Annotated in this window: 49 protein-coding genes (1 of these 49 running past the window's edge); 33 read left to right on the top strand and 16 right to left on the bottom strand. The window is 46.2% G+C overall.

The genetic code is table 11. The annotated features are described in order from the left end of the window. A protein-coding gene (gene priA / locus AB4384_RS13575; protein ID WP_229647417.1) for a primosomal protein N' crosses the window boundary here: on the bottom strand, positions 1-1,497 show its 5' portion. The gene continues 705 nt to the left of window position 1, outside the view; only the first 1,497 of its 2,202 coding nucleotides appear in the window; the start codon lies at positions 1,495-1,497; its stop codon lies off the left edge, out of view. A gap of 333 nt (positions 1,498-1,830) precedes the next feature. Between priA and rpmE the strand changes: the two genes are divergently transcribed. Then, a complete protein-coding gene (gene rpmE / locus AB4384_RS13570) occupies positions 1,831-2,049 on the top strand; it encodes a 50S ribosomal protein L31 (protein ID WP_004737142.1) in 219 nt (72 codons plus the stop codon). Between the two features lie 334 nt (positions 2,050-2,383). After that, positions 2,384-3,673 (top strand): malic enzyme-like NAD(P)-binding protein, encoded by a 1,290-nt coding sequence (locus tag AB4384_RS13565; RefSeq protein WP_017061144.1) that lies wholly within the window; start codon positions 2,384-2,386, stop codon positions 3,671-3,673. 166 nt (positions 3,674-3,839) lie between these two features. Here AB4384_RS13565 and metJ read toward each other — a convergent pair whose 3' ends face one another. Next, positions 3,840-4,160: a met regulon transcriptional regulator MetJ gene (metJ, locus tag AB4384_RS13560; protein ID WP_004415993.1), complete on the bottom strand. Its 321-nt coding sequence runs from the start codon at positions 4,158-4,160 to the stop codon at positions 3,840-3,842. A 208-nt stretch (positions 4,161-4,368) separates the two neighbouring features. Here metJ and AB4384_RS13555 point away from each other — a divergent pair, with 208 nt between their 5' ends. The 3 genes from AB4384_RS13555 (at position 4,369) to metF (ending at position 9,140) form a co-directional block, all read left to right on the top strand. Beyond that, positions 4,369-5,550, top strand: coding sequence for an O-succinylhomoserine (thiol)-lyase (locus AB4384_RS13555; protein WP_372129672.1), 1,182 nt, complete (start codon positions 4,369-4,371; stop codon positions 5,548-5,550). A gap of 2 nt (positions 5,551-5,552) precedes the next feature. Then, a complete protein-coding gene (locus AB4384_RS13550) occupies positions 5,553-7,964 on the top strand; it encodes a bifunctional aspartate kinase/homoserine dehydrogenase II (RefSeq protein WP_017063682.1) in 2,412 nt (803 codons plus the stop codon). A gap of 276 nt (positions 7,965-8,240) precedes the next feature. After that, the gene (gene metF, locus AB4384_RS13545) at positions 8,241-9,140 is read left to right on the top strand and encodes a methylenetetrahydrofolate reductase (protein ID WP_004729683.1); all 900 of its coding nucleotides are present in this window, start codon (positions 8,241-8,243) and stop codon (positions 9,138-9,140) included. Between the two features lie 124 nt (positions 9,141-9,264). On the opposite strand, the gene AB4384_RS13540 is transcribed toward metF, so the two are convergent. The 3 genes from AB4384_RS13540 to argE all read right to left on the bottom strand — a co-directional run bounded on the left by AB4384_RS13540 (position 9,265) and on the right by argE (position 14,178). After that, a complete protein-coding gene (locus tag AB4384_RS13540) occupies positions 9,265-9,804 on the bottom strand; it encodes a PadR family transcriptional regulator (RefSeq protein ID WP_017061141.1) in 540 nt (179 codons plus the stop codon). 348 nt (positions 9,805-10,152) lie between these two features. Then, positions 10,153-12,789, bottom strand: coding sequence for a phosphoenolpyruvate carboxylase (gene ppc, locus AB4384_RS13535; protein WP_170791819.1), 2,637 nt, complete (start codon positions 12,787-12,789; stop codon positions 10,153-10,155). Positions 12,790-13,041: 252 nt separating this feature from the next. Further along, on the bottom strand, positions 13,042-14,178 hold the full coding sequence (gene argE, locus AB4384_RS13530) for an acetylornithine deacetylase (protein WP_009848891.1): 1,137 nt from the start codon (positions 14,176-14,178) through the stop codon (positions 13,042-13,044). Positions 14,179-14,331: 153 nt separating this feature from the next. Here argE and argC point away from each other — a divergent pair, with 153 nt between their 5' ends. From argC to argH, 4 genes are all read left to right on the top strand, one after another. Next, positions 14,332-15,336 carry an N-acetyl-gamma-glutamyl-phosphate reductase gene (gene argC / locus AB4384_RS13525; protein WP_017063685.1) on the top strand — a complete coding sequence of 335 codons (1,005 nt, stop codon included), beginning with the start codon at positions 14,332-14,334 and terminating at the stop codon, positions 15,334-15,336. 12 nt (positions 15,337-15,348) lie between these two features. Then, the gene (gene argB / locus AB4384_RS13520; RefSeq protein ID WP_017063686.1) at positions 15,349-16,137 is read left to right on the top strand and encodes an acetylglutamate kinase; all 789 of its coding nucleotides are present in this window, start codon (positions 15,349-15,351) and stop codon (positions 16,135-16,137) included. Positions 16,138-16,250: 113 nt separating this feature from the next. Then, the gene (locus AB4384_RS13515; RefSeq protein WP_017061137.1) at positions 16,251-17,462 is read left to right on the top strand and encodes an argininosuccinate synthase; all 1,212 of its coding nucleotides are present in this window, start codon (positions 16,251-16,253) and stop codon (positions 17,460-17,462) included. Between the two features lie 347 nt (positions 17,463-17,809). Continuing rightward, on the top strand, positions 17,810-19,684 hold the full coding sequence (gene argH, locus AB4384_RS13510) for an argininosuccinate lyase (protein WP_017061136.1): 1,875 nt from the start codon (positions 17,810-17,812) through the stop codon (positions 19,682-19,684). Positions 19,685-19,939: 255 nt separating this feature from the next. Here the strand turns inward: argH and AB4384_RS13505 are convergent, their stop codons facing one another. Next, positions 19,940-20,188: a DUF3624 domain-containing protein gene (locus tag AB4384_RS13505; protein ID WP_029235423.1), complete on the bottom strand. Its 249-nt coding sequence runs from the start codon at positions 20,186-20,188 to the stop codon at positions 19,940-19,942. A gap of 87 nt (positions 20,189-20,275) precedes the next feature. Here AB4384_RS13505 and AB4384_RS13500 point away from each other — a divergent pair, with 87 nt between their 5' ends. Further along, positions 20,276-20,623: a RidA family protein gene (locus AB4384_RS13500; RefSeq protein ID WP_004729674.1), complete on the top strand. Its 348-nt coding sequence runs from the start codon at positions 20,276-20,278 to the stop codon at positions 20,621-20,623. A 323-nt stretch (positions 20,624-20,946) separates the two neighbouring features. On the opposite strand, the gene AB4384_RS13495 is transcribed toward AB4384_RS13500, so the two are convergent. The 3 genes from AB4384_RS13495 to AB4384_RS13485 form a co-directional block, all read right to left on the bottom strand. Further along, positions 20,947-22,413, bottom strand: coding sequence for a dihydrolipoyl dehydrogenase (locus tag AB4384_RS13495; protein WP_372129671.1), 1,467 nt, complete (start codon positions 22,411-22,413; stop codon positions 20,947-20,949). Positions 22,414-22,687: 274 nt separating this feature from the next. Then, a complete protein-coding gene (locus AB4384_RS13490) occupies positions 22,688-23,416 on the bottom strand; it encodes a glutathione peroxidase (RefSeq protein WP_017061133.1) in 729 nt (242 codons plus the stop codon). 44 nt (positions 23,417-23,460) lie between these two features. Then, positions 23,461-23,640 (bottom strand): hypothetical protein, encoded by a 180-nt coding sequence (locus tag AB4384_RS13485; protein WP_017068839.1) that lies wholly within the window; start codon positions 23,638-23,640, stop codon positions 23,461-23,463. Here AB4384_RS13485 and oxyR point away from each other — a divergent pair. Beyond that, positions 23,639-24,532: a DNA-binding transcriptional regulator OxyR gene (gene oxyR / locus AB4384_RS13480; protein WP_017061132.1), complete on the top strand. Its 894-nt coding sequence runs from the start codon at positions 23,639-23,641 to the stop codon at positions 24,530-24,532. The two genes, AB4384_RS13485 and oxyR, sit on opposite strands and share 2 nt — an antisense overlap. Before the next feature lie 111 nt (positions 24,533-24,643). Here oxyR and AB4384_RS13475 read toward each other — a convergent pair whose 3' ends face one another. Further along, positions 24,644-27,205: a penicillin-binding protein 1A gene (locus AB4384_RS13475; protein WP_372103616.1), complete on the bottom strand. Its 2,562-nt coding sequence runs from the start codon at positions 27,203-27,205 to the stop codon at positions 24,644-24,646. A 151-nt stretch (positions 27,206-27,356) separates the two neighbouring features. Here AB4384_RS13475 and pilM point away from each other — a divergent pair, with 151 nt between their 5' ends. From pilM to AB4384_RS13385, 18 genes are all read left to right on the top strand, one after another. Further along, complete coding sequence (gene pilM, locus AB4384_RS13470; RefSeq protein ID WP_108118167.1) at positions 27,357-28,382, top strand: type IV pilus assembly protein PilM; 1,026 nt, start codon at positions 27,357-27,359, stop codon at positions 28,380-28,382. Next, on the top strand, positions 28,366-28,965 hold the full coding sequence (locus AB4384_RS13465; RefSeq protein WP_017061129.1) for a PilN domain-containing protein: 600 nt from the start codon (positions 28,366-28,368) through the stop codon (positions 28,963-28,965). Before pilM ends, AB4384_RS13465 begins: the two co-directional genes overlap by 17 nt. Next, positions 28,958-29,587: a type 4a pilus biogenesis protein PilO gene (locus tag AB4384_RS13460; RefSeq protein WP_017068838.1), complete on the top strand. Its 630-nt coding sequence runs from the start codon at positions 28,958-28,960 to the stop codon at positions 29,585-29,587. The genes AB4384_RS13465 and AB4384_RS13460 overlap by 8 nt, the downstream gene beginning before the upstream one ends. Beyond that, positions 29,574-30,092, top strand: a complete 519-nt coding sequence (locus AB4384_RS13455) for a pilus assembly protein PilP (RefSeq protein WP_017063694.1) — start codon at positions 29,574-29,576, stop codon at positions 30,090-30,092. The genes AB4384_RS13460 and AB4384_RS13455 overlap by 14 nt, the downstream gene beginning before the upstream one ends. Before the next feature lie 35 nt (positions 30,093-30,127). Continuing rightward, positions 30,128-31,846, top strand: a complete 1,719-nt coding sequence (locus AB4384_RS13450; protein WP_137001068.1) for a type IV pilus secretin PilQ — start codon at positions 30,128-30,130, stop codon at positions 31,844-31,846. A gap of 176 nt (positions 31,847-32,022) precedes the next feature. Further along, positions 32,023-32,541 (top strand): shikimate kinase AroK, encoded by a 519-nt coding sequence (gene aroK, locus AB4384_RS13445; RefSeq protein WP_017061125.1) that lies wholly within the window; start codon positions 32,023-32,025, stop codon positions 32,539-32,541. A gap of 25 nt (positions 32,542-32,566) precedes the next feature. Further along, positions 32,567-33,655 carry a 3-dehydroquinate synthase gene (aroB, locus tag AB4384_RS13440; protein ID WP_017061124.1) on the top strand — a complete coding sequence of 363 codons (1,089 nt, stop codon included), beginning with the start codon at positions 32,567-32,569 and terminating at the stop codon, positions 33,653-33,655. 79 nt (positions 33,656-33,734) lie between these two features. Further along, positions 33,735-35,252 (top strand): AAA family ATPase, encoded by a 1,518-nt coding sequence (locus AB4384_RS13435; protein WP_017068836.1) that lies wholly within the window; start codon positions 33,735-33,737, stop codon positions 35,250-35,252. 69 nt (positions 35,253-35,321) lie between these two features. Next, a complete protein-coding gene (locus AB4384_RS13430; protein ID WP_017061122.1) occupies positions 35,322-36,170 on the top strand; it encodes a Dam family site-specific DNA-(adenine-N6)-methyltransferase in 849 nt (282 codons plus the stop codon). A 200-nt stretch (positions 36,171-36,370) separates the two neighbouring features. Beyond that, positions 36,371-37,045, top strand: a complete 675-nt coding sequence (rpe, locus tag AB4384_RS13425) for a ribulose-phosphate 3-epimerase (RefSeq protein ID WP_010435263.1) — start codon at positions 36,371-36,373, stop codon at positions 37,043-37,045. A gap of 102 nt (positions 37,046-37,147) precedes the next feature. After that, entirely contained in the window at positions 37,148-37,834 is a 687-nt protein-coding gene (locus AB4384_RS13420; protein ID WP_017061120.1) for a phosphoglycolate phosphatase, read from the top strand. 150 nt (positions 37,835-37,984) lie between these two features. Then, positions 37,985-39,001 (top strand): tryptophan--tRNA ligase, encoded by a 1,017-nt coding sequence (gene trpS, locus AB4384_RS13415; protein WP_372129670.1) that lies wholly within the window; start codon positions 37,985-37,987, stop codon positions 38,999-39,001. A 385-nt stretch (positions 39,002-39,386) separates the two neighbouring features. Beyond that, positions 39,387-41,981: an ExeM/NucH family extracellular endonuclease gene (locus AB4384_RS13410; RefSeq protein WP_372129669.1), complete on the top strand. Its 2,595-nt coding sequence runs from the start codon at positions 39,387-39,389 to the stop codon at positions 41,979-41,981. Between the two features lie 188 nt (positions 41,982-42,169). Next, positions 42,170-42,748 (top strand): aminodeoxychorismate/anthranilate synthase component II, encoded by a 579-nt coding sequence (locus AB4384_RS13405; protein ID WP_372129668.1) that lies wholly within the window; start codon positions 42,170-42,172, stop codon positions 42,746-42,748. A gap of 464 nt (positions 42,749-43,212) precedes the next feature. Next, entirely contained in the window at positions 43,213-44,424 is a 1,212-nt protein-coding gene (locus AB4384_RS13400; protein ID WP_372129667.1) for an aspartate aminotransferase family protein, read from the top strand. A gap of 107 nt (positions 44,425-44,531) precedes the next feature. After that, complete coding sequence (gene astA / locus AB4384_RS13395; RefSeq protein ID WP_372129666.1) at positions 44,532-45,551, top strand: arginine N-succinyltransferase; 1,020 nt, start codon at positions 44,532-44,534, stop codon at positions 45,549-45,551. A gap of 39 nt (positions 45,552-45,590) precedes the next feature. Continuing rightward, positions 45,591-47,048, top strand: a complete 1,458-nt coding sequence (gene astD, locus AB4384_RS13390; RefSeq protein WP_017071310.1) for a succinylglutamate-semialdehyde dehydrogenase — start codon at positions 45,591-45,593, stop codon at positions 47,046-47,048. A gap of 213 nt (positions 47,049-47,261) precedes the next feature. After that, a complete protein-coding gene (locus AB4384_RS13385; protein WP_372129665.1) occupies positions 47,262-48,053 on the top strand; it encodes a DUF1338 domain-containing protein in 792 nt (263 codons plus the stop codon). A gap of 183 nt (positions 48,054-48,236) precedes the next feature. On the opposite strand, the gene crp is transcribed toward AB4384_RS13385, so the two are convergent. The 6 genes from crp to AB4384_RS13355 all read right to left on the bottom strand — a co-directional run bounded on the left by crp (position 48,237) and on the right by AB4384_RS13355 (position 54,021). Continuing rightward, on the bottom strand, positions 48,237-48,869 hold the full coding sequence (crp, locus tag AB4384_RS13380; protein ID WP_004729651.1) for a cAMP-activated global transcriptional regulator CRP: 633 nt from the start codon (positions 48,867-48,869) through the stop codon (positions 48,237-48,239). Between the two features lie 239 nt (positions 48,870-49,108). Continuing rightward, positions 49,109-49,978 carry a phosphoribulokinase gene (locus tag AB4384_RS13375; protein ID WP_010435210.1) on the bottom strand — a complete coding sequence of 290 codons (870 nt, stop codon included), beginning with the start codon at positions 49,976-49,978 and terminating at the stop codon, positions 49,109-49,111. A gap of 77 nt (positions 49,979-50,055) precedes the next feature. After that, positions 50,056-50,268, bottom strand: a complete 213-nt coding sequence (locus tag AB4384_RS13370; protein ID WP_055319914.1) for a YheU family protein — start codon at positions 50,266-50,268, stop codon at positions 50,056-50,058. Between the two features lie 95 nt (positions 50,269-50,363). Then, positions 50,364-51,356: a hydrolase gene (locus tag AB4384_RS13365; protein ID WP_048659215.1), complete on the bottom strand. Its 993-nt coding sequence runs from the start codon at positions 51,354-51,356 to the stop codon at positions 50,364-50,366. Positions 51,357-51,631: 275 nt separating this feature from the next. Beyond that, positions 51,632-52,102, bottom strand: coding sequence for a TIGR02444 family protein (locus AB4384_RS13360; RefSeq protein ID WP_048605369.1), 471 nt, complete (start codon positions 52,100-52,102; stop codon positions 51,632-51,634). Next, positions 52,099-54,021, bottom strand: a complete 1,923-nt coding sequence (locus tag AB4384_RS13355; RefSeq protein ID WP_372129664.1) for an ABC transporter ATP-binding protein — start codon at positions 54,019-54,021, stop codon at positions 52,099-52,101. The genes AB4384_RS13360 and AB4384_RS13355 overlap by 4 nt, the downstream gene beginning before the upstream one ends. Before the next feature lie 174 nt (positions 54,022-54,195). Here AB4384_RS13355 and kefG point away from each other — a divergent pair, with 174 nt between their 5' ends. The 4 genes from kefG (at position 54,196) to slyD (ending at position 57,605) form a co-directional block, all read left to right on the top strand. Continuing rightward, the gene (gene kefG / locus AB4384_RS13350) at positions 54,196-54,780 is read left to right on the top strand and encodes a glutathione-regulated potassium-efflux system ancillary protein KefG (RefSeq protein WP_050711690.1); all 585 of its coding nucleotides are present in this window, start codon (positions 54,196-54,198) and stop codon (positions 54,778-54,780) included. Beyond that, entirely contained in the window at positions 54,767-56,563 is a 1,797-nt protein-coding gene (gene kefB / locus AB4384_RS13345) for a glutathione-regulated potassium-efflux system protein KefB (RefSeq protein ID WP_017063703.1), read from the top strand. Before kefG ends, kefB begins: the two co-directional genes overlap by 14 nt. A gap of 156 nt (positions 56,564-56,719) precedes the next feature. Beyond that, positions 56,720-56,920, top strand: coding sequence for a YheV family putative zinc ribbon protein (locus AB4384_RS13340; RefSeq protein ID WP_029235422.1), 201 nt, complete (start codon positions 56,720-56,722; stop codon positions 56,918-56,920). Positions 56,921-57,014: 94 nt separating this feature from the next. Continuing rightward, complete coding sequence (slyD, locus tag AB4384_RS13335; RefSeq protein WP_017061108.1) at positions 57,015-57,605, top strand: peptidylprolyl isomerase; 591 nt, start codon at positions 57,015-57,017, stop codon at positions 57,603-57,605. Positions 57,606-57,671 lie beyond the last annotated feature (66 nt).

Genomic DNA, 57,671 nt, shown 5'->3' with positions numbered 1-57,671 from the left:
ACCAAGTTGAGCTTCTAACTGCTCGGTACCGACACCCACTGTCACCAAGTTCACAGACCCACAACCTTGGCAGTTGTGCACGATATGCTGCTGAGAACCACAGTGGTGGCAGCGCATCTCATTACTGTATTGGTGATAGGTGTAGTAAGCATCACAACGTTTACACTCGGCTGTCCAACCACAATCGTGACACATTAATGCCGGAGAAAACCCTCGACGATTGAGGAACAGCATCACTTGGTTGCCAGCTTTGAGGTGTCTTTGCATCTCTGCAATTAACGACGCAGACAAACCACTTTCTAGATATTCACCTTTAACATCCAACACCTTATTGGTGGTCGGCAGTGCGACACCCGCACGTGAAGTCAGGGTGAGATAACTGTATTTGCCGATCTGAGCGTTGTGCAGCGTCTCAAAGGCCGGAGTCGCCGAGCCTAACACAACTGGAATCTGCGCTTTGTGCGCACGCATGATCGCCACATCACGAGCGTGGTAGCGCAGGCTATCTTGCTGTTTATAAGACGCATCGTGTTCTTCATCGACAATGATAATACCTAGGTCAGCAAACGGCGTGAACAGAGCCGAACGGGTACCAATCACGATGCCCGCTATTTTATCGCGCGCCGATAACCAAGCATTCAGTCGCTCAGAATCGTTTAAACCTGAGTGGATAACCTCAACAGGTACATTAAAGCGTCGCTTAAAGCGGTTAATCGTTTGAGGGGTGAGGCCAATCTCGGGCACGAGCACTAACGCTTGTTTACCTTGGTCGAGAATCGGCTTAATCATATTAAGGTAAACCTCGGTCTTACCTGAGCCAGTAACGCCCTCTAACAGGAAGCAACCAAAGTCGGTTTGGCTATTTACGGTCGCAATCGCGATGGCTTGTTCGGCATTGAGCTTAGGCTTGTCTTGGTCGTTTTCAAGATCAACTGGCCACGGCTGACGCGTTGGCTTTTTCTCTACCGATTCAATCCAGCCTTTCTCTTCTAGCGTTTTGAGTACGGCGCTGCCAACTTCTTCATCAATGAACTCTTGATGAGGAACCGGGCCGTGTTCAAGCATGTGCATCACTTTGGCTTGCTTGACCGCGCGACCAAAACCTTGCATCAGTTGGTCTTTGCCTGATGGCGTTAACTGCCACTCAACCAGCGTCGCGAAGTCGGCGGCTTTGCCTTTTCTTAGAGCGCTCGGAAGGGCGTTAGCAAAGGTTTCGCCAAGAGGGTACTGATAAAACTGACTGCACCACATTAATAGTGAATAGACAGATTCCGGCCAAACAGGTTGGTTATCCAATAGCGCTTTTATTGGCTTGAGCTTATCTAGCTCGAATTCTGATTCGTTAACCAGAGCCGTGACAATCCCAGTTAAGGTTTGTCGTCCAAAAGGCACAGAGACGCGACCACCAATAATCGGGAATAGGTGGTTTGGAATCTTGTAATCGAACTGCTTGTCGAGTGGAACAGGCAGCGCCACACGGGCAATCATTGGACGCATAAAGGGACGGCTTTATCTGAATTGACGAGAGCGAACAGTCTAAAGGATAAGGCGGTTAAATTCGAGAAGCAGTTTGAATGTGATGTGGCAGAGAAGCGGGTGAGGTTGGGGCCAAGCCAAGAATCACAGCCAGCAAAGGAAATAACGCCGATATTGGCGAAAAATGTATCAAATCAGTTGATCCTGCTTTATAGATTCATTACTATACTGCGCCTTAAAGGTATGGCTTCATCACTCTTTTGTGTCGATGCGGTGTCTTTATTTCTTTTTTTAAACTACGTGTGGTGTGCGGCTTAGAATCGTATAGCGACACGGCCTACTTGAGGTTATCCCATGAAAGCTGGAATCCACCCAGAATACAAAGCAGTTACTGCAACTTGTTCTTGCGGCAACACATTTGAGTTCAACTCAACGCTAGCAAAAGAATCAATCCACCTAGACGTATGTGACAAATGTCACCCGTTCTACACTGGTAAGCAACGTATCGTAGATACTGGCGGCCGTGTTGATCGCTTCAACAAGCGTTTCGGTGCTCTTTCTAGCAAGAAGTAATTCTCGCTATTTAGACATGAAAAAGGACACTTCGGTGTCCTTTTTTGTTGCCTGTAATTTGAGAAAGCACTGACTTCTATTCAAGCATCACTCTCACCCAACGATAAGTTGCCTCTCTATTCTATTTCAGGGCAATTCCTTGCGTATCTCTCTTCACCAAAATTCAGCACGAAACTTCAACAAGCGATAGTAATTTCAACTGCTCACTGGTCTTATTAGTAGTGAAATCTCGTTTTTTAATGAGACAGAGGCTTCAACCACCTAGGAACTTTGAAGTACATCCATTAACATGAACAAGATCCCCCAAATAATAATATCCTAGGAACCTACACCTATGTCTGAAGACAGCAGCCAAGCTCAATCCTCTCAAGAATTATCACCTCAAGAACAATTCCGTCAGCAAGCTCTTGATTACCATGAGTTCCCAATTCCAGGCAAAATTGCCGTAGAACTGACGAAGCCTGCAAACTCTGCAGAAGACCTAGCACTTGCATACAGCCCAGGCGTGGCTGAGCCTGTTCGCGAGATCGCACAGAACGTTGATAACGTTTATAAGTACACAGGTAAAGGCAACATGGTTGCAGTTATCTCTAACGGTACAGCGATTCTTGGCCTAGGTAACCTTGGCCCTATTGCTTCTAAACCTGTTATGGAAGGCAAAGCGCTCCTGTTTAAGCGTTTTGCTGGTTTAGATTCTATCGATATTGAAGTAAAACACCGCACAATCGATGAGTTCGTTGATACAGTTGCGAATATCGCAGATACATTCGGCGGTATTAACCTGGAAGACATCAAAGCACCAGACTGTTTTGAGATTGAACGTCGCCTGATTGAACGTTGTGATGTTCCGGTATTCCACGATGACCAACATGGTACAGCGATTGTAACGGCAGCGGGTATGCTGAATGCGATCGAGCTTCAAGGTAAGAAACTTGAAGAGTGTAAGATCGTTTGTTTAGGTGCTGGCGCAGCGGCGGTTGCTTGTATGGAACTACTGATTAAGTGTGGCGCTCAGCGTGAAAAAATCTACATGCTTGACCGTAAAGGTGTGATCCATACTCGTCGTGATGACCTAAACGAATACAAAGAGCTGTTCGCAAATAACACTGATAAGCGTACGCTTGAAGATGTTATCGAAGGCGCTGACCTGTTTTTGGGTGTATCGGGGCCGAATCTACTGCCTGCTGAAGCACTAACGCTGATGGCTGATAAGCCTGTTGTGTTTGCATGTTCAAACCCAGATCCAGAGATCAAGCCTGAGCTTGCACACGAAGTTCGTTCTGACCTAATCATGGGTACAGGCCGCAGTGATTACCCTAACCAAGTAAACAACGTACTTTGTTTCCCATTCATTTTCCGTGGTGCACTAGACGTGCGTGCGAGCGAAATTAATGACGAAATGAAGCTAGCGGCGGTTAAAGCGATTCGTGAACTGGCGAAAGAAGAAGTTCCAGCTGAAGTACTAGCAGCTGCGGGCGAGACTGCACTGGAGTTCGGTAAGGGTTACATCATTCCTAAGCCAATGGACCCACGTCTACTTCCTCGCGTAGCACGAGCAGTTGCGGAAGCGGCTGTTGAATCTGGCGTAGCTCGTATCGAGATGCCTGCTAACTATATGGCTTAATAGCTGTTGCTCTATTGAGCCAAAAAGAATAATAAAAAACCGACTCATCTGGAGTCGGTTTTTTTATGTCTATCATTCACAGCGCAATCATAAAAAGCTATGCGCGATGTGATAAATAAGGTTCAGCTAGAGCGAATCAATAATGAAGGCAGTGACTGAGTTGTTTTTATTCTTCGTCAAACGCTTCGAACTCGATACCCATCTCTGTCATCAGCTTTTTCACTTCAGCAGGAATATCGTCTGGGCGGTCTTTACGAAGGTCTTCATCCGTTGGTAGTGGTTGGCCTGTGTACGCATGTAGAAAGGCTTCGCACAGTAGCTCACTGTTTGTTGCATGGCGTAGGTTATTAATCTGGCGGCGAGTACGCTCGTCAGTAAGAACCTTTAACACTTTTAGAGGGATAGAAACTGTAATTTTCTTTACTTGTTCGCTTTTCTTTCCATGCTCAGCATATGGGCTTATGTATTCACCATTCCAGTCGGCCATTGCGTACCTTCATCACTTTAGTTGTTAGAATAAATTAATAGTGGTGATTTTAGCGGGATTTACTGCCATAAGCAAAGACATATAGACGTCTAGAAGTGTTGACGTCTCACGTTTATGAAAGTAAAGTGAATAACATATATCTAACACAGCCGCAAAATGCCGACAAGCCGCTGTGATTCTCAGACGCAAAACTTGTAAGGAAGCACCTATGAGCAGCCGGAAGCCAGCAACAATCGCAGTACGTACTGGTATCGAGTCAGACACGCAACACCATGCCGTTGTCCCACCCATTTATCTTTCGACTAACTATGGGTTTCCCGCTTTTGGTGAAGTGCCAAAGTACGATTACACCCGTTCTGGTAACCCAAACCGCGGTTTATTAGAGACGGCACTGTTTGAGCTTGAATCAGGCAAAGGCGCGGTTGTGACTAACTGTGGTACTTCGGCGCTTAACTTATGGGTTTCGGCTTTCTTAGGCGGCGATGATCTTATTATTGCACCGCACGATTGCTACGGCGGTACTTACCGTCTGTTTAACACTCGCTCGCTAAAAGGTGACTTCAAAGTTCTGTTCGTTGATCAATCGGATCAAGCAGCGCTGGATGCGGCGCTCGCGCTTAAGCCAAAGTTGATCTTAATTGAAACCCCATCGAATCCACTGGTTCGCGTGGTTGATATTGCAGAAACTTGCCGTAAAGCGAAAGAGGTTGGTGCTCTGGTTGCTGTCGACAACACGTTTTTGACACCTGTGTTCCAAAAGCCTTTAGAGCTGGGTGCTGATTTTGTTATCCACTCAACCACTAAGTACATCAATGGACACTCAGATGTTATTGGTGGCGTTGTCGTGACGAAAACTGAAGAGCACGCTGAAGAGCTTGCATGGTGGGGCAACTGTATTGGTGCGACCGGCACACCATTTGATAGTTACATGACTCTACGTGGTATTCGTACGCTAGGTGCGCGTATGCGTGTTCACGAAGAGAGTTCACGTGAAATTCTGACGGCTCTGCAACAACAAGATCTGGTGGGCACTATTTACCACCCAAGCCTTCCTGAACACCCGGGTCACGAGATCGCGAAGAAACAACAGTTGGGCTTTGGTTCCATGTTGAGCTTTGAGTTTGCTGGCTCTTTTGAAGCACTTAAATATTTTGTAGATAAGTTAGAGCTATTTTCTTTGGCTGAATCACTGGGTGGGGTTGAAAGCCTGATTTGTCACCCTGCGTCGATGACTCACCGTGCGATGGGCGAAGAAGCATTGGCAGAAGCGGGTGTTTCTCAACAACTACTGCGCCTTTCTGTTGGCCTTGAAGATGCGGAAGACCTAATCGACGATCTCAAGCAAGCGTTTGAAAAAACACAACGCTTTATTGCTGAAGGGGAGGCTTAATAATGGCAACCTTTCGCCAGCTACATAAATTTGGTGGCAGCAGTTTAGCGAATCCTGAATGTTACCAACGCGTGGTCAACATTCTTAGAGAATACTCATCAGCATCTGATTTGGTGGTGGTATCGGCAGCAGGCAAAACAACCAACCGCTTAATTGAGTTTGTTGAAGCGCTCGACAAAGATGGTCGTATTGCCCATGAATGCCTACAAGCACTTCGTCAGTTCCAACTCGATCTGATTGAAGCACTGCTTGAGGGTGAATCAGCCGCACAACTTACTTCAACCATTCAACAAGAATTTACCGCTTTGGGTGAGCTAACGGCTCCCTTGAGCGAAGCACAAAAAGCAAAAGTGCTTGGACACGGTGAGGTTTGGTCTTCACGTCTACTCGCGGCTTTGTTGTGCCAGCATGATTTACAAGCCGTTGCTCAAGATGCGCGTGCTTTTTTACGTGCAGAAGTGGGCGCTCAGCCTGAAGTCGACCGCGCACGTTCTTACCCTCTGATCAAAGAAGCCTTGGCGCAGCATGCACATTGCCGCGTGGTGATTACGGGCTTTATGGCTCAGAACTGCGAGGGTGAAACGGTATTGCTTGGCCGTAACGGTTCGGATTACTCAGCAACCGTGATTGGTGCTTTGGCTGAAGTTGAACGCGTGACGATTTGGAGTGATGTGGCAGGCGTTTACAGCGCTGACCCTCGTCTGGTTTCAGATGCGTGTCTATTGCCTCTACTTCGCCTTGATGAAGCCAGCGAATTGGCTCGTCTTGCCGCTCCAGTGCTTCACAGCCGAACGCTACAGCCTGTGGCTCAAAGTGCTATGGATCTCAGCTTACGCTGCAGCTATCAGCCGGAGGCGGGCTCTACACAGATCGAGCGTGTACTGGCATCGGGTCGTGGCGCAAAAATCATTACCTCTTTGGATGAAGTGCTTATCGTGCAACTGACCTTTGGTCACGGCCATGATTTCGACCGTCTAGAGAGTGAAGTGCTTGAAGGGCTTAAGCGTGCTCAACTTGAGCCGCTTGCTTATGAGCTTGAACCGGATCAACACTGTTTGCGTCTTGCCTACACAGAAGAGATCGCTGGTGGTGCATTAGAATATCTCCAAGACCATGCGATTGAAGCTGAGATTAAGCTAAAAGAAGGTTTCTCTCTGATTGCTGCAGTGGGTGCGGGTGTGACTAAGAACCCTAACCATTGCTACGGTTTCTACCAGCAGCTTAAGAGCTCGCCGGTTGAGTTCATCTCAGAAGCGAACTCAGGCTTAAGCTTGGTGGCTGTGATTCGTAAGAGTGAAACATCAAGTCTAGTGAAAGGCATTCATTCTCAACTGTTCCAAGCGCAGAAGCGTGTTGCGATTGCCTTGTGTGGTAAGGGCAATATTGGTTCAAGCTGGTTAAGCCTGTTTGCTGAGCAAAAAGCGGAACTTGAAAAGCGCCGTGGAATGAACTTTGAATTGGTTGCCGTGGTTGATAGCCAAACCTATTGGTTCGACGATCAAGGCATTGATGCGACTTCGGTAGGTAAGCGCTTTGACGACGAAGCTATTGCTAACAATGGTAACGACTGGTTAGAGCGTTTGGGCTCTATTCAAGGTTATGACGAAGCAGTGGTTCTGGATGTGACTGCGAGCCCAGTGCTTGCAGCAAAGTATCTGCAAATCGCACAACAAGGTATTCACCTAATCTCGGCGAACAAGGTGGCAGGTTCTGCATCGAGCGAGTATTACCATCAAGTACAAGATGCTTTCGCTAAGATCAGCCGTCATTGGTTGTACAACGCGACAGTGGGTGCTGGATTGCCGATTAACCACACGGTACGTGACCTACGTGAAAGTGGCGATGACATCATTGCGTTGTCTGGCATTTTCTCGGGCACGTTGTCTTGGTTGTTCCAACAGTTTGATGGCACCGTGCCGTTCAGCGAGTTGGTTGACTTAGCATGGCAACAAGGCCTTACGGAACCTGACCCTCGTGCTGACCTAGATGGCTCAGACGTGATGCGTAAGCTGGTGATTCTGGCGCGTGAATCTGGTTTGGATATCGAACCTGAAAACGTAAAAGTGGAATCGCTCGTACCTGCAGAGCTGCAAGATCTATCTGTGGATGACTTCTTCGACAAAGCTTCTGTACTGAGCGAAGAGCTGGCTGAGCGTTTAGAGAAAGCGCACTCTCAACAAAAAGTTCTGCGTTACGTAGCGCGTTTGGAGAAGAACGGTAAGGCAACCGTAGGCGTTGAAGCACTGTCTAAAGAACATGCTCTGGCGAACTTGTTGCCTTGCGACAACATCTTTGCGATTGAGAGCAAATGGTACAAAGATAATCCATTGGTTATTCGTGGCCCAGGTGCCGGTCGTGAAGTAACGGCAGGTGCAATTCAATCTGATTTAAACAGAATGTCTAGCCTGTTCTGATACTCAGATCGGTTGGTTTAGTGTCTAAATGGCATACTATTCACTAAGATAAATAAGGCTGAAAGCACGATGTGTTTTTCAGCCTTTTTTCTACATTATTTCTGCTTTGCGACCCATCTAACGACTTGAGTTTTACTCACGATCTACTTGAGAAAAATTCATAATGGATCTGTTGACATTAAATCGTATTCAATACATTCTACAGACATATAGACGTCTAAACGTCGTTTAAGGATTTGAGTTTTTAGTGGTTGCTTTTGCCACAGGGAGAGTAAGATGGGATACACACACGCTAGTCATATCGACGCTTTAAATCAGAATATCGCTGAGCTTTCTGACAACATCAATGTGTCATTTGAGTTTTTTCCACCGAGCAGTGAGAAGATGGAAGAGACCCTGTGGAACTCTGTTCACCGCCTTAAAACACTTCAACCAAAATTTGTATCGGTAACTTACGGTGCAAACTCGGGTGAACGTGACCGTACCCACTCAATCATTAAAGAAATTAAAAACCAAACCGGCCTAGTGGCTGCACCGCACCTAACGTGTATTGATGCAAGCCGTGAAGAGCTGATTCAAATTGCCGACGATTACTGGGCAAATGGTATCGAGAGTATTGTTGCGCTACGTGGTGATATTCCAGCAGGCGGCGGCGCGCCAGAGATGTACGCATCTGACCTAGTCGAGCTACTTAAATCTCGCCACGATTTTGATATCTCAGTAGCGGCATTCCCTGAGGTTCACCCTGAAGCAAAAAGCGCTCAATCTGATCTTATTAACCTAAAGCGTAAAGTGGATGCGGGTGCCAACCGTGCCATCACTCAGTTCTTCTTTGATGTAGAGAGCTACCTACGCTTTCGTGACCGCTGTGTAGCGGCTGGCGTTGATGTTGAGATTGTACCGGGCATTCTGCCGGTTTCTAACTTCAAGCAAGCATCTCGCTTTGCTGCGATGAACAACGTAAAAGTACCGGGCTGGATGGCGAAGCAGTTTGAAGGTTTGGATGATGATCCAACGACTCGTCAGCTTGTTGGTGCTAGCCAAGCAATTGATATGGTTCGTACACTGAGCCGTGAAGGTGTGAAAGATTTCCACTTCTACACGCTAAACCGTGCAGAAATGACTTATGCACTTTGCCATACGCTAGGTGTTCGTCCGCAAGTCGCTGCGCTGTAAGAAAAGTCTAAGAAGTAAAGCCTAAGCACTTGTAAAAAGCCTCTGGCAGTAACATTTCAAATCCTATAGATACAAAAAAGGCTTGGACTCATAGAGTTCAAGCCTTTTGCTTTTCTAGCTTAACTTAAGCTAGAGCGCCAAGTTCAAGCAGTACTTCTTCAGCCCATACAATCCATGCTTCACGGATAAGTAGGTTACGACGAAGTGTTAGACGCTCAAGGCGTGCTTGCTTGTCTAGTGTCGATGGCGTTGCGTAGTAAGCTGCTTCGATTTCACGGTAGTGAGAAACCAGTTTGCGAGACTCTTCTACTAGCTCAGCAAGTTGTACACGGTAAGCGTCAGAAGGTTGTACAGCACAAGCCATTAGCTTAGCTGAGAACTCGTCACGAACGGTTGGGTGTGCAGTTGGTTGTTCAAACCATTCACCTAGCGCGCCACGGCCAGCATCAGTGATAGAGTAAACTTTACGATCAGGTTTGCCTTCTTGAGGCTCAAGCACGCAAGTTACCTGGTCGTTCTGAGCCATTTTATTTAGCTCGCGGTAAACTTGTTGATGGCTAGCTTTCCAGAAGTAACCAATGCTTGCGGAGAATTCTTTTGTGATATCGTAACCAGTAGCATCGCGTGTACTTAAAACGGTTAGAATTACGTGTGGTAATGACATGTCTGAAATCCAAATGGTAAACAGTAAACAAATACTTAAACAACAAGTGTGCTTCTAATGGCACGTTATATTGGTTATGTCTAAGTAGCACCAACTCATCGGTTGGTTATGTCACCTTACAAAGCCGTTTATCACCTAGGTTGACCAGTTTATTGGTCAAGATGCTGCAGATTATTTTTTGGAGTGTTTCCGCAGCGGAGCAGTAGTATATCTAAATAATAAGCATAAAGTAGAATACATGGACAAAATAACCCAAAAAACTGACAAAAAACTCAGTATTGCTTATTTTGTGAAATAAAAAGGTCGCACTAGGCGACCTTTTGTCCGTTGAATGGTAGGAATCACTAATTAACCAGTGTTTCGCATGCCTGCTGCAATGCCTGCAATCGTCACCATTAGCGCTTCTTCAAGCTCTGCTGGTGGTGTTTCACACTTACGAGTACGGTAAAGCAGTTCAGCTTGAAGCATGTTTAGTGGCTCAACGTAGATGTTACGTAGGCGGATTGACTCAAGTCCCCAAGGGTCGCTCTGCATTAGGTTCTCGTTGTTCTCAACATTTAGCACGGCTTTGATGTCTTTTTGCAGCTGTTCACGCAGTAACTCACCTAATGGTAATAGCTCTTCGTCAACAAGGCGTTGGTCGTAGTACTTAGCGATTTCCATGTTGCACTTCGAGTACACCATTTCCAACATACCGAGACGGGTAGAGAAGAACGGCCACTCGCGACACATCTCTTCGAGCAGGGCTTGATGGCCTTGATCTACAGAGTACTGAATCGCTTCACCAGCGCCTAACCATGCAGGCAGTACCAAACGGTTTTGGCTCCAAGAGAAGATCCATGGAATCGCACGTAGGCTTTCTACGCCGCCGTTCGGGTTACGTTTCGCAGGGCGAGAGCCAAGAGGCAGTTTACCTAGCTCCAGTTCAGGCGTCGCTTGACGGAAGTAAGGTACAAATTTCTCTTCGCCACGAACCACGTTACGGTAAGCCTCACAAGAGACTTGAGACAGCACTTCCATTAGGTCGCGCCACTCTTGTTTAGGCTCTGGTGGTGGCAGAAGGTTCGCTTCTAGAATCGCACTTGCGTATAGGTTAAAGCTGTTTACAGCAACATCTGGCAAGCCAAGCTTAAAGCGGATCATTTCGCCTTGCTCAGTTACACGTAAGCCGCCTTTCAAGCTCTTAGGTGGCTGAGAAAGTAGGGCTGCGTGCGCCGGAGCACCACCACGACCAACTGTACCGCCACGACCGTGGAATAGAGTCAGTTCAATGCCTTCTTCGTCGCAAACTTTAACCAGCTTGTCCATCGCATCGTATTGAGCCCAACCTGCAGACATTACGCCAGCATCTTTTGCTGAGTCAGAGTATCCAATCATCACCATTTGGTGGTTCTGGATAAAGCCACGGTACAAGTCGATGCTCATTAGCTGTTTCATTACCGCTTCTGAGTTGTTCAAGTCGTCTAGCGTTTCGAACAGTGGGCACACGTCCATGCGATACGGGCAACCACACTCTTGCAACAGCAAGTGAACAGCCAGTACATCCGATGCAGTACGAGCCATAGAAATCACGTAAGCGCCGAAGGCTTCACGAGGTTGAGCAGCAATAACCTTGCAGGTGTCTAAAACCTCTTTAACCTGTTCAGATGGCTCCCAATCGCGAGGAAGAAGCGGACGCTTAGAGCTTAATTCATTGGTTAAGAAAGCAATCTTGTCTTGCTCGTTCCATTGGTCGTAGTCGCCAATGCCTAGGTAGCGAGTCAGTTCAGACAGTACATCTGAGTGACGAGTACTTTCTTGACGAACATCGAGACGAACTAAATGCACACCGAATGCTTTTAGGCGGCGCAGAGTATCAAGCAGAGAACCGTCTGCGATTACGCCCATGCCACATTCGTGCAGCGATTGGTAACAGGCGTAAAGCGGTGTCCAAAGTTGCTCGATGTTCTGTAGTGTTTCTTTCTTCGGAACCTCTGTGTCATGCAATTTTGCATCCAGCACTTCTAGCGTGTTGTTCAGTAGAGTGCGTAGGTTCTTCAGGATTGCACGGTAAGCTTCGTGTTCATCACCTGCTAGCTCACGAACGGCATCATTACACTTAGTCATCGACAGTTCGGTAATCAGCTCGTTTACGTCGCCTAAGTAAAGGTCGGCAGCTTTCCAACGAGATAGGCGCAGAACTTCCTTAGTGATGGTGTGCGTTACGAATGGGTTGCCATCGCGGTCACCGCCCATCCAAGATGAGAAGTGCACTGGGCGTGCATCGATCGGCAGGCCTTCACCAAGATAACCTTTTAGTCGGCCATCCATTTCACGTAGGAAGTCAGGAACGGCTTCCCATAGAGAGTTTTCTACAACCGCAAAGCCCCACTTAGCTTCATCAAGTGGCGTTGGGCGTTGTTGACGAATCACATCTGAGTGCCAACCTTGAGCGATCAGTTGCTCTAGGCGGCGTTCGGTTTTCACGCGCTCTTTGTGTGATAGGTCGCTTAATTCTAATTTAGACAGACACTCGTTGATCTTAACTAGCTTGTTGATCATGGTGCGACGAGTGATTTCTGTTGGGTGTGCAGTCAGAACGAGTTCAATGTTCAGGTCGCGAACGGCTTGAGCCGCGTCTAGCTTGCTGATGTCATTCTGGTTTAATTTGGAAAATAGAGATTGCAGCACGTCTGGTTCACAAACATGCTCCTCACAGTGGCGAGAGATGGTGTGGTACTGCTCTGCCATGTTGGTGAGGTTGAGAAATTGGTTAAATGCACGAGCAACAGGAGTGAGTTGTTCGTTCGGCAGGTTTTTGATTTCTTCAACTAGGCTGTCACGGTCAGCTTTGTTGCCTGCGCGGGCGGATTTGGAAAGTTTACGGATAGTCTCCACTTTCTCTAAGATAACGTCACCATGTGCATCTTGGATTGTGTTACCTAGCAAGCGTCCCAGCATGCTTACGTTACTCTTGAGAGCGGCGTATTTCTCGTTCATTGTCATCCTGCCTCGTAAAAAAATTACATCCATTGTTCCTTGTTAAGTACACAATCTAGCGAAAAGTGCTGTATCTAGTCAAATAAAGCATTCTAAGTTTGCAATTATTAGTTTTCGAAATGCGGGAGAAGTAAATTTCCCAATAGTTCGGAATTAAAGTGAAATTTAATTACAAGATCAGGCTGTGTCTGGGATAACAGAATAAAAGCCACCTTTTCGGGTAGCTTTTATACGAAAATATTGGAAGAAAAGTAATAACTAGAAACAATATTTGCGGATCGACTTACTCAGAACATCAATCGTTGGATCGATAAAATCGAAGCTTAGGAACTCATCTGGTTGGTGAGCTTGGTCGATTGAGCCTGGACCCAGCACTAAGGTTGGGCAAAGTTCTTGAAGGAAAGGTGCTTCTGTACAGTAGTTCACGGTTTGTGATTCAGTTTCGCAAACTGATTCCATGCCACCGATAAATGGATGGTCATGTTGGCACTCGTAACCCGGGATAGGTTCGTGCAGTGGCGTAATCTCAATTCTGCCCGGCCATTTTGCTTCTACTTCTTTGAGTGCGCTGCGCAGCATGTTATCCAAACCATCTAAGCTGATACCCGGTAAAGGACGTACATCGTAGTGCAGCTCACAGCAACCACAGATACGGTTCGCGCTGTCGCCACCGTGAATATGGCCAAGGTTTAGAGTGGGGCTTGGAATTGCGAAACCCGGGTGGTGATACTCTTTGACTAGCTTGTCACGCAGTTGCATTAAAGCGAACAACACTTCATGCATGATCTCGATGGCGTTGACACCTAATGCAGGATCAGAAGAGTGACCTGATTTACCCGTTACTCGCACAGCGTTAGCAACATGGCCTTTATGGCCACGAATCGGCACAAGGCTGGTTGGCTCACCAATAATGCAGTAATCCGGTTTAAACGGTGCATTTTCAGTGAAATGACGCGCACCCAGCATGGTGGTCTCTTCGTCACAGGTTGCCAATACATATAGCGGCTTGGTCTGTTTGCTCCAATCCATCTTCTTTGCCGCTTCATAAACGAAAGCGAAAAAGCCTTTCATATCGGCTGTGCCTAATCCATAGAAGCGATTGTTGTGTTCTGTTAGTGCGTGAGGGTCGAAGTTCCAACGTCCTTCATCGAATGGCACTGTGTCGCTGTGTCCTGCGAGTAGCAAGCCACCTTCGCCCGATCCCATCTTAGCGACCATATTATGCTTGCCGGGTTCGACTTCCACGACTTCAACGCTAAAGCCTACGTCTTTAAACCATTGAGCCATTTTTTCGATCACTTTCTCGTTGCCATGATCCCAGCTTGGATCGGTCGAGCTAATAGAGTCTGTGGAAATTAGGCCTTTGTAGACCTCAAGAAAACTCGGTAATTGCATAATAACTTCACTTCTACTATTGACAGGAAAACCATAAGTCGGTAAAACACATATTAAATCATATTTAATGCATAAGAAATCAAATAAAGCTAAAAATTAAGTATGAATAGTCAAATTTGAAATGTAACTTACCTCAGAAATGGATGTGTTGAGATGTTGAAAACCACGATCATTGGCGCAAGCGGCTACACAGGAGCAGAACTGGCTCTAATGATAAACAGACACCCTGAGCTCACGCTATCAGGTTTATATGTCTCAGCCAATAGTGTAGACGCAGGTAAACCTATTGCGGCACTGCACGGTAAGTTAGCTGGCTTGATTGATATGCCAGTACAACCTTTAACAAATCCGGAAGAAGTGGCTAAACAGTCTGATGTGATTTTCTTAGCAACAGCACACGAGGTCAGTCACGACCTAGCGCCAATCTTTCTAGAGAACGATTGCCAAGTCTTCGACCTATCGGGTGCATTCAGAGTTAAAGGCGAAAACTTCTATCAAGAGTTTTACGGTTTTGAACATCAACACGAACAATGGCTAGACAAAGCGGCTTACGGTTTAGCGGAATGGAACGAACAAGAAATTAAAGAAGCTCAGCTTGTCGCTGTCGCGGGTTGTTACCCAACGGCATCACAACTGGCGATTAAACCTTTGGTTGAGGCCAAGTTACTGGATGAAAACCAATGGCCAGTGATTAACGCGACTAGCGGTGTGACTGGTGCAGGCCGCAAGGCGACGATGGTTAACAGCTTCTGCGAAGTAAGCCTGCAAGCTTATGGCGTCTTCAATCACCGTCATCAACCTGAAATGGCTGCACATTTAGGATGTGATGTGATTTTCACTCCACACCTCGGCAACTTTAAGCGCGGTATTTTAGCGACCATCACCATGAAACTGGCTGAAGGCGTGACAGAACAACAGATACAAGATGCCTTTGAACAAGCTTACCAAGGTAAACCAGCAGTGAGACTACTCGAAGAGACACTGCCAAGAATTCAAGATGTAGAACAGACACCTTTCTGCGACTTAGGTTGGAAGGTTCAAGGTCAACACATCATCGTTGTTTCAGCGATTGATAACTTATTAAAGGGTGCATCTAGCCAAGCGATGCAGTGTTTAAATTTACGTTATGGTTTTGCGCCATTAACTGCGTTAGTGTAAGGAAATCTAGATATGAGCCTTAATAATCAACCATTAATCATAAAGTTAGGTGGCGCAGCGCTATCTTGTGGTGAAACACTTAGCAAGTTATTTGGTGCTATCTCTGCTTACCAACAACAGGCACAACGACCAATCGTGATTGTTCACGGTGGCGGTTACCTTGTTGATGATTTGATGAATAAGTTGAATCTAGAAACCGTTAAGAAAGAAGGGCTACGTGTTACTCCTTATGATCAGATCCCTGTGATCGCTGGTGCACTAGCGGGCACGGCCAACAAACTACTTCAAGGTCAGGCAATTAAAGACGGTATCAATGCCGTTGGTTTAAGCCTAGCAGACGGTGGTTTATGCAAAGTGAGCGAACTGAACCCTGAACTGGGCGCGGTAGGAAAAGCGGAGCCGGGCGACTCAACCGTTCTGCAAGCGATTCTTAATGCGGGCGCACTGCCAATCATTAGCTCAATTGGTCTTACTGAGCAAGGTCAACTGATGAACGTCAATGCCGACCAAGCTGCGGTTGCCGTTGCGGGCGCACTTGATGCTGAACTGGTACTGCTTTCTGATGTAAGTGGTGTGTTGGATGGCAAAGGCCACCTCATTCCAAGTCTTAATCAACAGCAAGCCGATGACCTTATTGCCGGCAAAGTGATTACCGACGGCATGATCGTTAAGGTTCAAGCTGCACTAGAAGCCGCTAACGACCTTGGACGACCAATCGAAGTTGCCACTTGGCGATACCCAGAAAAGCTAACACAACTGTTTTCAGGTAAAAGCATAGGAACACAGTTTTTACCTCAGTAGGTCTCACAACGAGTCACTACTTAAAGAATTTAGACAAATTAAATAAACATATAATTATGAAGTCATTTCCAACGCTGACCGCCATGTGCAGTATGGAAACTAGGAGAAAGAAAATGAGCAAAGTTAACGTAAAGAAAGTTGTAGTAGCCTACTCTGGCGGTCTAGACACATCAGTAATCATTCCATGGTTGAAAGAGAACTATGACTGTGAAGTGGTTGCGTTTGTTGCGGATGTTGGTCAAGGCGACGAAGAGTTGATTGGTATCGAAGAGAAAGCAAAAGCTTCTGGTGCATCTGAGTGTTACATCGCAGACCTTAAAGAAGAGATGGTTGCTGACTACATCTACCCAACGCTGAAAACGGGCGCTTACTACGAAGGTAAATACCTACTAGGTACGTCGATGGCGCGTCCAATCATCGCGAAAGCACAGGTTGAAGTCGCACGTAAAGTAGGTGCAGACGCACTGTGTCATGGTTGTACTGGTAAGGGTAACGACCAAGTTCGTTTTGAAGGCGCATTTGCTGCACTCGCACCAGATCTACATGTAATTGCACCATGGCGTGAATGGGATCTAGTGAGTCGTGAAGAGTGCCTAGATTACCTAGCAGAGCGCAACATCCCTTGTACGGCTTCTCTTACTAAGATTTACTCGCGTGATGCAAACGCATGGCACATCTCAACAGAAGGTGGCGTTCTTGAAAACACATGGAATGCACCTAACGAAGATTGCTGGGCTTGGACTGTAGACCCTGAGCAAGCGCCAAACGAATCTGAAACAGTGACACTTAAAGTTGAAAAAGGCGAAGTGGTTGCGGTTGATGGCGAAACAATGACGCCATACAACGCACTGGTTTACCTAAACGAGAAGGGTGCTAAGCACGGTGTTGGTCGTATCGATATCGTAGAAAACCGTCTTGTTGGCATGAAGTCTCGTGGTTGTTACGAAACTCCGGGTGGCACAATCATGATGGAAGCACTGCGTGCAGTAGAGCAACTGGTTCTTGATAAAGCGGCATTCGAATTCCGTGAAGAGCTAGGTGTTAAGGCTTCTCACCTTGTATACGATGGTCGTTGGTTCACTCCACTATGTAAGTCAATCCTTGCCGCGACAGAAGAGCTAGCACAAGACGTGAATGGCGAAGTGGTTATCAAACTTTACAAAGGCCATGCAACGGTAACTCAGAAGCGTTCTGATAACAGCCTGTACTCAGAAGAGTTTGCAACCTTTGGTGAAGATGAAGTTTACGACCAAAGTCACGCTGAAGGCTTCATCCGCCTTTACTCGCTATCAAGCCGTATCCGTGCTCTGAATAGCCAAAAGTAATCCTAACAATGAGTTAGTGAGCTAGCCTTTGATGAAAGATTGAAGGTTAGTAAACAGACATTATTATGCAAAGCCCATTCACTATTGATTAGTGAGTGGGCTTTTTACTTTCTATTTGCCTAATAAATCAGCTTCGGTTTTTCCTATCGGATGGCATATAATTCGCGCTCCACGCTAAAAATAATCAATGGATTGAACTGTTGGTGAATAAATATGTGAAAATAATGAATTAATACTTTATTTTCATTTTGAATTGCCGTAAGTTTAAACCATCAGAAAAATACTGAATCTTAATCAGAATTATCATTTGCAAAAACAGTGAGCACTGTGCAATTAGGAGATACACAATGGCATTATGGGGCGGTAGATTTACCCAAGCAGCAGACACCCGGTTCAAAGATTTTAACGATTCTCTTCGTTTTGATTACCGATTGGCTGAGCAAGACATTGTGGGCTCAATTGCCTGGTCTAAAGCTCTACTGTCGGTCAACGTATTAACAGAAGAAGAGCAACAGAAGCTTGAGTTAGCGCTGAATGAGCTAAAACTTGAGGTGATGGAAGATCCTGAACAGATTCTACGTTCTGATGCAGAAGATATTCACAGCTGGGTTGAGCAGCAACTTATCGGCAAAGTCGGTGACTTGGGCAAAAAACTTCACACTGGCCGTTCTCGTAACGACCAAGTGGCGACAGACCTGAAACTATGGTGTCGTCAGCAAGGTAACCAACTGCTACTGGCATTGGATCGCCTACAAAGCCAAATGGTGAACGTTGCTTCTCAGCATCAAGAAACCGTGCTTCCTGGCTACACTCACTTACAACGTGCTCAGCCGGTAACTTTTGCTCACTGGTGCTTGGCTTACGTTGAAATGCTTGAGCGTGATTATTCACGTTTGAATGATGCGATTAAGCGTCTAGACACATGTCCGCTGGGTTCTGGTGCCCTTGCTGGAACAGCTTACCCGATGGACCGTGAAGAGTTAGCTCACAACTTAGGTTTCCGTCGTGCAACGCGCAACTCTCTAGATTCAGTTTCTGACCGCGACCATGTGATGGAGCTAATGTCGATTGCTTCTATCTCTATGCTTCACCTTTCGCGTCTTGCAGAAGATATGATTTTCTACAACTCAGGTGAATCAAACTTCATCGAGTTAGCGGATACCGTGACGTCAGGTTCATCTCTGATGCCACAAAAGAAAAACCCAGATGCGCTAGAGCTTATCCGTGGCAAAACTGGCCGTGTTTACGGTTCATTAGCGGCAATGATGATGACAGTAAAAGCTCTGCCTTTGGCGTACAACAAAGACATGCAAGAAGATAAAGAAGGTCTGTTCGACGCTTTAGATACTTGGAATGATTGTATGGAAATGGCAGCACTCTGTTTTGACGGCATTAAAGTGAACGGCGAACGTACACTTGAAGCCGCGAAACAAGGCTACGCGAACTCAACTGAATTGGCTGATTACCTAGTAGCGAAAGGGATTCCTTTCCGTGAAGCTCACCATATTGTTGGTGTGACGGTAGTGGCGGCGATTGCTAAAGGCTGTGCATTAGAAGAATTAACCATCGCAGAGATGAAAGAGTTCTCTGAGGTGATTGAGGAAGATGTGTATGACATCCTGACCATTGAATCGTGTCTTGAAAAACGTAGCGCGCTAGGCGGTGTATCTCCACAGCAAGTGGCTTACGCGGTTGACCAAGCTGAGAAACGTTTATCACAGCGTGATACGTCCATCGTCAAGGTTCGTCCTGCTCGTCTGACCGATATTGAAGCGTTGGAAGGTATGGTCGCTTACTGGGCGAACATGGGTGAAAACCTACCTCGTTCTCGTAATGAACTGGTGCGTGATATTGGCTCGTTTGCGGTCGCAGAGCATCATGGTGAGGTGACAGGTTGTGCATCACTCTATGTGTATGACTCTGGCCTAGCGGAAATCCGTTCACTGGGTGTCGAAGCTGGCTGGCAAGGTCAAGGGCAGGGTACCGCAATTGTGCAGCACTTGGTTGAGAAAGCGCGACAAATGGCCATCAAGAAGGTGTTTGTGCTGACTCGTACTCCAGAGTTCTTTATGAAGCATGATTTCTTACCAACATCGAAATCTCTGCTGCCTGAGAAGGTACTGAAAGATTGTGACCAGTGTCCTCGTCAACATGCGTGTGATGAAGTGGCATTGGAAGTGAACTTGGTAGAGCAGATAATTGCTAAGGTTAATGTTGCATAAGGCATTGATTTTATAGCTCCTAAAAAAAAGATCAAAAATCTGATCTTTTTTGGGAACAAACTAAGAAAAGCCCGGTCTATTAAAGTACCACTGCTTTTTCTTAGAATTTTCTAAGAAAGCCCTAGAATCGATTGGTTCTGGGGCTTTTTTCTATCTGCTGTTCGGGAAATGACAATAGCTCGAAAATTATGATGAATTATCGGATTGTTTAGCCCTGTCTCTAATCACTACTCTTTATCCAATAAAGACTTCCAGCTAACGTTTTTTGCCCTTTAACGGTAGCACCACAAACTTCATGACCCAATGCAACGACAGCAAGCCACTGAACGCGAAAGCGGCCATCATCAACGCGATGGCATTGATGGTTTTTGGGTCTTCTCTGAAAAACAGCCACCATACTCCCCAACTCAAAATCGACAACACCATCAGCTGATTCATGCAACGCTGGCAGCGACCGAGTTTGTTACGGATTTTTTCACTTTTATTGCAATGAATGCATGTCATCTTGGGTTTGATTCGCGTTATGCTTGTTGCCCTGATAATAACACGTCACAAGATATTGGATCACGGTGACACAGAGAGAGAAAGTCGATGATTGAGCGCCAAGAAACCAAGCAACGTATGAGCCGTATTGTTAAACACAACGGTACTATCTACCTATGTGGCCAAGTTTGTGCTGATGCAACTAAAGACATCACTGAACAAACTCAAACCATGTTAGATAAAGTAGAAGCGCTACTTGAGCAAGCAGGCAGCGACAAAGAGCACATGCTGTCAGCAACGATTTACTTGAAAGACATGAAAGACTTCCAAGAAATGAATGCAGTGTGGGATGCATGGGTACCAGAAGGTCACGCTCCAGCTCGCGCATGTGTGACTGGCGACATGGCTCGCGAAGCGCTATTGGTTGAGATCTCTGTGATTGCTGCTGAGAAGTAATTGCTTAAAGCTTTTAGTGACGCAATGGCTTCAAGAGATTCCAGATACCTCGTCCCTCGGTTCTGGAATGACGAGTTTAGTTTTGGTTTAGCTGATGCGTCACTTTGATTTTCTTCAGTTTAGACGCGTTTTGAAAAGCACCGTTATTCTGGTTAGCTTCGCCTAGACGTGTATGAAAATTGCTGTCATTCCCGAGAGCGACGAAGGAGCGTAATCGGGAATCTATAGTTTACTCGTTGCCAAAAACAAAAAGGAAAGCCAATGGCTTTCCTTTTTAGTATCTAACGTTTGTTAACTGCTAATTGACTGGCGCTAGTCTGAGATTAACAGCCCGGGCCACAATCCAGACAGTGTTTCACCATCTCTGGACCTAGGTGCAGTTTCGCATTCAGGTCACGTAGCGCTGTTCGTACACCTTCTTCGATTACTGGGTGGTAGAACGGCATGTCTAGCATTTCAGAAACCGTCATCTTGTTCTGGTGTGCCCAAGCTAACAAGTGAGCCAAGTGTTCAGCGTTTGGTCCCATCATCTCAGCACCAAGGAAGCGGCCTGTACCTTGCTCGCCGTAAACGTGCAGAATACCTTTGTTGCGTAGCATCACTCGTGAACGACCTTGGTTCTCGAAAGACACTTCACCCGTTGCGAAACAGCCACATGTGCCTAAGCGGGTAGTGATCTCTTTGTACGTTTCACCAACCATCGCGATTTGTGGGTCAGAGAATACCGCTGAGATTTTAGAGCGGCGTAGGCCTGCACGAATCTCAGGGAAGCGACCAGCGTTGTCACCTGCAATGCGTGCTTGGTCAGCTGCTTCATGTAGTAGAGGCAGTTGGTTGCTTGCATCACCAGCGATAAATATTGATGGTAGTGATGTTTGTAGCGTGTAGTGGTCTGCGATTGGCACACCACGTTCATCAAGCTCTAGAGAGGTATTCTCTAAGCCAAGCTTGTCAGTGTTAGGGCGACGACCTGTTGCTGCTAGTACGTATTCAACGACGTTAGTTTCTAATTCACCTTGTTTATTGATGAACTGGATTTCGACACGTGGCTCACCCGATTCAGTGGTAATGCGCTTCATGCTTTCGATTTTCACGTCGGCATCGAGATAGAACTCTTCATTGAAAGCTTTATCTGCATAAGCCATGATCTCTGGATCAGTTACTGGGCCAACTTGACCACCCAAACCGAACAGTTTGGTCTTCACACCTAAGCGGTGCAGTGACTGACCAAGCTCAAGACCAATAACACCAGGGCCAAATACCGCAACCGATTCTGGTAAATCATCCCAGCTGAACACGTCGTCGTTAATGATCAGGCGATCGCTAAGCTCATTCCAAACGGCAGGGTATGCAGGGCGAGAACCGGTCGCGATAACAATACGCTTAGCTTTGACAACCGTGTGGTCATCAATTTGTAGTGTGTTGTCATCTAAGAACTTTGCGTAGCCAGAGATCTTGTCTTGCTCTGGGATTTCATCAACACCTTCTAAAACAAAACCAACAAAACGGTCACGTTCAAACTTCACTCGGTCCATCACTTCACGACCGTTAATCACGATATCACCTTGTGGGTGAACGCCAAAAGCCGGAGCTTTCTCGATTTGGTGTACGCTTTCCGCAGCTGCAATAAGCAGTTTAGATGGCATACAACCAACACGAGCACAGGTTGTGCCGTAAGGGCCGCCTTCAATCATCACGACACTGTCAGTGTGTGCTTTTGCAGCGCGGTAAGAACCTAAACCTGCCGTACCGCCCCCGATAACTGCTACATCTACATTGACTTGTTTCATAATAATTTTCTCGCAATGGCTAAATTTGGTTTAAACGAACCCCTCCAACTCTGGTGATTTTTTGAGAGTCAGGATAGTGGGTCAGTTTTGTGATTCTGTTTTATTAGGTTTAGCTTGTGGTTCTGCTTTTTGTTACTAACTATAGGTTAGTAAAAGACAGGCGAGTCACCAGCTATATTCTTTTGCCAATACTCAGATAAGAGTGTTTGGAATAGCTAACCCACAAGAGGGTGGGTTAGCTGATACTTCTAAGCCTATATCGGCGATGAAGCGATTAGCCTAGGAAAGTTTCTAGTTCTTCGCTACCACCGATGTGTTTGCCACCGATGAATACTTGAGGAACAGTAGTGCGACCAGAGATAGCACGTAGGCTTACTGTTGTTGCATCTTTACCTAGAACCACTTCTTCGTAGTTCAGACCTTTGTCGATTAGGTTCTGTTTTGCTTTCATACAGAAAGGACAGCCTGGCTTAGTGAATACTGTGATTGACTCTTGCTCTTTGTGCTCAGGAGCAAGGTAGTTAAGCATAGTATCAGCATCAGAAACCTTGAACGGGTCGCCTGGTACGTCTTCTTCGATGAACATTTTCTCTACCACGCCGTTTTTAACCAGCATGCTGTAACGCCATGAACGTTTGCCGAAGCCGATGTCGTTTTTCTCAACTAGCATACCCATGCCGTCTGTGAAATCACCGTTACCATCTGGGATGAATGTGATGTTTTCCGCTTCTTGGTCTGCTTTCCAAGCGTTCATTACGAATGTATCGTTTACAGAAACACACAGAATGTCATCAACACCGTTTTCTTTGAATACAGAGTGTAGCTCGTTGTAACGAGGTAGGTGGCTTGAAGAACATGTTGGAGTAAACGCACCTGGTAGGCTGAATACGATAACTGTCTTGTCTTTGAAAAGCTCTTCTGTCGTTACGTTAACCCATGCATCGCCTTGGCGAGTTGGGAATGTTACTTGAGGGATTGATTGACCTTCTTTAGATGCAAACATATTGATTTCCTTAAATAGTATTTTTAATTTTGTTCTATTAGAGCTTAACGTTTTTCGTTGCTCTGTTTCGTTTTGTTGAGCCCATTATTAGATAAATTCTTTGATAGCTCTAATCGTTTGATGTTATGGTTTTGATAGGTAAATTCTATCAAGAGCATTTTTCTTTTAAATGTTTCTATGAAACCCCTTGTTCTTATTAAAACCTGAGGTAAGAGACTGATCATGAATATTCGTGACTTTGAATACTTGGTGGCGCTCGCAGAGCATAAACACTTCCGAAAAGCGGCAGAAGCGTGCTTTGTCAGTCAGCCGACACTAAGCGGTCAAATACGCAAACTCGAAGATGAAATTGGACTTCAGTTAACCGAGCGTAGCCCAAGGAAGGTGATATTTACAGAATCAGGGTTACAACTTGTTGAGCAAGCCAAGCGCATTCTCAACGAGGTGAAGACCTTTAAAGATATGGCGAGTGGACACGGCGAAGCAATGACGGGGCCAATGCATATTGGTTTTATTCCAACCGTGGGTCCTTACATCTTGCCTAAGATTGTTCCTCATCTGAAAGAGAGCTTTCCAGATCTTGAGCTTTACCTGCATGAAGCTCAGACCCATCAGTTAGTGAGCCAACTTGAAGATGGCAAGCTTGATTGCTTAGTACTGGCTGCGGTTGATGAAACGGCGGTGTTCAAAGAGATCGATGTGTATGACGAGCCGTTAAGTGTTGCCGTTCCATGTGACCACGAGTGGGCTCAGCAAGACACTGTCGATATGCTGCAGCTAAATGGACAAACCGTACTTGCGCTAGGTGACGGTCACTGTTTGAGAGACCAAGCCTTGGGCTTCTGTTTTGCTGCGGGCGCCAAAGATGATGAGCGCTTTAAGGCAACCAGCTTAGAAACGCTGCGTAACATGGTCGCGGCGGGGGCGGGGATTACCTTGCTTCCTCAGCTATCGGTGCCGAAAGAGAAGCAGAAAGACGGTGTGTGTTACGTACCTGCTGTGAATCCAACACCTTCACGTCGCATTGTTGTTGCCTACCGTCCGGGCTCTCCATTGAAGGGACGTTTCGAGCAATTGGCTGAGACGATTCGAACTCAACTGGAGAAGACGGCTTAGCGCTTGAATTTAGAGCCTAGTCTGGTCAGATATAGATATAAAAAAAGGGTTGATATGAATGCATATCAACCCTTTTGGTTGGTTCATGTTACTAGGTTCTACAAACCTTAGTTAGAACAGTTCTTCTACTGCTTCACCTGATGAGGTTGAGTAGATGTCATCATTGAAACGTTCAGTGATGTACTCGGTTGGCTCTGTGCCTTTCTCGAAGTACTCGAACATTGATGAGCTATCGAACTTGTTGGTCAGTAAGCCAGTTTCACGGTCGATACGAACACGGACGATGTTCTCAGGAATCTCTTTACGCTCAGCAGGAACACCCGCTAACGCCGTACCCATGAAATCAACCCATGCAGGTTCTGCTGTTTTCGCGCCAGCTTCTGCACCCGTAATTTGGTTCTTACCAAGATTTGAGTTCGCTTTGGTTCTGCCTAGGTTGCGGTTGTGGTTATCAAAACCAACCCATACCGTTGCAACCATGCCAGGGCCGTAACCGCTGTACCAAGTATCTTTCGAATCGTTGGTGGTACCCGTTTTTCCGCCAATGTCACGACGCTTCAACGGCTGTGCACGCCAACCTGTACCGTTCCAACCCGTACCTGCGCTCCAATCACCGCCACCCCAGATGTTGCTGTACATCATTTCACGAACAAGGAATGCGTTCTGTTCAGAGATAACTTGAGGTGCGTATTGTACTTTGGCATCCACATCTTGCTCTGCAAACTCATCAGCCATTGGGTCTGAGGTCATTTGCTGTTGGCAATCGTCTTTACAAACCACTTTTGGTGTCGCTTCAAATTCAGTCTCACCAAATGGTGTCTCAATGCGGCTGATGTAGAAAGGTTCAACGTAGTAGCCGCCATTAGCGAATACTGAGTAACCTTGAGCTACTTTCATTGGCGTTAAGCTACCCGCACCCAGAGCAATGGTTTCAGAACGCGGAACTTCATCAATATCAAAGCCAAATCGAGTTAGGTAGTTACGAGTATCATCTAGACCTACTTCGCGCAGTACACGTACCGCCATTACGTTTTTCGATTGAGCTAAGCCAATACGTAAACGAGTCGGGCCAACGTAGGTAGGTGGTGAGTTCTTTGGTCGCCATGCCGTACCTTGGCTCTTATCCCATTGGTTAATCGGTGCATCGTTGATCAGTGAAGCCAGTGTTAAGCCTTTCTCAATCGCTGCTGAATAGATAAATGGTTTGATACCAGAACCAACCTGACGAATAGATTGCGTCGCACGGTTGAACTTGTTGTGAACAAAGTTAAAGCCACCCACCATCGATAATACTGCGCCGTTGTTCGGGTTCATTGCCACAAATGCCGTGTTTGCATTTGGCACTTGGCTTAGACGCCAAACAACAGGTGTTTCCGATTCTGATGTCGCTGACTCTTCTGTAGGCTCTTCAGAGACTTCGTCGCCTGTTACGGCTTCATGGCGAACCCAAACTTGCTCACCAACCGCAAGAATCTCTTTTGCTTGAGAAGGAGCTGGGCCTTGACGGTCATCTGTTAGGAACTTGCGTGCCCAGTTCATGCCTTGCCATTCAATTGTGCCTTCGCCTTGGTTTTTAACCCAAACCTGAGCGCTTTTTGAATCAACAGCAGTTACTACTGCAGGGACTAGATCACCATAGGTTGGTTGAGACTTAAGGTGTTTAACGATTTCGTCGTGGTCCCAAGCCGATTGAGCAGTCTGCCACAATACTTTTTCAGCACCACGGTAGCCGTGACGCTCATCGTAGCCAAGTAGGTTCTTAATTGCGGCTTGGTTCGCTGCTTTTTGCAGTTTCGAATCAACGGTCGTGTAGACCTTCATGCCTGATGTATAAGCGGCTTCGCCATAGCGTTCCACCATCCAAGCACGTGCAACTTCAGCAACATATGGCGCGCTCAGTTCGATCTCTGCACCGTGGTATTTCGAGATAAGCTCTTCGCTACGAGCGTCATCGAACTCTGCTTGAGTGATGTATTTCTCGTCTAACATACGACGCAATACAACGTTACGACGGTTAGTCGCGCGCTCAACAGAGTAAATAGGGTTCATTGTCGAAGGTGCTTTTGGCATACCCGCAAGGGTCGCAATTTCACTCAGCGTGAGATCAGGAAGATCTTTACCGAAGTAAACACGTGCTGCCGCGCCAAAACCATACGAACGGTGACCAAGGAAGATCTTGTTGACGTAAAGCTCCATGATCTCTTCTTTACTAAGAAGTTGCTCAATGTGGATCGCAATGAAGATCTCTTTGATCTTACGCATAATCTTTTTCTCATTAGATAAGAAGAAGTTACGCGCAAGCTGCTGAGTAATGGTACTAGCACCTTGTTTGGCTGAACCCGACATTGCAACGACGAGTGCTGCACGTGTGATACCGATTGGGTCAATACCTGGGTGTTCATAGAAACGGCTATCTTCGGTGGCAATCAGAGCCTCAACTAAGTGGCGAGGAATCTCGTCATAAGTGACTGGATTACGACGCTTTTCACCAAATTGAGAGATCAGCTTACCGTCTTGACTGAAGACTTGCATCGGCGTTTGGAGTTCTACGTCGCGCAAAGTGGCAACATCAGGCAACTCTGGTTTTACGTAAAAATAAAACCCGAAAATTGTACTGACTCCAAGAATCATGCAAATCAATGTAAATATGAATAATCGCTTTATGAACTTCACCGGATAATCCCTGATTAGTTAAGGCTGATAAGCAGCAAACCCTTGTACTCTAGGCTAAAAACTTAGCTTTCGTTTATTAACGCTTATTTAACTAATAATCACAACCCCTAGATAATCAACGAAATGCTTGGCACTTCAGGAGCTAGGTCACATGGGTTCATCATTAATTACAGGTATAGATATAAATCATCACAGCATCAAAGCCGTGGTACTAAAACCCTTGGGGGAGTTGTATGCCCTAGTGGGATACAAAGAGCTGCCGATTTCGGACGACATTTTTACAGCTAACCATACTTTGGAGTATCAGAAAACTGTTAAGAAACTTAAAGAACTTAGGAAAGGACTGCCTTTTGGCTGTCGCAACGTCGCCATTTCGGTACCTGATAACACGGTGATCAGCAAAGTACTGCAAATAGAGAGTGAGTTAGAAGACAGAGAAAAAGAGTTTTCTATCTATCAAACCTTCGCCCATCAATCTCCCTTCCCTATCGAGGAGCTGAGTTTAGATTTTGTAAAGCTGGAAGACAAACGATTTGGTAAAGGTTCGACAAGCAGTTATCAGGTATACGCCACTCGTAAAGAAGTTGTGGATAGCCGAGCGGATGCATTAACCAAGGCTGGCTTCAAACCTGTGGTGGTGGATACACAGGCGCATGGGCTACTTAATATCTGGCAATTGGCCTCGCGCCTGTATCCCGATAAGAAAAACTGGTTGCTGGTGGATGTTGGAATCGACCAAACCTCGCTAGGGGTTATCCCGCAGAATTCGGCGCCTTTCTATAAAGACATCGCCTTTGGCACTCAAGATCTTCGCAGCTCAGATGACCCGAGTGATATCGAGAGCGTGTTCGGTACTATGGAAGAGACACATCAATTCATCGTTAACCTGATTGAGAAGCTCAAGCGTCAATTGCAGCTCTATTCATCGGGAAATGCGCAGCAACCTATCTCAGGGATTTGGTTGATGGGCGAGGGCGCCAGCATCCCTATGGTAACCGAAGAGCTAGAACGCCATTTTCAGTTGAGCTGCGAGTCATTGAATCCTTTGTCTTTATTTGAGAATAAGGTCGCCAAGAGACGCCGACTGCCGATTGACTGGCAACACTTTGGTATCGCGGCGGGTATGGCGATGAGTGGGCTCAAGTGGCAGGGAGAGAAGCATGTTGCATCAAATTAACTTGCTGCCGTGGCGTGATGAGATTCGTGCTCAGCACAAGAAGCGTTTTATCCATCTGGTCATTCTTGGCGTCATCATTGCGCTTATAGGGCAATGGGCGGTTGGTCACTATTTTCACGATCAACAAGCCAAGCAGCAAGCTCGCCTCAATTACCTAAATCAGTACATTGCTGAGCTCGACCGACAAATTCAGTCGTTAAAAGTCGCAGAGCAAGAACACAAAGCCATTCTGACTCGACTTGATGTGGTTGAGTCGCTGCAGCTTGGCCGTAATAAGACCACCGACTTCATGAACTTGATGCCGGAGCTGATTCCAGAGGGGGTCTATGTCGACAAGATAAAGATGAATGGTCAGGAGATTGAAATGTCGGGCATCAGCGACAGCACTGCTCGTCTCGCCACCATGTTGGACAACCTCGAACGTTCAGATTCTTTGAAAGGGGTCGAGATGCACTCTATCGTTCATAACCGCAAGCGCTTCAATAAAGAGTTTCAGACCTTCAAGGTCTCTTTTGTGTTTAGCCCTGTGTCTTTAGAAAACACAACCGCAAGCAGAAAAGATAAGGGGGCGCATCATGGCTAACCTTCAAAATAGGATTAGTAGGCAAAACAGGATGAGCTTGCAAGATCTCGATGTTGATGAGATCACCGAATGGCCATTGCTGCCTCAGCTTCTCGTGATTCTGGTGTTGATAGTGTTAATCCAAGGTGTAGGCACTTGGCTTTATGTGTTGCCACTCGACGATGAACTGCAACAGATGAAGCAACAAGAACAAACCTTAAAGACGACCTTGCGAATAAAGGCCAACAAGGTTGCAGCCTTGCCTAAATTGCAGAGTCAGCTGGATGAACTAACCAGTCGCTACGATTACCTGTTAGAGCAGCTGCCTGTTCAAAAAGAGCTAGCAAGTATGTTGGCGTCTGTGAATGAACTCGGCTTGGATAATTCGCTGACCTTTACTCGAATCGATTGGGGACAAAAACAGAACAAGGAGTTTCTCTATCGATTGCCTCTCAATATAGAGCTGACAGGTGACTATCACGAGATTGGTGACTTCTCTGCTGCCATCGCCAAGCTGCCGCGTATTATTAGCTTTGATGATGTGAATTGGCAGCGAGTCAGTCAAGAAAGTAGCACGCTGCACTTTAGGGTTCGAGCTTATACCTACCAGTTTAAATCGGAGGTTAATGATGAAACCCAATAGCGCGTTTTACTCAATCGTATTGATGCTTGCGTTGTCAGGCTGCAAAGCTAATCAAGACTCACTGCAAGATTTTGTGGCGCAGGTTGAAGCCAAGGCGAGAAAAGATGTCGAGCAACTTGTCCCAGCAACTGAATTCACGGCGGCGACTTATCAGCGCCGATCTTTGCGTCCTCCCTTTGAACTGCCTAAAGAAGCCATTGTGCAAAACCAACCCTTGGTTAAGAAAGACTGTTGGCAACCCAGCGCCCGTTCTCGTAATGGCAAGTTAGAGAAGTACCCGCTGAGTAAGCTTCGTTTAAGAGGCGTGATGGGCAGTGGCTCAAGCGTGTTTGGCTTAGTGCAAACACCCAAAGGCAACGTGGTAAACGTCAAGAAAGGCCAGTTTATCGGCTTAAACAATGGCCGAGTTACTAAGGTGACGAGCCAATACGTTCAGATTAATGAAACTCTTCCAGATGGCTTAGGTTGTTGGCATAAGCGCAACGTTAGGCTGGCTCTGAAGTAAACCAATGTCACATGATGTGGATATGAGATGTAAATATGATTAAAGGAATAAGTGGATTAGTGAGCAAGGCTCTACAAGGTTTTGCTGTGTCTGTGATGTTGGTTGTTAGCGTGCTCAGCCATGCCGAGAGCTTACCGAACAAATTGGAGAATATTGATTTTAGGGTCAATAAGGATAAAGACGCCGTCATCATTATTGAGCTGGCGACCAGCACAGCAGTGGTGGATGTTCAACGAGCTCAGGAAGGGTTAAGTATCGAGCTAATCAATACTCAAGTTGATGATGACAAGCTCTACCTGCTGGATGTGAAGGATTTCGCTACCTTGGTTGAAGGCATTGAAGTCTATAAAGAGACACCAAGCACTCGGCTTCTAGCGACGATTAGCAATGACTATCAGTATGAATACAACCTAAAGGGGCGCTTTATTGAGGTGGTGATCAGCAAACCGGTGCTCGATGAAGCGACCAAAGAAAAAAGCGTTCTAGAGAAAGAGGGCAAGCTGATATCGATTAACTTCCAGGATATCCCGGTACGAAATGTCATGCAACTGATTGCCGATTACAACGACTTCAATCTCGTGGTGTCTGATTCGGTAGCCGGAAACCTGACGTTACGCTTAGATGGCGTACCTTGGCAGCAAGTTCTCGACATTATCTTGCAAGTTAAAGGCTTGGATAAGCGTGTTGATGGCAATGTTATCTTGGTCGCGCCGAAAGCGGAGCTCGACCTTCGAGAGCAACAAGCGTTAGAGAAATCGCGCTTAGAAGAGGAGTTAGGGGAGCTTAAATCGGAAATCATCAAGATTAACTTTGCTAAAGCCACCGACATCGCTGACATGATTGGAGGTGAAGGTGCGGTCAGCATGTTGTCCGATCGTGGTTCGATTACCATTGATGAGCGCACCAACTCACTGCTCATTCGTGAATTGGAAGAAAACATTGCCGTGATCCGAGGCATCATTGAATCGTTAGACATTCCCGTGAAGCAGGTACAGATAGAGGCACGTATTGTCACGGTTACTGAGGGTAATCTTGATGAGCTTGGCGTGCGCTGGGGCGTTTCCTCAACCAACGGAAGCTTCACCGTTGGTGGCTCAATCGAAGGTAACCACCCATCAGCGATTACGCCGTATGACGACGATAGCGGCAGCAGCGTGATTGATGACTATCTCAACGTCAATTTAGGGGCAACATCGCCGAACGCCTCGAGTATTGCGTTTCAGGTGGCCAAACTGGGTTCAGATACCTTACTCGATCTTGAACTGTCGGCACTGCAACAAGAGTCAAAAGCTGAAATCATTTCTAGTCCACGCTTAATCACCACCAATAAAAAGCCGGCTTATATTGAGCAAGGTACTGAAATTCCTTACTTAGAGTCATCTTCAAGTGGCGCTACGTCGGTTGCATTTAAGAAAGCCGTGTTGAGTCTTAAGGTGACACCGCAGATCACGCCCGATAATCGTTTGGTATTGGATTTGAGCGTGACTCAAGATAGGCCAGGGCAAGTGGTAAAAACTGGAACCGGTGAAGCGGTCGCCATTGATACGCAAAGAATAGGTACGCAAGTGCTTGTTAATAATGGTGAAACTGTCGTGCTTGGCGGGATATTTCAGCACAGCGTGAGCAGTACAGTGGATAAAGTTCCTCTGTTGGGGGACCTGCCAGTTTTAGGCGCATTGTTCCGTCGCAGCTATGAAAATGTGGGTAAAAGTGAACTACTTATTTTTGTCACACCCAAAGTTGTGATTCAGTAATGAACAATTAGATTAAAAATAAAGTTGCATTAGTGGCACCTAACCTTGATAATTTCGGGTCTTATCACGAATTATCTGTGAGGAATCGGTGCCACGGGCCTTTTAATTTCAGTACTTGTACTGACCTACCTTGTGGCGATGTCATTGAATTAACGTTGTAAATTACTGCTAAAAACATGGCTGAGAAACGCAATATTTTTCTTGTTGGCCCAATGGGCGCCGGCAAAAGTACAATTGGTAGACACCTAGCTTCCCAACTTCATATGGAGTTTCTAGACTCTGACACTGTGATCGAAGAGCGCACTGGCGCAGACATCGCATGGGTTTTTGATGTTGAGGGCGAAGAAGGTTTCCGTAAGCGCGAAGAATCTGTAATCAATGATCTGACAGAAGAACAAGGTATTGTTCTTGCGACAGGTGGTGGTTCAGTGTTGAGCAAAGAAAACCGTAACCGTCTATCTGCACGAGGCATTGTTGTATACCTAGAGACAACAATTGAAAAGCAACTTGCTCGCACTAACCGCGACAAGAAACGCCCTCTACTTCAAACAGACAACCCGCGTGATGTGCTAGAAGATCTAGCTGTATCTCGCAACGCACTATACGAAGAAGTGGCGGACTACACAGTTCGTACTGACGACCAAAGTGCAAAAGTGGTAGCCAACCAGATCGTAAAAATGCTAGAAGAACGTTAAGTTCATTTTTTCGGAGAGCAAACCCATGGAACGGATTACGGTCAATCTAGCTGAGCGTAGCTACCCTATCTCTATTGGCGCCGGGTTATTTGAAGACCCGGCGTACCTTTCTTTTTTATCAGGTAAGCAGAAAGTTGTTGTTATCAGTAATGTGACAGTAGCGCCTCTTTATGCTGATAAAATTTTATCGCTATTGGATCAAGTCGGCTGTCAGACATCTCTTCTCGAGCTGCCAGACGGTGAACAGTACAAAACCCTTGAAACGTTCAATTCAGTGATGAGCTACATGCTTGAAGGAAATTACAGCCGCGATGTGGTGGTGATTGCTTTAGGAGGTGGTGTTATCGGTGACTTGGTCGGTTTTGCTGCCTCTTGTTACCAGCGCGGTATTGATTTCATTCAAATCCCGACGACCCTTCTTTCTCAAGTGGACTCTTCTGTTGGTGGTAAAACCGCAGTAAACCATCCTCTTGGTAAGAATATGATCGGCGCTTTTTACCAACCGAAATCTGTGATCATCGATACCAACTGTTTATCAACGCTTCCAGAGCGTGAGTTTGCTGCGGGCATTGCTGAGGTGATCAAATACGGCATCATTTACGATGAAGCCTTCTTTGATTGGTTGGAGCAGAATCTAGAGAAACTTTATCAACTTGATGAAGAAGCACTGATTACCGCGATTGCTCGTTGTTGTGCAATTAAGGCTGAAGTGGTGGCTCTAGATGAAAAAGAGTCAGGAATCAGAGCGTTATTGAACCTAGGTCATACATTTGGTCATGCGATTGAAGCAGAACTAGGCTATGGTAATTGGCTACATGGTGAAGCTGTGTCGTCAGGCACTGTAATGGCAGCTAAAACAGCTCAATTACAGGGACTGATCTCTCAGCAGCAACTTGAGCGAATTATTTCTATACTCAAGAATGCGAAACTACCAATCCATACGCCAGAAAGCATGTCTTTTGAAGACTTTATGAAGCACATGATGCGCGATAAAAAAGTGCTGTCTGGTCAGTTGCGTTTGGTATTACCAACAAGTATTGGTACTGCTGAAGTGGTTGCTGATGTGCCTCAAGACATCATTAAACAAGCGATCGATTTCTGCCGTACTCTTTAAATTTGGTTGTGAGGTTGCCTAGCTAAACTCTAGGCAACTGAAGCGTTTTACTGATCGATCTTATCAGTAGGGATCCCCAATGAGTTTGGCTCATGAATTAAGAGTATTAGAGTTAGAATCTCAAGTTGAGCTGCTAGAGCGCTTACAGCTTTTGACTAACTTTGGTTCAAACCTTGTGACGGTGGCGGGCAAAGCTGGCTCTGGCCGATCTTGGTTGGCTCAGCGTTATCTTGAAGCATGGTCGACAGAAAAAAATCAGTGTTTACTGCTTTGTCATCCAAGCCAAGACGATCAACAACGCCGTGCGCTCATTCTTAGCCAAATTGTTTCTGATCCCCTGTTTAATCAACATGATTCTTTATCGGATAGCCTAACAAGGTTACTGGATGGAGAACCGTGTAATGTGGTTATCGTCGTTGATGATGCCCAACGACTTTCTGAGCTATTGGTATCCGAATTATGGATGTTGGTACTGGAAGCTCAATCAAACCCTCAATGGACGATCAATATCGTTCTCTTCTCGGAACCTGGCCACTTAGATACGTTATTAACGCGTTTGAGCTACGGTCAACAACACAAACCTATCGATCTTGAGATCGATGACCTTTCGCAACCAGAAGCTGAACATTTCTTTGAATCACTGGTGATTCGATATGTTGATGATGAGTCTGAAACTTGCGTGCGACGTGCGTTTAATAAAGCGCAACCTCTGCCCGGTGAGTTAATGGCTTTAGGAGAATTGAAAGTGGAAAAAAGGATTATTATTCGCTCAATTATTGGCTCACCCATCAATATCGCGATTGTGGTGGCCTTGCTGTTGATTTTAATTGGTGGTGGTTATTGGTGGATGTTCAGTCAACCAACCCCTGACGATAAAGCGCAATCTCTTATCGCTCCGATTGAACAGACAGCTATCCCAACTTTTGAAGTGGAAAGTGGTACCGAGCAAGCTGGAATCGACGGAATGGACGATTCTGAAGCCGAAGCTGACATGAGTTATCAAGGTGCTGATGACGACAGCTCATCTTTGCCACCGACTGTCGTTGAAGATACCGCGAGTGTTGGAGAAGTCGAACAAGATCAGCAGCGTGTCGTAATCACCTCTGATGTGGTTGATGCCTTGCTTGATGATAAACCTGAAAGTGCCGATACCAGTGCGATTGATGCTGCTGTTGAAGAAAACACAGGTGCCGCGGTGAGTTCGCAATCAGATGCAGACAAAGTGGAGTCACAGCCTTCAGCCGATGAAGCAACAGACCTAACACAGTCCACGCCACCGACTAAGAAAATTACATTCTCATTTTCTCGCGAAGAGTTACAAGCTATCTCTCCGCGAGCTTATACTTTGCAGTTGAGTGCGATGACCTCATTGGACGACGTACAGTCTTTCATTGAAGAGTATGACCTTGAGAACAAGGTTCGTATTTACCCAACACTTCGCAACGACACCAAGTGGTTTATTATCACTTATCAAGATTACCCAACGATTCAAGTGGCGAGAGACGCGGTAAGTGCGTTATCAAAACCCCTTCAACAGTTGGAACCTTGGGCAAAATCGATGAATCAAGTGCATCGAGAGATAGAACGTGCGAAATAACCCTGAGCTTAGCCTCAAAATATGTTACATTCCGCAGCCTTATTTTTGAGTTGATAGATAGAGCAGTAAATGAAAAAGCAGCGTGCCTTTCTAAAATGGGCTGGTGGTAAATATGGCCTAGTTGAAGACATCCAACGTCACCTGCCACCTGCTCGTAAATTGGTAGAACCGTTTGTCGGTGCCGGCTCAGTATTTCTGAATACTGACTTTGAACAGTACCTGCTTGCAGATATCAATCCCGATCTTATCAACCTGTACAACCTGCTTAAAACCGATCCTGAAACTTATATCACGGAAGCGAAGCGCTGGTTCTGTCCTGAGAACAACCGTAAAGAAGCCTTCTTAGATATTCGCGCTGAGTTCAATGGTACAGATAACGTCATGTATCGTTCATTGGCTTTCTTGTATATGAACCGATTTGGCTTCAATGGCCTATGTCGTTACAACAAGAAGGGCGGTTTTAACGTTCCATTTGGTTCTTATAAAAAACCTTACTTCCCAGAAGCTGAGCTGGAATTTTTTGCCGAGAAAGCGAAAAAAGCCACCTTCGTCTGTGAGGGATACCATGAAACCTTTAGCCGCGCGCGCAAAGGCTGTGTGGTTTACTGCGATCCTCCATACGCACCACTGTCGAACACGGCAAACTTTACCTCTTACGCAGGTAATGGCTTTAGCTTAGATGACCAAGCTGCACTGGCGGATGTTGCTGAAAAAGCAGCGATGGAACGAGGCATCCCTGTTTTGATCTCAAACCATGACACCACCTTAACGCGCCGTTTATACCATGGTGCAGAACTGAACGTGGTCAAGGTTAAGCGCACCATTAGCCGTAATGGCGCAGGGCGCAATAAAGTCGATGAGTTACTGGCACTTTTTCATAAAGAGAAAAACCAGCAACACGCTTCAGAAGAATTGTAGCGGCCAACATAACCCTCGAACTCATTAAATTGAGTGACCAACGGGTACTTTCATAAACTAATCTTTCGAACTGCTAGGATCTGCTTAGTTGCTTAGGTAGAATTGCACACCAAATAGTCTTGGAATTGAGTCTTGTATTTGTATATGAGATGTCACAAGGCGGTGATATTCGCAATTTACTCACTCTTAAGAGGTTTGGTATGAAAGATTTTCTAATCGCTCCATCGATTTTGTCTGCAGATTTTGCTCGTCTTGGTGAAGACGTAGAAAAAGTACTCGCAGCTGGTGCTGATGTTGTGCACTTCGATGTGATGGACAACCACTACGTACCTAACCTGACTTTTGGCGCGCCTATCTGTAAAGCGCTGCGCGACTACGGTATTACGGCTCCTATCGATGTTCACCTTATGGTTAAGCCAGTAGACAGCATCGTGCCTGAGTTTGCTAAAGCCGGCGCATCAATGATTACCTTCCACGTTGAAGCTTCAGAGCACATCGATCGCACTCTACAGCTAATCAAAGAGCACGGCTGTAAAGCGGGTGTGGTTCTTAACCCTGCAACGCCGCTTTCTTGCTTAGATTACATCCTAGACAAAGTAGACATGATTCTACTGATGTCTGTGAACCCAGGCTTCGGCGGTCAATCTTTCATTCCGCACACGCTAGATAAACTACGTGCTGTTCGTAAGCTGATTGATGAGTCAGGCCGTGACATTCGCCTTGAGATTGATGGCGGCGTGAAGGTTGATAACATCCGTGAAATCGCAGAAGCGGGCGCAGATATGTTCGTTGCGGGTTCAGCTATCTTCAATCAACCAGATTACAAAGAAGTGATTGATGAGATGCGTGCAGAGCTTGCAAAAGTAAACGCATAATCGTAAAACTACAGATAGATTGAATATTAAGGGGCTAATTTGCCCCTTTTTTACGTCTTATAGCTCAACTCATAAGACGAACATAATAAATAGGAAAGTAAGATGTCATTAAGCTCAATAAAACTGATCGCCTTTGATTTGGATGGAACCTTGTTAGACAGCGTGCCTGATTTGGCCGTTGCTGCTGACCAAGCTTGTCAGGAGTTGGGCTTCCCTTCAGTGAGCGAAGAACAAGTTCGCGACTACGTAGGTAATGGTGCTGATGTTCTTATCGGACGTTCACTCAGCCGTAACTTGACGGTTGACCCAAGCCTAGAGCCAGAGCTACTGAAAAAAGCACGCATCCTGTTTGATGATTTCTATGAGCAGGGCGGTCACAAGCTAAGTCACCTTTACCCATCGGTTAAAGAGACGCTGGCTGAGCTGGATAAAGCCGGCTTCACTATGGCGCTGGTTACCAACAAGCCATCGAAGTTTGTACCAGACGTACTGGCGCAACACGGTATTGATAAGTACTTTGTTGATGTGTTGGGTGGCGACTCTTTCCCAGAGAAAAAACCGAACCCAGTCGCTCTGAACTGGTTGCTAGAAAAGCACAATGTAAAAGCGGAAGAGATGTTGATGGTTGGCGATTCAAGCAACGACATTAAAGCGGCTAAGAATGCAGGTTGTCACTCGTTTGGTCTGACTTACGGTTATAACCACGGCGAGCCGATTTCAGCATCAAACCCTGACTATGTCGCGGATAACGTCGCGCAATTACTAGATGTCGTTCTAGTTTCAGCATAAAACGGACAAAAGTTAGCTAACCTACTAGCAAAATACTTATCAATGAGTACACTGGATGAGCCGTACAGAAGAGCTGTGCGGCTTTTCTATATTTAAGTTAAGAAGCTAAGCGTTCAATAAACTTAGCGAATAAGCAAAGGAATTAAAACCATGAGCAAGCCCATCGTATTGAGTGGTGTTCAACCATCTGGTGAACTAAGTATCGGTAACTACTTGGGTGCTCTACGTCAATGGCAACAGATGCAAGATGATTACGATTGCCAATACTGTGTTGTAGACCTTCACGCAATTACGGTTCGCCAAGATCCGAAAGCACTGCATGAAGCGACTCTAGACGCACTAGCAATCTGTCTTGCTGTCGGTGTTGATCCAAAGAAGAGCACGCTATTTGTTCAGTCACACGTACCAGAGCATGCTCAACTTGGTTGGCTTCTTAACTGTTACACACAAATGGGTGAACTGAGCCGTATGACTCAGTTTAAAGATAAGTCTGCACGTCACTCAAACGACGTAAACGTAGGCCTATACGACTACCCAGTGTTGATGGCTGCAGACATCCTGCTTTACGGTGCTCACCAAGTACCTGTAGGTAGCGACCAGAAACAACACCTAGAGCTAGCGCGTGATATCGCAACTCGCTTCAATAACATCTACGGTCCTGAAACGCCAATCTTCCAAGTACCAGAACCTTACATTCCAATAGTGAATGCACGTGTAATGAGCCTGCAAGACGCGACGAAGAAGATGTCTAAGTCGGACGACAACCGTAAGAACGTGATTACTTTGCTAGAAGAGCCTAAGTCGATCATCAAGAAGATCAACAAAGCGCAAACCGATGCAGAAACACCACCACGCATTGCTCACGATTGGGAAAACAAAGCGGGTATCTCTAACCTAATGGGTCTGTACTCTGCAGCGACGGGTAAAACGTTCGAAGAGATCGAAGCGCAGTACCAAGGCGTTGAAATGTACGGTCCGTTCAAGAAAGACGTAGGCGCAGCATTGGTTGAGATGCTTGAGCCGATTCAAGCTGAATATCACCGTATCCGTGCTGACCGTGCCTACATGGACGCAGTAATGAAAGCCGGTGCTGAAAAAGCCTCTGAACGTGCTGCAGTGACACTGAAAAAAGCATACGAAGCAGTAGGTTTTGTTACTCGCCCATAGGGTGAACTAACACAACTCGCTTGAGAATTTGAGCCCAAAGTAGCTGTTGTTTACTTTGGGCTTTTTCATGCCCATTCCATTTGCCTTCCTCGAAACCCCCTTGTTTGAATTGATAATTTACCCAGTATTTAGCTAGCATATCCATCGCTGTAATGCTGTGCAGATGATCTTATTTGGTACCCTCAAGCTTTATAAAATTACACTCGTTTCTATATATGTTGGAAATATATAACGTGCCAAACAATTGATGATTCCAAAGTGATAAGTTCCTCATTTTCTTGCCAACTGACTTATTCCTTTCATAAATAAACCTGATAGTTACCACAAAATACATGACTGCCCATAGATGGCAGTGACTATAACTCGATGAACTCAGGTGAAACGGATGGCTCTTTTACACAAACCTTCATTGCTAGCAGTGGCAATTGGTAGCTTGTTAACTACAAGCGCACACGCTGATTTGTTTATTTCACAATATGTGGAAGGCGGCAGCTATAACAAAGCGGTTGAGATTGCCAATAGTGGCGATAGCAGCATTAGTTTAGATGGTTACTCATTGGCGAAATCTGCCAATGGCAACGGATCATGGGGTGCCACTTTACCTTTAGATGGACACGTTTTAGCACCCGGTGAAGTACTCGTGGTCGCACATTCTAGTGCGAGTGATGAGATTAAAGCTCAAGCTGACATCATTAATGCCTCTATCGCCAATCATAATGGTGACGACCCGCTGGCTATCTTGAATTCAGACGGCTCGGTACATGATGTTGTTGGTTTGATGGGCGATGTGGACTGGGGCAAAGATGTTACTTTGGTTCGTGCGACACAAACACCTTCTGCGACGTTTGATGCTTCACAATGGGTATCGCTACCAAAAGACAGCATTGAAGGCCTAGGTTTACTAGACAGCGTTGAACTGCCAGAAGCCTTCGCTTGTACACAAGATGGCTCTGACCCAGTATTCACCACCATTCAAGAAATCCAAGGTGAGGGCGCTACATCGCCATTCATCGATGGCTACCCATACATCACCGACGATGAATATTTCGTAAAAGGTGTGGTAAGTGCGGTAACAACAGGCCTAACTAAAGGCTTCTACCTGCAAGCACTTGAGGATGATTTCAACTCAAGCACTTCTGAGGGTCTATTTATTCATACCAACCAGTCGAGCTCAGAGCTAGTAGCCGGTGATGTAGTGTGTGTGAAAGGCAAGGTTCAAGAATACTACAGCCACACTCAGCTGAAAGTAGAAAACAACCAATGGCTAAAACAGGGCGAGCAGCAGGCACCTGAAGCTACGGCGATTGAAGTGCTAGACAGTGACGAGAACTTCGCTGCAACGCTTGAACGCTACGAAGGCATGTTGGTGAAAACAACCGAAGCGCTTGATATGCGTGTGACGCGTACCTTTGGTTATGACTACGCAGGTCGTCGTAACAACATGGTACTGGCGCATGAGCGTATTAACATGCAGCCGAACCAGCTTTCCGCCGCGGGATCTGACGAAGCGAAGCAGCAAACTGAAGACAACGCAGACCGCCGTCTTTTCGTTGAAACCGATCAAAAAGCGGCTGATGGACAAGTCCCTTTCTACCCAGATTTTGGCCGCACTGATATCGACCAAGATGGTTCAACAGAAGATTACATCCGCATTGATGACACCATTGTTGGCCTAGAAGGCGTGCTGACTTACAGCTACGGTGAGTACCGTTTAATTGCGACTAACCAGATCTCGGCTGAAAACTATGTGCGCAACGATCCGCGTACCGACAAACCAGACATGGATGAAGGCGACCTACGTATTGCGACCTTCAACGTATTGAACTACTTCAACTCTCCATTTGGTGGCGACGCGAATCAGCACGGCAATAACCGTGGCGCGAACACCATCACTGAGTTTGAGATGCAGCAAGAGAAGATTGTGAACGCGATTCTTCGCTTAGATGCAGACATCATTGGCTTGATGGAAATTGAGAACAATGGCTTTGGTGAAGGCTCTGCCATTCAACAGCTTGTGAATCAGTTGAATGATCGCATTGAGCGTAAGAAAGACCGTTATACCTTTGTGGCTGTCGACTCGAACGAAGACGGCGTAACCGACGAGATGGACTCTATTGGTACTGACGTTATCACAACGGGTGTTATCTACCGTAAGAAGGTGGTTAAGCTTAAAGACAGCCGTGTTATCGCGATGCCAAGCCAACAAGCACCAGAGGTGTTAGACGATTCAGGCAAGGTGATTGAAGACGGTAAGAACTACCAACGTGACTCATTGGCGCCAACCTTTAAAGTTAAAGGCACCAAAGAGAAACTCACCGTAGCGATCAACCACTTTAAATCGAAAGGCTCTAAGTGTTGGGAAGATGCTGCTCCGATTGAGCAGGGCGGCCAAGGCGGCGTTGATGCCGATAAGCAAGGTTCATGTGAGAACTTCCGTGTTGCTGCGGCGGTTGCATTAGGTGAAGCGCTCGATGGCATCAAAGGTCACAAAGTGATCCTGGGTGATATGAACTCGTACGGCATGGAAGATCCAATGCTGGTGCTAACCGATTACTCGGAAGAGAAATACGGCAAGCAGATCAAAGCAGCTCGTAATACCTTCATTGATGGTGTTGAGCAGTTTGGTGATAGCGGTGCGGTGATTACGAAGAACTACGGTTATATCAATGCTGTGGCTCAAAAGCACCCAGACAGCTGGAGCTACTCATACAATGATGAAGTTGGCGCTCTAGACCACCTGCTGATCAGCGAAAGCCTGAAAGATAGGGTTGTCGATGCTACCGATTGGCACATCAATGGTGGTGAGTCGACGTTGTTTGACTACAACGAAGAGTACAAAGGTGACCTACCTAAGTACCAAGATCACTTCCGTTCATCGGATCATGATCCTGCCGTTCTTGAGTTAAGAGTCGGCGGTTCATTCGGCTTGGGTGCATTGATGTCATTGTTTGGCCTGGCAATGTGGCGTCGTCGCAAGTAGCGACATCGTTAACTGCGCAAGCCAGCTGATACAGGTAACTGAAAGTTATCTGTAAACAATTAAGGTCAACTTAGGTTGGCCTTAATTATTGGCGAAATGCAGTTTCCACTTGCCTTTCGCCATGGGTATTGCACAATACCGCCCCTATATCTCTCAATCATTTAGTATTTAGCAAACGATTTCGACCCATGTTACTTATCATCGATAACTACGACTCTTTTACCTATAACTTGTATCAGTATTTCTGTGAGTTAGGGATCACTGTGAAAGTTGTTCGCAACGATGAGATTGATATTGCGGGTATAGAATCGCTGAACCCTAGCCATCTTGTTATCTCTCCGGGTCCTTGTACGCCGAATGATGCGGGAATCTCTCTGCAAGTCATTGAGCACTTCGTGGGTAAGTTGCCGATCTTAGGTGTGTGTCTTGGTCATCAAGCCATTGCTCAAGTCTTTGGTGGTGAAGTGGTGAGAGCCAGACAAGTGATGCATGGTAAAACCTCTCCGATCCGTCATAACGGTAAGAGCGTTTTTCAAGGTCTCAATAATCCTCTGACTGTGACTCGTTACCACTCTTTAGTGGTGAAAAATGGTACGCTCCCTGACTGCTTTGAACTCACTTCTTGGACAGAATTTGAAGATGGCAGTATGGATGAGATCATGGGTTATCAACACAAAACCTTGCCGATTGATGCCGTCCAATTTCACCCTGAATCGATTAAAACAGAGCAAGGACACCAGCTTCTTGCTAACTTCTTAGCGCGTTGAGTGTTTAAATTTGGCTTTTCATTCGTTCAAATAAGCCAGTTAAACGTATTACCTCGTTCGTTAAGCGTTTTAATTCGGGCGCGCCGCGTCTTCATCCCTCTGACGCCGATCACTTTTTATAACATTTCTCCCTCTTCAGGCTAAGTTTTTAGTCTATGCAATATTATTCGCCTTATTTCCTCTCGAACCCCTTATACCGCTGTACCAGTAAGGCTTTACTGTTGATGGATAGACGTTTAGTTAAAAAAAGCTTCATAAAACAGATTGTTTGATGCATAAATAGTCATAGGTAGTGACGTTTAGCTGGTTGTTAGGGATGGCTAAAGAATAATCTACTATTGAAAAGGTTAATTAAATGTAAATATAATGCTGCAGCGGGATTATGGCGGGACAAAATATCTTTATCTCACTTATGAACCATTACGCTTATTTGCGAAGCTTGCGGTATCGAGAAGGAATGTACGATGACAGTGGAAAATAATGTAGAACGTAGTCTTTTTAATGAGGTGATGGTGCCTTGTTATAACCCAATGGAAATGATCCCGGTAAAAGGGGAAGGCGCACGCGTTTGGGACCAACAAGGCCGAGAGTATATCGACTTTGCTGGCGGTATCGCTGTGAGCTGCTTGGGTCACTGTCACCCAGCAATGGTGAATGCCGTTACTGAGCAAGCAAACAAGATTTGGCATCTGAGTAACGTGATGACCAACGAACCTGCACTGCGTCTAGCGAAGAAGCTAACCGACGTATGTTTTGCAGAAAAAGTATTTTTTGCCAACTCTGGCGCAGAAGCGAATGAAGCAGCATTGAAGTTGGCTCGTCGTTGGGCGGCAGATGTTCATAGCCCTGAGAAATCTGAAATCATTGCATTCAAACAAGGTTTCCATGGTCGTACTTTCTTTACTGTAACTGTAGGTGGTCAAGAAGCTTATTCTGACGGCTTCGGTCCTAAACCGGGCGATGTAACTCACCTGCCTTACAATGATATTGCCGCGCTAGAAGCGCACATCTCTGATCGCACATGTGCAATCATGATGGAACCTCTGCAAGGTGAGGGTGGCATCATCTCTCCAACCTCTGAGTTTGTGAACACGGTTCGTGAGCTGTGTGACAAGCACAATGCGCTGCTTATTTTTGATGAAGTGCAAACAGGTAATGGCCGTACGGGCAATTTTTATGCGTATCAAGGCCTAGGTGTGACACCTGATATCTTAAGTACAGCAAAATCACTCGGTGGTGGTTTCCCTATCGGCGCGATGCTAACAACGACTGAACTCGCGACACACCTAAAAGTCGGTACGCACGGTTCAACATACGGCGGTAACCCACTAGCGTGTGCCGTTGCTGAAGCGGTTGTTGACGTCGTTAGCCAACCAGAAACCTTAGCTGGCGTAAAAGAGCGTGAAGCGCTGTTTCGTGACGGCTTAGCTAAGATTAATGACAAATATCAAATATTCAGTGAAGTTCGTGGTAAAGGCCTATTGTTAGGCGCTGCACTAAATGACGAGTGGCAAGGACGTGCACGTGACGTATTAGTAGCGGCAGGCGAACAAGGCTTGATGGTACTGGTTGCGGGTGCAAACGTGGTTCGTTTTACGCCATCACTGGTTATTACTACACAAGAAATTGAAGAAGGCTTATCAAAACTAGACAAAGCAATCGCTACGCTAGTTTAGCCTAAGCGGCGTCATAGGAATGATCGCCATTAGAGCGATCCCATGACGTTTTGCTAAAGGCCCAAGCTTCTGGTTTTGGGCCTATTTTGCATCTGGAGGGAATATTGATGCTAGTTGTTCGCCCAATAAAACTATCTGATTACGATGCGCTGCATACCTGCGCTGTTGAGTCAGGACATGGATTCACATCTCTTCCGGTTAACGAAGAACTGTTAACCAATCGTATTACTCACTCTGAATACAGCTTCGCGAAACAAGGCGTGACCGAACCCGGTGATGAAGGCTATCTAATGGTGGGTTTCGACGCTGAAACTGGCGAAGTTGCTGGTACAACGGGTATCGAAGCTTCCATTGGCTGGGATGTGCCTTTTTACTCGTACCACATCAGTAAAGTGGTTCACTCTTCACAGCGCCTTAAAGTGAATAACGTGGTTAAGCTGTTGACGTTTGGTAATAACTACACAGGCTGCAGCGAAATTTGTACGCTGTTCTTACGTCCTGATTACCGCAAAGGCTTAAACGGTCGACTGATGTCTAAGTGTCGTTTCCTACTGATGGCTGAGCACCCAGAGCGTTTCTCAAAAACGATCTTTGCTGAGATGCGTGGTGTATCAGATGCGGAAGGCAATTCTCCTTTCTGGCAATGGCTGCAAGAACATTTCTTCTCGATTGACTTCACGCTTGCCGATTACCTAACCGGTATTGGTAAGAAAGGCTTTATTGCTGACCTAATGCCTAAGCTACCTATCTACGTGAACCTACTGAGCAAAGAAGCTCAAGCGGTGATCGGAGAGGTACATGACAATACGCGCCCTGCACTTAAGTTGCTGGAACGTGAAGGTTTCACCAACCGTGGTTATGTCGACATCTTTGATGCAGGCCCAACGGTTGAGTGTGATCTAAGAAACATCGAATCTGTGCGTCACTCAATTCGAGCACAGGTTCAAATTGCAGAGCACTCTAGCTCTAAAGACTTCCTAATTGGTAATACCTCGTTTGAGAACTTCCGCGCAGTAGCCGCGAAAGGTGCGTATGACCAAGCAAGCGACACAGTGATTTTATCATCTGAAGTAGCAAGCGCTCTTGAAGTAAAAGAAGGCGAATTCGTTCGCATGTTGGCTCAATAAGAGTGGCGATTATCTGTCGAAGATTTTAAGGATAGAAGTATGACTCAGTGGATAGCAGGACAGTGGGTGGCAGGTCAAGGTGACGCCATGACATCAGTAAGCCCATACAACAATGAAGTAGTGTGGCAGGGTGATAGCGCGACACCAGCACAGGTTGAATCTGCAGTAGCAGCAGCTCGTGAAGCCTTCTTGGTTTGGAAAAAACTGAGCTTTGCAGAGCGTGAAGCGATCGTGTTGAACTTTGCAGAGAAAGTTAAAGAGAACAGCGAAGAAATCGCGCAAATCATCGCGAAAGAGACGGGTAAACCGATTTGGGAAACTCGCACTGAAGCGGGCGCAATGGCGGGCAAGATTGCTATTTCAATTCGTGCTTACCATGAGCGTACCGGTGAAGCTTCTCGTGAAGCGGCAGGCAACCAGATTGTACTGCGTCACCGTCCATTAGGCGTGATGGCAGTATTTGGTCCTTATAACTTCCCTGGTCACCTACCTAACGGTCATATTGTTCCTGCACTGCTATCGGGTAATACCGTGGTATTTAAGCCTTCAGAGCAGACACCTTGGACGGGTGAGTTTGCGATGAAATTATGGCAAGAAGCGGGTCTTCCTGCTGGCGTAATCAACTTAGTACAAGGCGCTAAAGAGACAGGTATCGCACTGGCCGATGCTAAAGGTCTTGATGGCGTGCTGTTCACAGGTAGCGCTAATACTGGGCATATCCTTCACCGTCAATTCGCGGGCCAACCGGGCAAGATGCTGGCACTAGAGATGGGTGGCAATAACCCTATGGTGATCAGTGACCAATATGGTGACGCAGACGCAACGGTATACACCATTATCCAATCGGCGTTCATCAGTGCGGGTCAACGTTGTACATGTGCTCGTCGTTTGTACGTGCCTGTTGGCGAGAAGGGGGATCTGCTACTCGATAAGCTGGTCGCAGCGACGCAAAAGATTCGTGTTGATCAGCCATTCGCTGAACCAGCACCCTTCATGGGTCCTCAGATCTCTGAAGCTGCGGCTAAGTTCATTCTGGACGCGCAAGCGAATCTACAATCGTTAGGCGGCGTCAGCCTAGTAGAAGCAAAAGCGGGTCAAGCGGCGTTTGTTTCTCCGGGTATTATCGACGCAACCAACATTGCTGAGCTGCCGGATGAAGAGTACTTCGGTCCACTGCTACAAGTGGTTCGTTACCAATCGCTAAAGCAAGCGGTTGAGCTAGCTAACGACACTCGTTTTGGTTTGTCTGCGGGTCTTGTATCAACAGATGATTCTGAATGGGAATACTTCGTTGACCATATCCGTGCGGGTATTGTTAACCGTAACCGTCAGCTAACAGGCGCAAGTGGTGATGCACCATTTGGTGGTCCGGGTGCTTCAGGCAACCTACGCCCAAGTGCTTACTATGCGGCGGACTACTGTGCTTATCCTATGGCTTCAATGGAAGGCGGTGAAACTCAACTTCCAGCAACGTTTAGCCCGGGTATTGAGCTTTAATTTAGGCTAATGAGTCTTAGGCTCATGCGTTAAGCTTGAAATAGGGAAGTGGTGTTATCGCTTTCCTTTTCCATCACGTCCGACACCTAGATTGGGCGGTAGATAATAATAGAAAAAGTATGTCACAGGCTGATGGCTGCTGACTCTGTGTCTCAGCCTCTCCCTCTCTTATCCAAATTACTAGCTTGCTAGAACCTTTGACAAGGAGTCACCATGACGCCCGATCTACTCTTTAAATCACTTTGGGACGATTACATTCACAGGCTTTGTCCATCGGCTGAGAAAGTGCATCACTTGCTGAAAGAAGACGAAGCGCTGATTAATGATCACATTGCATTGCGTACTTTCAATGTTGCTCCTTTGGGTATTGAAACATTAGCGAAGCCTTTCCTAGAGTTAGGCTATAAGGCGTGTGGCGACTACTTGTTTGAGAGCAAGAAGTTGGTGGCTAAGCATTACGAGCACCCAGATCCAAAACAACCAAAAGTGTTCATTAGTGAGTTGAAGGTAGAAGAGTGTTCAAGTGACTTGCAACAGATCGTTGCTAAGTTGGTTGAGCAAGTGGACGCAAGTAAGCTTCAAGGTCATGAGTTCTTGTTTGGTGGTCGTCTTTGGGATTTGAGCTTCGCTGACTTCCAAGTACTAGCGAAAGAGAGCGAATACGCGTCTTGGCTCGCGGCTCATGGATATGGTGCAAACCACTTTACGGTGAGTGTGAACCAGCTAAATGAATTTGATGAAGTGCAGGCGGTGAATGACTACCTGAGCGAGTCAGGCTTCACGATCAATGCATCTGGCGGTCAGGTTAAAGGCTCTCCAGAGGTCTTATTAGAGCAATCATCAACAATGGCAGACAAAGTCCCAGTTTCATTTGTTGAAGGCAATGAGATGATTCCTGGCGGCTTCTATGAGTTCGCTAAGCGTTATGCGATGGTCAACGGTGAGCTTTACACAGGTTTTGTTGCAGCATCAGCTGACAAAATCTTTGAGAGCACCAACGGTTAACAAAAGGTACGAGCACGGACTTTGTCCTAGAGATTCGAGTACGCTTCGCTTCGAGGAAGTTTACAAATAGGATTCTGTGAGTTTTTATCGTATCTCGCATCTGCTCTCTGGGTCTTCAGAAAACAAAAAAGCCACCAAATTCGCATTTGGTGGCTTTCAAATTTTTGGCTCAGTTAATCGAGATTAACGAGTGCCGTATACCACGATAGTTTTACCGTGTGCAGAAATTAGGTTCTGCTCTTCTAGCATCTTCAAGATACGACCAACGGTCTCACGAGAACAACCAACGATCTGGCCAATCTCTTGACGAGTGATCTTGATTTGCATGCCGTCAGGGTGAGTCATTGCATCTGGCTGTTTCGCTAGGTTTAGTAGCGTTTGAGCGATACGACCTGTTACATCAAGGAACGCTAAGTCACCAACCTTTTGGCTAGTTACTTGTAGACGGTTTGCCATTTGCGCTGAAAGGCGCATTAGGATATCTGGGTTCACTTGGATAAGTTGACGGAATTTCTTGAAAGAAATTTCAGCTACTTCACAAGGAGATTTAGCACGAACCCAAGCTGTACGCTCTTGGTCTTCTTCGAACAAGCCAAGCTCACCGATGAAGTCGCCTTGGTTTAGGTAAGAAAGAATCATTTCCTTACCTTCTTCGTCTTTGATAAGAACTGCCACAGAACCTTTAACGATGTAGTACAAGGTTTCTGCCTTTTCACCAGCATGAATCAAAGTACTTTTTGAAGGGTACTTATGAATATGACAGTGTGAAAGGAACCACTCTAATGTTGGATCGGTTTGAGGTTTACCTAGAACCATAATATCTCACTTCCTCTGCAGGGTATGCTTGCCGCTTTCCGTATTTTAGCTAAGCCTGGATTGACTTGTAGGATAAGAGCACTCGTTGAGTGCTGCAAGCTATCTTGTGTTTCGTTTAAGAATAGTATCCTTTTTCAGGTACTATTTCTTGATTTTAATCGTGACCAAGCTACGATTTTTTACGCAAAATTGTGCACATGATCACGGTATGAAAAGTAATCAACCAGAATGTCGTTTTGTTAACCTATTTTTCCGGTTTCGATGAGTTGTTGCAGGATTGGCCTCACAATGAGCTCCATAGCAAAACTCATCTTGCCGCCTGGCACTACTAGCGTGTTATGACGAGACATAAACGAGCCATCAATCATAGCCAGAAGGTAGGGGAAATCGACGTTTTTGATGCCACGCAAACGTATAACTACGAAGCTTTCGTCTAAACTTGGAATCCCTTTGGCGTTGAGAGGGTTAGATGTATCTACGGTTGGAACACGCTGAAAGTTGATGTGAGTGCGCGAAAATTGTGGGGTAATGTAGTTAAGGTAATCATCCATCGAACGAACAATGGAATCCATTACGGCTTCGCGTGAGTGGCCACGATCGCGGGTGTCACGAACGAATTTTTGAATCCACTCTAGGTTTACGATAGGTACCATGCCAATCAGCAAATCGACGTGTTGAGAAACGTTAATGTCGCCATCAACCACACCGCCGTGCAGGCCTTCGTAAAACATCACATCGGAGTTTTCAGGGATCTCTTGCCATGGCGTGAAGGTGCCCGGCATTTGATTGTAAGGCACGGCTTCATCGAAGGTGTGTAGGTAGCTTCTTACTTTACCTGTACCTTCGTTACCGTATTTACGGAAGAACTCTTCTAGCGCACCAAAGTCGTTGGCTTGAGGACCAAAGTAGCTGATGTGCTTACCTTGCTCGCGCGCTTTACGGATCTCGACATCCATCTCTGGGCGAGTGAAGCGATGGAAACTATCCCCTTCAACCCAAGCGGCCTTCACGTCCATCATATTGAACATTTTACGGAAGGCTTCTGAGGTGGTGGTGGTGCCGGCTCCAGATGAACCCGTCACCGCAATAATTGGATGTTTAGCGGACATGACAACCCTTGTCTTTTGAGTAACTTACTTGTTAGCAATCGTTTACCACTATAACACGGCTCCTTTATGAGCGCAGCTTAGAAGCGTTTTGTGACTTGAATATCAACGGTTTCATGGAGTTCAGAAAACACGATGCTGACTTCTCCTGAAGCTAATTGATGTTTCACTTGGTCAATCTTGTTTTGCAGTGAAACCTCTACGTCGCCGTAGTCTGTGCCTTCACGCAGCACGAACTCTTTGATGAGGTTTTCCAGTGTATCTGGCGCAATGTCTTGCCATGGGATGATCATAAATACTTCTCTCTTTTATGTTCATAGATATGTTTATTGATGTAGAAATATGTGTGCTTAGTAATGTTTTGCTTCTATTTACTAAGGCTCGGTCATTATGCCGAATCTTGGATACTTTCATAGTAGGCAGGCAAGGCTTCTTCTAACCAAAATCTTGGCTTGAGTGTGCTGCCAGTAATAAACCCAACATGTCCGCCTTTTTGGAACAGTCGATAATCGATGTTATCGGGTAGAACGAACTTTGGGATCACATCATCGGTCATGAAAGGGTCGTCTTTGGCATGAATGATCTGCGTCGGTAGTTTAATCTTGTTGAGCTTAGGCAGCGCAGAACATTGCGCATAATAATCTTGGGCATTTTTGAAGCCGTGCAGCGGTGCAGTGATTCGTTCATCAAACTCATACAGTTTGGTGATGTTCTTGATGGCTTCAGCTGTGATGCCAAGTTTTTCCTGTAGCAGGTTAACTTTTTTTAACGCATTCGATTTTAGAGAGTTGAGCAGGTACTTCTTATAAAGCTTGGAGAAACCGCGCTCAATACGACTGGAGCAACACGCTAAGTCAAATGGAGCAGATACGATTGTCGCCGCCGACAGCAATGGGTCGTCTGCGTACTCAGCTAAATAGTTCGCCAGCATGTTCCCACCTAAAGATATGCCAACCGCAACCTTCGGGTTATTCGGAAACTGGGCGTGTAGGTGTCTTAGGAAAAAGCGCGCATCTTCGACCTCACCTGAATGGTAAGCACGAGCTAGGCGATTGGGTTTTCCGCTGCAGCCTCTGAAGTGCATCATTACCGATAACCAACCATCTTTAGCAAATGCATTCATCAATCCGTTGGCGTAAGGGCTCTCAAAGCTACCTTCTAAACCATGGAATAGAACGAATATCGGCTTGTTACTTCGATCATCATTGCTTGGGTTGTCACAGTCTGGTGATTCGCTCCAAGCAAGATCAAGAAAGTCACCATCGGGAGTTTCTAAGGTTTGCCAGTGAGGATGAAACAGCGCCTGTTTTCTAATAAACCGTGGCACTAAGGTTTGTAAGTGCGGATTAGAGAGACCAGCGGCTGCGGTAAATATTGTCATAAAAACGATCCATGCTTCTTTGATGGGCTTTGATAACGTGTTGAGCTTGCAGTGAAACGCCCACGTTTTTATTTGAGCTTGGTTGATTCTCGGCATAAGCGCAAGGCTTTCACTTATACGAGACACAAAAACAGGCTATGGGTAACCAGTTGAATAATATCAATGTTAGGTGCGTTAAACACTTCATTGTGCGTATTAGTCAGTGCATGCAAATGAAGAGAGACAGGGCGCAGTTAAGCTTGGATCTTGATTGAAGAAAAAGGAAAGAGAATGAGCTAGGGCTGAGGTGCTGGTTCAGAAAAAGCGTCGTAGAGGTTTTCTGCTCCTAATAAACGACAGTACTGAAACGCGAGCGGTGATTGCTGGTTAGCGTAAAGCTGTAGGGAGTTTATACAGTCGACGAGATCGGACTGTTGTTGCTTTTCAAGCTGTAACTCAAACTGTAAGGCTTCACGGTATAGTGAGTCGACAACGTGTGCTTTGAGATGTTTACGTAGCTCTCGATAACTATGAAGCAGGGTTTCAGAGCGGCTCAAGCATTGTTGTACTTTGTGCCACTCTTCTTCAGCAAAAGACAATTGCTGCTCATCAAGCCATTTGAGAAGCAACAGTAAATTGACGTTGCCGTGGAACTGGTTTTGCAAAGCTAGGCACGCATCCTTTACACCGCGCACACTGTAGTACTGAAGGCTAAATTGCCATAGTCGTTCCAGTGTTAGTGATATTGGGGCGTGCTCTGGGCTCATAAGCTATCCATATTCTGTTCCATCTGCTCAAGCTCTTCTTGAGTGGACATCCAATCCATTTCAACTTCTTCTAGCTGTGACTTACTGCTCGCTTGGAGAGCGAGTACTTTATTCAGTTTAGCCTTATTTTCAGCTTCATACAGTGAAGTGTCGGATAATTCTTGCTCGGCTTCTTCAAGAGCCTGAGTTAATTTATCCATCTGTTTTTCAAATTGAGTAAGCTTTTTACGCAGTGGTGCCGTCAGTTTACGGAACTCGGCTTCTTTACGTTTTTGCTCTTTTTTCGCTGCTGCACTGTTGGCACCGTCTTTTGCTGGTGCCAATGCTTGTGCTTCTTTGCGCTCAACTTTCTGCTGTTCGGTTAGCCACTTGTAGTAATCGCTTAAGTCACCATCAAACGGTGCTACTTGGCGGTCGTGTACAAGGTATAAATCATCGGTAGTTGCACGCAATAGGTAACGGTCGTGCGATACGATAACCATTGCGCCTTCAAACGTCTGCAGGGCAAAAGTCAGCGCTTGACGCATGTCGAGATCCAAGTGGTTGGTTGGTTCATCGAGTAGCAACAGGTTCGGTTTTTGCCATACCAGTAGCGCTAATACTAAACGCGCTTTTTCACCACCAGAGAAGGGTGCCACTTTATCGAGCGCTTTTTCACCTTGGAAACCGAAGCTACCTAGGTAATCACGCAATTGTTGCTCGGTGTGTTTAGGGGCAATCTGCATCATGTGCTGCAGCGGTGTTTCTTCTGGGTGCAACGTTTCTAACTGGTGCTGTGCAAAGTAACCAATCTTAACGCCTTGCGAATAACTCAGTTCACCGCCTTGCTGTTTAAGTTCGCCAGAAAGCAGTTTAATCAGTGTTGATTTACCAGCACCATTTCGACCAAGTAGACCAATACGGCTACCCGGTACTAGGTTCAGGCGAATTTTCTCTAGAATCAGATTGTCATCATAGCCCGCTGATACTTCATCCATCATCATGATTGGATTTGGTAGCGCGTCTGGTTCTCTAAACTCAAAGCTGAATGGATTATCAAACTGAGCAGGCAGCACTTGTTCCATTTTCTCTAGCGCTTTAATACGGCTTTGCGCTTGGCGAGCCTTTGAAGCTTTGTAACGGAAACGGTCAATGTAGCTCTGCATGTGAGACATCTGTTTCTGCTGCTTTTGGTACATCGCTTGTTGCAGAATCAGTTTTTGCGCTCGTTGGGTTTCGAACGATGAGTAGTTACCCGTGTACTCATTGAGCTGTTGGTTTTCAACGTGCACGATGCGGTTGACGATAGGGTCTAAGAAGTCTCTATCGTGCGAGATAAGCACTAGCGTGCCAGGGTAGCTTTGTAACCAACGCTCTAACCACATTACTGCGTCTAAATCCAAGTGGTTGGTAGGCTCATCGAGTAGCAGTAGGTCACTGCGACACAGTAGGGCTTGCGCTAGGTTCAAACGCATACGCCAACCACCTGAGAATTGAGTCAGGTTCCATGTCATTTGTTCTTGGCTAAAGCCTAGGCCATCCAGTAACTCGGCAGCACGTGCCTTTATGCTGTAACCACCAATGGTTTCAATCTTGCCGTGGATCTCTGCTACCAATGTGCCATTGTCGGCTTGTTCAGCTTTCTCTAGTTGATCTTCAAGGCCGCGGTATTCACGGTCACCATCAATCACGTATTCAATTGCTGTTCTTTCTAATGCAGGGGTTTCTTGAGCAACCCAAGCCATTTCCCAATGGGCAGGTTTGCTGAATGAGCCCGCATCAATAGACAGTTCGTCCTTAATTAAGGCGAATAGCGTAGATTTACCACAGCCGTTTTTACCAACCAAACCGATCTTGTCGCCAGGGTGAAAAGTCGCAGATGCTTGGTCGAGGAGTGGCTTACCGCCGCGTAGCAATTGAATATCAGAGAAAGTAATCATAATTGAAATAGCATAGAAATTAGAGGTGAACAGACGCCTGCATAGTAGGCTGAAACCAGATAAAAGTCGATCACAATGCAATTTGCGTTATGATGCCAATAACATATTAATAACTTTTGCTTAAATTCTTGTGGCCTTGCCACCGTTTAGCCCTCAAAGGAATGTTTCAAAGGAATGAGTAATACTCCCTCGACAGACAAAGTCGTGCCAAAGGTGTTGATCATCTACGCGCACCCAGAGCCGCAAACCTCTATTGCTAACCAGATGATGGTTAAGAAGGTAGAGTCGCTCGGTCATGTCAAAGTTCATGATCTCTACGCCATCTACCCTGACTTCTTTATTGATGTGCCTTATGAGCATGAATTGCTCCTTCAATACGATGTGATCGTGTTTCAGCATCCTCTGTTTATGTATTCCTGCCCTTCATTGTTAAAAGAGTGGTTTGATCGCGTGTTAGGCAAGGGCTTTGCTTTTGGTGAGCAAAGTGCGCTTAAAGGCAAACACTGGCGCAGTGTGATTACTACCGGTGGTAAAGAAGAGGCGTTTGGTGCCGCAGGTTATAATAAATATCCATTACAAGAGATCTTGCAACCATTCGAGCTTACCGCTGCTTTGTGTCAGATGAATTGGATATCCCCTTTGGTTTTACACTGGGCACGAAATGTCTCCGATATGACGCGTTACCAACACGCCGAAGCGTATCGAAATTGGTTGCGAGACCCGCTACAAGATATAGGAGCAGATGATGGCTCTGACTAATGATTTTCTACAAAGTAGCGTTATATTTTTAGCGGCTGCTGTGGTTGCGGTTCCTATCGCACAGCGCGCCGGTTTGGGTTCAGTACTTGGTTACTTATTAGCGGGCGTGGCAATTGGCCCATGGGGGCTGGGCTTAATCAGTGATGTCGAAGCGATTCTACACTTCTCCGAATTCGGGGTGGTACTGCTGCTCTTCCTGATTGGTTTAGAGCTTAACCCGAAAAAACTGTGGCAGATGCGAGCCCCCATTCTCGGGTTGGGCGGCGCGCAAGTGCTGATCACCACTCTAATTATTACCGCCATCGCCTGTCTATTTGGATTAACCTGGCAAACCAGTCTCGTGATAGGTATGGGTTTGGCGCTGTCTTCGACTGCGATTGCCTTGCGTGTTATTGAAGAGCGAGAGCTCGGCGGCAAAGAAGCAGGGCAGTCGGGCTTTGCAGTACTGCTTTTCCAAGATATCGCTGTTATTCCAATGCTAGCAATGTTGCCTCTACTTGCGGGTAATACCGGCGGTAGCTGGGCTGACATGCTGTGGATGCTGGGTGGCGTGATTGGCCTACTGGTCGGTGGCCACTTCTTGTTGAGACCACTTTTCCGATACGTAGTGATGAGTGGTGTGCGTGAGTTATTCACCGTCGCGGCGCTGTTACTTGTGATTGGTATTGCTGTGATCATGCAACGGATTGGCTTGTCGATGGCATTAGGTACCTTCCTAGCGGGCGTACTTCTGGCTGAAAGTGAATATCGACACGAGCTTGAGATCGCGATTGATCCATTCAAAGGTTTACTGCTTGGTCTGTTCTTTATCTCTGTGGGTATGGCGGTAAACCTAGGTCTACTGGCAGAAAGCCCATTCGCAATACTTATTGCAGTGTCGTCGCTAGTCGTATTGAAAGGTTTGGTGCTGTATGCGCTGGCTCGTATCTTCGGCACTCAAGCTAAAGCACGCAGCCGAATGGCGATGATCCTTAGCCAAGGTGGTGAGTTCGCTTTCGTTATTTTTACTGCGGCGAGTGCTCAAGGCATCTTAAGTGGCGAACAAGTGTCGTTCTTACTGGTGGTTGTGAGCCTTTCTATGGTGACCACGCCATTGATGCTTAAACTGCAAGACCGATTCTTTGCACGTCAGCTTAATCAAATCAGTGAAAGTGCGATGTCTTCGGATGTGGTTGATCGCAGCCCTCGAGTGATTATTGCGGGCTTTGGTCGTTTTGGTCAGATCATTGGTCGTCTGATGTATGCCAACAAGATTCGTATCACTGTCCTTGAAAGTGATGCCAGCCAAATACACATCCTTAGAAAGTTCGGCTACAAGGTGTTTTACGGAGACTCGACTCACCTAGAGCTATTACGCGCAGCTGGTGCTGATAAAGCAGAGGCGATTGTGTTGTGTACTGACTCCCCAGATGAAATCATGAAAACCGTCGATTTATGTAAGCAGCACTTCCCACGCTTAAAGATCTTGGCGCGTGCACGAAGCCGTGTTGAAGCGTATCAACTACTTAACCACGGTGTGAGTAACTATTCGCGTGAAACCTTCCTTGGAGCATTGGATTTAGGTCGTCAAACATTGACTGAACTTGGCATGCATCCATATAAAGCGAAGCGAGCAGAAGCACACTTTAGAAAGTTGGATAATGGTATGCTGAAAGAGTTGCTGCCTCAGCATAACGAAGATGCAGAGTTAGCCCAAAGAGCGAAAGAGGCTCGTAAAGAACTTGAAGAGATCTTTGGACACGAGATGGAAAACGATCACCAATCTCGAAACTATTGGCAGTAGCTTGAAGTGATAACTCATGCTTGAGCTTAGAAATAGAGCTTGGGCATAGAAATAACAGACTATAGAACTAACCTAATAATAAACGCGGTCTCTGCTTAACTTATCAATAAAGTGAGTGGGAAGAACCGCGAATCCAGAGTAGTAAAGGATATGAACGTGAAACAGAAAAAACGCTTTATCGCAGGGGCAAGCTGCCCAAGTTGCAACACTCAAGACACACTCCGTTGGTGGATTGAAAATAATATCGAGCTGGTGGAATGTGTCGATTGTGACTTCACAGAACAGCGTAAACCGAAAACTGTAGAGAAATCTGAACACGCGAATCAAGAAATGATCGGTATTTTTAAGCCAGAATGATTGAGTTTCGTTAATTGATCCCCATAATATCCCGGTACAGAATTTTTCCTAAGCTCAACTGTTCGAGCTTAGTCCAAACCTCCTTGGAGCTCTCATGAAAATTGAAAAGAACGTAGTAGTTAGTGTTGCATATCAAGTGAAACTTGAAGATGGCGTAGTAGTTGACCAATCAACTGCAGAAGCTCCACTAGATTACCTTCACGGTCACAACAACCTAATTACAGGTCTTGAAAAAGAGCTTGAAGGCAAAGTAGCTGGCGACAAGTTCTCTGCAACTGTTACTCCAGAAGACGCATACGGCGAACACAACGACGCACTAGTTCAACGTGTTCCTGCTGACGTATTCCAAGGTGTTGAGCAAATCGAAGTTGGCATGCGTTTCCTAGCGGATACTGACCAAGGTCCAATCCCAGTTGAAGTTACTGAAGTAGATGGCGACGAAGTTGTTGTTGATGGTAACCACATGCTAGCTGGCCAAACTCTAACGTTTGACGTTGAAGTTGTAGCGGTTCGTGAAGCGACTGAAGAAGAAGTTCAACACGGTCACGTACACCAAGAAGGCGGCTGTGGCGGTCACGACCACGATCATGACCACGAAGGCGGTTGCTGTGGTGGCGAAGGCCATGACCACGGTGAAGAGAAAAAAGACGGCTGCTGCGGCGGCGGTAGCTGTGGTTCTCACTAATACCGAATTAACGGTTTAGTTTAAGAATCTTGAAAGCCTCCCTTGTGGCTGTCTCTTGATCACAAG

The organism is Vibrio sp. 10N.261.51.A4, assembly GCF_041471945.1.
Lineage (GTDB): Bacteria > Pseudomonadota > Gammaproteobacteria > Enterobacterales > Vibrionaceae > Vibrio > Vibrio crassostreae_C.
The sequence above is the reverse complement of the archived record's forward strand: the minus strand, read 5'-3'. Positions and strand labels throughout refer to the sequence as shown.

Bases quoted from the DNA above. Each gene is read 5' to 3' on its own strand.
- rpmE (WP_004737142.1), top strand. From the start codon at position 1,831: ATGAAAGCTGGAATCCACCCAGAATACAAAGCAGTTACTGCAACTTGT.
- AB4384_RS13565 (WP_017061144.1), top strand. From the start codon at position 2,384: ATGTCTGAAGACAGCAGCCAAGCTCAATCCTCTCAAGAATTATCACCT.
- metJ (WP_004415993.1), bottom strand. From the start codon at position 4,160: ATGGCCGACTGGAATGGTGAATACATAAGCCCATATGCTGAGCATGGA.
- AB4384_RS13555 (WP_372129672.1), top strand. From the start codon at position 4,369: ATGAGCAGCCGGAAGCCAGCAACAATCGCAGTACGTACTGGTATCGAG.
- AB4384_RS13550 (WP_017063682.1), top strand. From the start codon at position 5,553: ATGGCAACCTTTCGCCAGCTACATAAATTTGGTGGCAGCAGTTTAGCG.
- metF (WP_004729683.1), top strand. From the start codon at position 8,241: ATGGGATACACACACGCTAGTCATATCGACGCTTTAAATCAGAATATC.
- AB4384_RS13540 (WP_017061141.1), bottom strand. From the start codon at position 9,804: ATGTCATTACCACACGTAATTCTAACCGTTTTAAGTACACGCGATGCT.
- ppc (WP_170791819.1), bottom strand. From the start codon at position 12,789: ATGACAATGAACGAGAAATACGCCGCTCTCAAGAGTAACGTAAGCATG.
- argE (WP_009848891.1), bottom strand. From the start codon at position 14,178: ATGCAATTACCGAGTTTTCTTGAGGTCTACAAAGGCCTAATTTCCACA.
- argC (WP_017063685.1), top strand. From the start codon at position 14,332: ATGTTGAAAACCACGATCATTGGCGCAAGCGGCTACACAGGAGCAGAA.
- argB (WP_017063686.1), top strand. From the start codon at position 15,349: ATGAGCCTTAATAATCAACCATTAATCATAAAGTTAGGTGGCGCAGCG.
- AB4384_RS13515 (WP_017061137.1), top strand. From the start codon at position 16,251: ATGAGCAAAGTTAACGTAAAGAAAGTTGTAGTAGCCTACTCTGGCGGT.
- argH (WP_017061136.1), top strand. From the start codon at position 17,810: ATGGCATTATGGGGCGGTAGATTTACCCAAGCAGCAGACACCCGGTTC.
- AB4384_RS13505 (WP_029235423.1), bottom strand. From the start codon at position 20,188: ATGACATGCATTCATTGCAATAAAAGTGAAAAAATCCGTAACAAACTC.
- AB4384_RS13500 (WP_004729674.1), top strand. From the start codon at position 20,276: ATGATTGAGCGCCAAGAAACCAAGCAACGTATGAGCCGTATTGTTAAA.
- AB4384_RS13495 (WP_372129671.1), bottom strand. From the start codon at position 22,413: ATGAAACAAGTCAATGTAGATGTAGCAGTTATCGGGGGCGGTACGGCA.
- AB4384_RS13490 (WP_017061133.1), bottom strand. From the start codon at position 23,416: ATGTTTGCATCTAAAGAAGGTCAATCAATCCCTCAAGTAACATTCCCA.
- oxyR (WP_017061132.1), top strand. From the start codon at position 23,639: ATGAATATTCGTGACTTTGAATACTTGGTGGCGCTCGCAGAGCATAAA.
- AB4384_RS13485 (WP_017068839.1), bottom strand. From the start codon at position 23,640: ATGATCAGTCTCTTACCTCAGGTTTTAATAAGAACAAGGGGTTTCATA.
- pilM (WP_108118167.1), top strand. From the start codon at position 27,357: ATGGGTTCATCATTAATTACAGGTATAGATATAAATCATCACAGCATC.
- AB4384_RS13465 (WP_017061129.1), top strand. From the start codon at position 28,366: ATGTTGCATCAAATTAACTTGCTGCCGTGGCGTGATGAGATTCGTGCT.
- AB4384_RS13460 (WP_017068838.1), top strand. From the start codon at position 28,958: ATGGCTAACCTTCAAAATAGGATTAGTAGGCAAAACAGGATGAGCTTG.
- AB4384_RS13455 (WP_017063694.1), top strand. From the start codon at position 29,574: ATGAAACCCAATAGCGCGTTTTACTCAATCGTATTGATGCTTGCGTTG.
- AB4384_RS13450 (WP_137001068.1), top strand. From the start codon at position 30,128: ATGATTAAAGGAATAAGTGGATTAGTGAGCAAGGCTCTACAAGGTTTT.
- aroK (WP_017061125.1), top strand. From the start codon at position 32,023: ATGGCTGAGAAACGCAATATTTTTCTTGTTGGCCCAATGGGCGCCGGC.
- aroB (WP_017061124.1), top strand. From the start codon at position 32,567: ATGGAACGGATTACGGTCAATCTAGCTGAGCGTAGCTACCCTATCTCT.
- AB4384_RS13435 (WP_017068836.1), top strand. From the start codon at position 33,735: ATGAGTTTGGCTCATGAATTAAGAGTATTAGAGTTAGAATCTCAAGTT.
- AB4384_RS13430 (WP_017061122.1), top strand. From the start codon at position 35,322: ATGAAAAAGCAGCGTGCCTTTCTAAAATGGGCTGGTGGTAAATATGGC.
- rpe (WP_010435263.1), top strand. From the start codon at position 36,371: ATGAAAGATTTTCTAATCGCTCCATCGATTTTGTCTGCAGATTTTGCT.
- AB4384_RS13420 (WP_017061120.1), top strand. From the start codon at position 37,148: ATGTCATTAAGCTCAATAAAACTGATCGCCTTTGATTTGGATGGAACC.
- trpS (WP_372129670.1), top strand. From the start codon at position 37,985: ATGAGCAAGCCCATCGTATTGAGTGGTGTTCAACCATCTGGTGAACTA.
- AB4384_RS13410 (WP_372129669.1), top strand. From the start codon at position 39,387: ATGGCTCTTTTACACAAACCTTCATTGCTAGCAGTGGCAATTGGTAGC.
- AB4384_RS13405 (WP_372129668.1), top strand. From the start codon at position 42,170: ATGTTACTTATCATCGATAACTACGACTCTTTTACCTATAACTTGTAT.
- AB4384_RS13400 (WP_372129667.1), top strand. From the start codon at position 43,213: ATGACAGTGGAAAATAATGTAGAACGTAGTCTTTTTAATGAGGTGATG.
- astA (WP_372129666.1), top strand. From the start codon at position 44,532: ATGCTAGTTGTTCGCCCAATAAAACTATCTGATTACGATGCGCTGCAT.
- astD (WP_017071310.1), top strand. From the start codon at position 45,591: ATGACTCAGTGGATAGCAGGACAGTGGGTGGCAGGTCAAGGTGACGCC.
- AB4384_RS13385 (WP_372129665.1), top strand. From the start codon at position 47,262: ATGACGCCCGATCTACTCTTTAAATCACTTTGGGACGATTACATTCAC.
- crp (WP_004729651.1), bottom strand. From the start codon at position 48,869: ATGGTTCTAGGTAAACCTCAAACCGATCCAACATTAGAGTGGTTCCTT.
- AB4384_RS13375 (WP_010435210.1), bottom strand. From the start codon at position 49,978: ATGTCCGCTAAACATCCAATTATTGCGGTGACGGGTTCATCTGGAGCC.
- AB4384_RS13370 (WP_055319914.1), bottom strand. From the start codon at position 50,268: ATGATCATCCCATGGCAAGACATTGCGCCAGATACACTGGAAAACCTC.
- AB4384_RS13365 (WP_048659215.1), bottom strand. From the start codon at position 51,356: ATGACAATATTTACCGCAGCCGCTGGTCTCTCTAATCCGCACTTACAA.
- AB4384_RS13360 (WP_048605369.1), bottom strand. From the start codon at position 52,102: ATGAGCCCAGAGCACGCCCCAATATCACTAACACTGGAACGACTATGG.
- AB4384_RS13355 (WP_372129664.1), bottom strand. From the start codon at position 54,021: ATGATTACTTTCTCTGATATTCAATTGCTACGCGGCGGTAAGCCACTC.
- kefG (WP_050711690.1), top strand. From the start codon at position 54,196: ATGAGTAATACTCCCTCGACAGACAAAGTCGTGCCAAAGGTGTTGATC.
- kefB (WP_017063703.1), top strand. From the start codon at position 54,767: ATGGCTCTGACTAATGATTTTCTACAAAGTAGCGTTATATTTTTAGCG.
- slyD (WP_017061108.1), top strand. From the start codon at position 57,015: ATGAAAATTGAAAAGAACGTAGTAGTTAGTGTTGCATATCAAGTGAAA.